The organism is Enterobacter cloacae complex sp. I2 (assembly GCF_014896205.1).
In the GTDB taxonomy this organism is placed as follows: domain Bacteria; phylum Pseudomonadota; class Gammaproteobacteria; order Enterobacterales; family Enterobacteriaceae; genus Enterobacter; species Enterobacter quasihormaechei.
Genome location: NZ_JADBRA010000004.1, coordinates 1 through 57,054, shown reverse-complemented (window position 1 = coordinate 57,054; position 57,054 = coordinate 1). Strand labels below are relative to the sequence as shown.

Below are 57,054 nucleotides of genomic sequence, written 5' to 3'. Positions count from 1 at the left end.
GTAGACGGAATTGCCCGGTGGCGCTTCGCTTACCGGGCCTACGAAAAACCGGCTCTGAAGCCGGTTTTTGTGTATTTGTAGGCCGGGTAAGGCGAAGCCGCCACCCGGCAAACGCCACTATCAGTCAGCGCGACCCATATAGCGTTTTTCTTCGATATGGATGCGGATCTTCTCGCCCGCGGACAGGTATTCAGGCACCTGTACGACCAGACCGGTCGTCAGGGTAGCCGGTTTGTTACGCGCGCTTGCAGACGCGCCTTTGATGCCCGGCGCCGTTTCCACGATTTCCAGATCAACGGTCTGCGGCAGCTCCAGCGCCAGCAGCACGCCATCCCAGGTCAGCACCTGCATGTCCGGCATTCCACCTTCAGGAATAAACAGCAGCTCTTCTTCGATCTGGTCTTTGGTGAAGATATACGGGGTGTAATCTTCTTTATCCATGAACACGTATTCGTTACCGTCGACATACGAGAAATCAACGTAGCGGCGGGTCAGGGTCACGGTATCCACGATATCGTCACCTTTGAAACGTTCTTCCACTTTCAGGCCGGTACGGACGTCGGCGAAACGCATTTTGTACAGCGTTGCTGCGCCACGGGCGCTTGGTGCCTGAATGTCGATATCTTTCACAATCAGCAGTTTGCCGTTGTAATTCAGTACCATACCTTTCTTAATTTCGTTCGCTCTTGGCATTGCAGTAATCCTGTATACGGGAGGTAAAAAATATCGCGCCAAATTACTCGCGCGCGGCCTTTCAGGCAAGCGGAATTCGTGGCTTTTGCTATCAATACATAAAAGGTGTTACTGTGCGCGCAATGCCCGACCACGCGGGCATTTGCCACCCACAGAGAGCATGTATGGATTGTCGTTCCGATTGTGGCGCGTGCTGTACCGCACCGTCCATCTCAAGTCCCATTCCAGGCATGCCGGACGGCAAGCCTGCCAATACCCGCTGCGTTCAACTTTCGGAATCCAACCTGTGCATGATCTTTGGCTCGCCGTTACGCCCAAAAGTATGCTCCGGGCTACAGCCAACCGCCGAAATGTGCGGCAGTACGCGCCAGCAGGCCATTACTTATCTGCTTGAGCTGGAAGCGCTCACCGCGCCTTAAACGTCTTTTATGCGCGTCAGGCAGCTCAGCGTCAGGACGCACATCACCAGCGCAATCCAGAACACCGTATGATAGTTCCAGATTTCAGCCACCACGCCTGCCAGTGAGCCTGCAATAATCCAGCCCACACGGGTGGTATTTGTATAAAGGGTGGTGGCAGAGCCCGCCTGACCCGGCATCAGATCCTGGAAATAGAGCATGCCGATACCGGCCAGAATGCCGATGTAAATGGCGTTCAGCAGCTGTAAAGCAAGAAGCAGCGCTGGCGTATGGACCGTCAGCATACCGACATAAAACAGCAGCCCGGCAGCGGCGGCGATGCGCATCAAAAAGCGCTTGCCGAAGCGCTTCGCGTAATAGCCCGCAATCAGCATGGTTGGGATTTCAAGCCCCGCAGCGGTTCCCATCATGATCCCGGCCAGCTTCTCCGGCAGATGCAGCTCATCAATAATAAACAGCGGCATATTAATGATATAGAGGCTGTTCGTTCCCCACATCAGGGTACAGATAATGAATAACAGCAGCGCGTCGCGCCGGTTACGTCGCGGTGCCTCCAGCGTGCCGGTCGCCACTTTGGGCTCTTTACGCATGGAGGGCAGGAAGAACCAGACCATCGCGCCGCACACCACGAAGGCCACGGCTGCGCTGAGGTACATCACCGTAAAGCCAAAACCCATCGCCAGCGCGTAGGCGAGCGGGGGACCAATTACCCAGGCCAGCGACACCTGAGCACGCAGTATTGAGCTGAACATCACCGCTTCCCGCCCGGTGCGGTCCGCGTGCTCGCGGGCAAGGGCGAACATCTGCGGGTTGGCGGTAGAGCCGAAGCTGCTCAGGAAGACGCCCACAAACAGTAGAATGAAGTAGTTACGGTTCCAGGCAAACAGCAGGCAGGCAAACACCCCGAGCAGGCAGCAAAAAACGATCAGGCTTTTGCGATCGCCTTTTCGGTCTGAACGACCAGCAAGAAACTGGCTGACGAAAATGCCAATGATGGCGCTCCCGGTAAAGAAGAAGCCGACCATCGCCGGACGGGCGTGAACTTCGTTGGTCAGAAACAGGCTCAGCGTAGGCGTTTGTAACGCACCGGCGATACCGGTGAGGAAAGCAACAATCAAAAACGCCGTTGACGTCAAATCAAAGGGCTTTGGTGAGGCGGCAGCGGGGGTGTTATGCATGTTCAGTCTTTGCGAGTAACAGAGAGAGGCGGAGTTTACGCCGCCCGTCATTAAATAAACAGAGGGTAAAGTCAAGATTGCTACAAAAAATCAAAATGGCATTTCACTTTCGCGCCGCCTCGCTGAAGCGTGCTGAACCTGTTTGCTGAACATCAGCAAAATCCCCTGAGCTGAAGAAGAAATGTGCTGCACTTCTAAATTCTGCAACAAGAAATGTAACTTTTCTTGCAACCTGTTGTAGAAAAGACAAGACTTCTTGAAACGTTTCAGCGCTATCTTGCACGTCGAGATGAAGCAGTTTAGCGCTTATTTTCTCAGTTAAGCTGAAACGATTCAATTTCAGCAGGAGAGGAGAATCATGTTCCAGTTATCTGTTCAGGATATCCACCCGGGCGAACAGGCCGGGAATAAAGAAGAGGCTATTCGCCAGGTTGCTGCTGCGCTTGTGCAGGCAGGCAACGTGGCTGACGGCTACGTCAACGGCATGCTGGCACGCGAGCAGCAGACGTCCACGTTCCTCGGTAACGGTATTGCTATCCCACACGGCACCACCGACACCCGCGATCAGGTGCTGAAAACCGGCGTGCAGGTCTTCCAGTTCCCGCAGGGCGTACTGTGGGGCGAGGGTCAGGTGGCTTACGTGGCGATCGGCATCGCGGCCAGCGGTGATGAACACCTGGGCCTGCTGCGTCAGCTGACGCACGTGCTGAGCGATGATGCCGTGGCGGAACAGCTTAAATCTGCGACTACGGCTGAAGAGCTGCGTGCTTTGCTGATGGGCGAAAAACAGAGCGAAGCGCTGAGGCTGGACAATGAAACCCTGACGCTGGACGTCGTGGCGTCCGATCTGGTGACGCTCCAGGCGCTGAACGCGGCTCGTCTGAAAGAGGTGGGGGCGGCGGATACCGCTTTTGTGACGCGCACCATCAATGATAAGCCTTTAAACCTGGGGCAGGGCATCTGGCTGAACGACAGTGCTGAAGGCAACCTGCGTAGCGCTATCGCCGTCAGCCGGGCGGCTGTTGCCTTTGAGACAGACGGCGAGCGCGCCGCGATGCTGGTGACCGTCGTCATGGCTGACGACCAGCCGGTTGCCGTGCTGAAGCGTCTGAGCGATCTGCTGCTGAACAATAAAGCTGAAAAACTGCTGAACGCCGACGCGGCGACGGTGCTGGCCCTGTTGACCAGCGACGATGCGCTGACGGACGACCTGCTGAGCGCAGAGTACGTGGTGCGTAACGAACACGGCCTGCATGCCCGTCCGGGCACCATGCTGGTGAATACCATCAAACAATTTGAAAGTGAGATCACCGTGACCAATCTGGACGGTTCGGGTAAACCTGCCAACGGGCGCAGCCTGATGAAAGTTGTCGCGCTGGGCGTGAAGAAAGGCCATCGTCTGCGTTTCACCGCGCAGGGTGCAGATGCTGAACAGGCGCTGAAGGCGATTGGCGATGCCATCGCGGCCGGTCTGGGGGAGGGCGCATAATGAGCAGACGTGTTGCAACCATTACGCTGAACCCGGCTTACGATCTGGTAGGCTTCTGCCCGGAAATTGAGCGCGGTGAAGTCAACCTGGTTCGGACTACCGGCCTGCATGCCGCAGGGAAAGGCATTAACGTGGCGAAAGTGCTGAAAGATCTCGGCATCGACGTCACCGTTGGCGGCTTCCTCGGCAAAGATAACCAGGACGGCTTTCAGCAGCTGTTCAGCGAGCTGGGCATCGCCAACCGTTTTCAGGTTGTGCAGGGCCGTACCCGCATCAACGTTAAGCTGACCGAGAAAGACGGTGAAGTGACCGATCTGAACTTCTCCGGCTTCGAAGTGACGCCGGCTGACTGGGAGCGCTTCGTTGCCGATTCCCTGAGCTGGCTGGGCCAGTTTGACATGGTGTGCGTCAGCGGCAGCCTGCCGTCCGGCGTTAGCCCGGAAGCGTTCACCGACTGGATGACGCGCCTGCGCAGCCAGTGCCCGTGCATTATTTTCGACAGCAGCCGCGACGCGCTGGTCGCCGGTCTGAAAGCCTCTCCGTGGCTGGTTAAGCCTAACCGCCGTGAACTGGAGATCTGGGCGGGCCGTAAGCTGCCAGAATTAAAAGATGTGATTGAAGCTGCCCATGCGCTGCGCGAGCAGGGTATTGCTCACGTGGTGATTTCGCTTGGCGCAGAAGGTGCCCTGTGGGTGAACGCCTCCGGGGAGTGGATTGCCAAACCGCCGTCAATGGAAGTGGTCAGCACCGTGGGTGCCGGGGATTCAATGGTTGGCGGCCTGATCTATGGCCTGCTGATGCGCGAATCCAGCGAACACACCTTACGTCTTGCTACCGCCGTGGCGGCCCTGGCCGTGAGCCAGAGCAACGTCGGCATTACCGATCGTACCCAGTTAGCCGCGATGATGGCGCGCGTTGACTTAAAACCTTTTAACTAACAGCAGGAGAGGAATAATGAAAACGCTGCTGATCATTGACTCCGGTCTCGGACAGGCTCGTGCCTACATGGCGAAGACCCTGCTGGGCGCGGCGGCACAAAAAGCGCACCTGGATATCATTGATAACCCGGGTGATGCCGAAATGGCGATTGTTCTGGGTGACAAAATCCCCGCTGACAGCGCCCTGAACGGCAAAAAGGTGTGGCTGGGCGATATTAATCGCGCGGTGGCTCACCCTGAACTGTTTCTGAGCGAAGCAAAAGGCCATGCGACGGTCTACAGCGCCCCCGTTGAGGCGGCGCCGGTTGCAGCCACTGGCCCGAAACGCATTGTCGCGGTAACGGCGTGCCCGACGGGCGTGGCTCACACCTTTATGGCGGCTGAAGCCATTGAAACCGAAGCGAAAAAACGCGGCTGGTGGGTGAAGGTTGAAACCCGCGGCTCCGTGGGCGCAGGCAATGCCATCACGCCGGAAGAGGTGGCAGAAGCCGATCTGGTGATTGTGGCGGCCGATATCGAAGTGGATCTGGCGAAGTTTGCCGGTAAGCCGATGTACCGCACCTCTACCGGCCTGGCGCTGAAGAAAACCGCGCAGGAGTTTGATAAAGCGCTGGCGGAAGCCAAACCTTATCAGGCAACCGGTGCGGCGAAAACGCCAGCCGAAGGCAAGAAAGAGTCTGCGGGTGCCTATCGTCACCTGTTAACGGGCGTGTCTTACATGCTGCCGATGGTGGTAGCGGGCGGCCTGTGCATTGCGCTCTCCTTCGCCTTTGGTATCGAGGCGTTTAAAGAGCCGGGCACGCTGGCGGCGGCGTTGATGCAGATTGGCGGCGGCTCCGCGTTCGCGCTGATGGTGCCGGTGCTGGCGGGCTTTATCGCCTTCTCCATTGCTGACCGTCCGGGCCTGACCCCGGGTCTTATCGGCGGTATGCTGGCCGTGAGCACTGGTTCTGGCTTTATCGGCGGTATCATTGCCGGTTTCCTTGCGGGTTACGTGGCGAAGCTGATCAGCTCGAAGCTGAAGCTGCCGCAGAGTATGGAAGCACTGAAACCTATCCTGATCATCCCGCTGATCTCAAGCCTGGTCGTGGGCCTGGCGATGATCTACCTGATTGGTAAACCGGTCGCGGGCATTCTGGAAGGCTTGACCCACTGGCTGCAAACCATGGGAACGGCGAACGCGGTTCTGCTGGGCGCTATCCTCGGCGGTATGATGTGTACCGACATGGGTGGTCCGGTAAACAAAGCGGCTTATGCCTTTGGCGTTGGCCTGCTGAGTACCCAGACCTACGCGCCGATGGCGGCGATCATGGCAGCAGGTATGGTGCCACCGCTGGCGCTCGGCCTGGCGACGCTCATTGCCCGTCGTAAGTTCGATAAAGCGCAGCAGGAAGGCGGCAAAGCGGCGCTGGTGCTGGGCCTGTGCTTCATCACCGAAGGCGCAATCCCGTTTGCGGCGCGCGATCCAATGCGCGTTCTGCCCTGCTGTATCGTGGGCGGTGCGGTCACTGGCGCTATCTCCATGGCGGTTGGCGCGAAGCTGATGGCACCACACGGCGGTCTATTCGTTCTGCTGATCCCAGGCGCGATTACTCCGGTGCTGGGTTATCTGCTGGCGATTGTTGCCGGTACGCTGGTGGCGGGCCTGTCTTACGCGGTGCTGAAGCGTCCTGAAGCGGAAGCGGTAGCAAAAGCAGCCTGAATGAGGTGTCGGGTGGCGGCTTCGCCTTACCCGACCTACAAAAAAGCCGGGTCGCGTTAAGCGCCCGGCTTTTTTTATGCCGCCTGTTCAGCGGTTTGCTGTGCCTTCAGCCAGGCAATCTCTTCCGCCCAGATATCCGGATTAATGGTTTCCAGCACCATCGGAATGCCGTCGAAGCGGGCGTCCTGCATGATGAAGCGGAACGCATCGTGGCCGATATTGCCTTCGCCCAGGCTGTGGTGACGGTCAACGCGGCTGCCGAACCCGCTTTTCGCATCGTTTAAGTGCATACCGCGAAGATATTTAAAGCCAACAACGCGCTCGAACTCCTCGAAGGTATTTTTCGTGGCCTCGGTGGTGCGCAGGTCATACCCGGCGGCAAACGCGTGGCAGGTATCAATGCACACGCCCACGCGGGATTTATCCTCCACGCCGTCGATGATCGCCGCCAGATGCTCAAACTTAAAGCCGAGGTTGCTGCCCTGACCGGCGGTATTCTCGATCACCGCCGTCACGCCCTGGGTTTTATCCAGCGTCATGTTGATCGACTCGGCAATGCGCGCCAGACAGGCGTCTTCGTCAATCTGCATCAGATGACTTCCCGGATGGAAGTTCAGCAGCGTCAGCCCCAGCTGTTCGCAGCGCTGCACTTCATCAAGGAACGCCTCGCGGGATTTATCCAGCGCTTCCTGCACCGGATGCCCGAGGTTAATCAGATAGCTGTCGTGGGGAAGGATTTGGCCCGGCCCGTAATGGTATTTTTCACAGGCGGCTTTGAAATCGTCAATCACTTCTGCGGTGAGGGGCGCTGCGCGCCACTGGCGCTGATTTTTGGTGAACAGGGCGAAAGCGGTCGCCTCGATTTCGGCGGCGCGAATGGCGGCATTCGCAAGGCCACCGGCAGCGCTAACGTGCGCTCCAACATATTTCATGAAAAGACTCCTGTTAACCCGAAACGCCTATGATAACGGGTTAACAGGAGAAGGACGAGATGGTTTATGCCATCAGGCTGTGCACGGCAAGGTTAATCGCGCCGCCGCCCACAATCAGCCAGATGAAGAGCACCAGCGCCATCAGCAGCGGTTTCGCACCGGCTTTTTTCAGCGCGCTGACGTGAGTGGTCACCCCCAGCGCCGCCATCGCCATTGCCAGCAGCACCGTATCGAGCGTCACCAGCATCTCCACCACCGCGTTTGGCAGCAGGTGGAAGGAGTTGAAGATAGCGACCACGATGAACAGGATCGCAAACCAGGGGATGGTGATTTTGCTTTTCTCGCTGCCGCCTGCCGGAGCCAGCTGCTTAACCCGCGCCGCGAGGAAAATCAGGAACGGGGCCAGCATCATCACGCGCAGCATTTTGGCGATGACCGCCGCGTTTTCCGCTTCCGGATTGATGGCGTGACCTGCCGCCACCACCTGCGCCACTTCGTGCATGGTTGAGCCAATATAGATGCCATAGGTTTCCGGGCTAAACCAGTGCGCCACCAGCGGGTACATAGCCGGATAGAGGAAGATCGCCAGCGTACCGAAGATGACCACCGTTGCAACGGCGACCGTCACTTTACTGGCTTCGGCCTTAACGACCGGCTCCGTCGCCAGCACCGCGGCGGCGCCGCAGATGCTGCTGCCCGCGCCGATCAACCAGCTGGTCTGTTTGTCCAGCCCAAAGATCTTCTGGCCGATGAAGCACGCCAGTAAAAAGGTGCTGGTAAGGGTCAGGACGTCAATGGCAATCCCGCTGACGCCCACGTCCGCTATCTGCGAAAAGGTGAGTCGGAAGCCGTAAAGGATAATCCCGAGACGTAATAGATGCTGCTTGGCGAAAATCACGCCGCCGTCGCAGGATTTCCACAGGTGCGGATAAACGGTATTCCCCACTACCATGCCGAGCAGAATGGCCAGCGTTAAGGCGCTGAACCCTGCGCCAGCAACCGCCGGTATACTGCCGCCCCATAAGGCAATCCCGGTAACTACGGCGCTGAGCGCGAGGCCCGGCACGAAGTGCCACACTGTACGATGATGTTGTAAGGTGATTTCTGACATAACCTTCTCCTTTGTCTGGCTAAAGGTTACGGCGCTCTGGCTTAAAAATAAAATTGATTATATATTTATAATCAATCTTTATAAGTGGTAAGCAACCATGCACATTACATTGCGTCAGCTGGAAGTTTTTGCCGAAGTGCTCAAAAGCGGCTCGACGACCCAGGCGTCACAAATGCTGGCGCTCTCGCAGTCTGCCGTCAGTGCGGCCTTGACCGATCTGGAAGGGCAGCTGGGCGTCCAGCTTTTCGACAGGGTAGGGAAGCGGCTGGTGGTGAACGAACATGGCCGACTGCTGTACCCGCGCGCGCTGGCGCTGCTGGAGCAGGCGACGGAGATCGAGCAGCTGTTCCGCGAGGACAACGGCGCTATTCGCGTTTTTGCCAGCAGCACGATCGGTAACTACATTCTGCCGGAAGTGATCGCCCGCTACCGCCGTGATTTTCCGACCCTGCCGCTGGAGATGAGCGTCGGCAACAGTCAGGACGTCATAAACGCGGTCATTGATTTCCGCGTGGACATCGGGCTTATCGAAGGGCCATGCCACAACGTGGATATCATTGCGGAACCCTGGCTGGAGGATGAGCTGGTGGTATTCGCTTCCCCGGCCTCTTCTCTGTTACAGGGCGAGGTCACGCTGGAACGGCTGGCGCAGGCCCAGTGGATCCTGCGCGAGCAGGGCTCCGGTACGCGTGAAATCGTCGATTATCTGCTGTTGTCCCATCTGCCGCAGTTCCAGCTGGGAATGGAGCTAGGCAACTCGGAGGCCATCAAGCACGCCGTGCGTCATGGTCTGGGCATCAGCTGTCTCTCCCGTCGGGTGATTGCCGAACAGCTGGAAACCGGCTCGCTGGTTGAGATCCCCATTCCGCTGCCGAAGCTGGTGCGTACGCTGTGGTGCATCCATCATCGTCAGAAACACCTTTCCAGTTCGCTCCAGCGCTTTCTGCGCTACTGCGCCATTTAACATTTCCCGGTGGCGCTTCGCTTACCGGGGCTATGTGCGCTTACCACCCCACATTTTTATGCTTTACTTATAATCCTGGCCGAGTCATGAAGCTCTCTTATAACTGAGCATTTCTGCCGGAAGGAACGCGGATCGTCTGCTACAATCGCGCCTCATTTATTGAATGGACAGCATTTTCACATGGTTTCAGAAACTAAAACCACAGAAGCGCCCGCGCTACGTCGCGAACTCAAGGCGCGTCACCTGACGATGATCGCCATTGGCGGCTCCATCGGTACAGGTCTTTTCGTTGCCTCTGGCGCAACGATTTCGGCAGCCGGCCCGGGTGGGGCACTATTCTCTTATATCCTGATTGGCCTGATGGTTTACTTCCTGATGACCAGCCTGGGCGAACTGGCGGCCTACATGCCGGTATCGGGGTCGTTTTCGACCTACGGACAAAAATATGTTGAGGAAGGCTTCGGCTTCGCGCTGGGCTGGAACTACTGGTACAACTGGGCGGTGACTATCGCCGTGGACCTCGTCGCCGCGCAGCTGGTGATGACCTGGTGGTTCCCGGACACGCCTGGCTGGATCTGGAGCGCGCTGTTCCTGGCCGTTATCTTCCTGCTGAACTACATCTCCGTGCGCGGCTTTGGCGAAGCGGAATACTGGTTCTCTTTGATTAAAGTGGCAACCGTCATCATCTTTATCGTCGTCGGTGTGGCGATGATCGTTGGTATTTTCAAAGGGGCTGAACCAGCGGGCTGGAGTAACTGGACCATTGGCGACGCGCCGTTTGCCGGGGGCTTCTCGGCGATGATTGGCGTAGCGATGATTGTCGGCTTCTCCTTCCAGGGCACGGAGCTGATTGGTATCGCGGCCGGTGAATCCGAAAACCCGGAGAAGACTATTCCGCGCGCGGTGCGTCAGGTGTTCTGGCGTATTCTGCTGTTCTACGTGTTCGCCATCCTGATTATCAGCCTGATCATTCCGTATACCGATCCAAGCCTGCTGCGTAACGATGTAAAAGACATCAGCGTCAGCCCGTTCACCCTGGTCTTCCAGCACGCGGGACTGCTCTCTGCGGCTGCGGTGATGAACGCGGTGATCCTGACGGCGGTACTGTCTGCGGGTAACTCCGGCATGTACGCCTCCACCCGTATGCTCTATACCCTGGCCTGCGACGGCAAAGCGCCGCGTATTTTCTCGAAACTGTCTCGCGGTGGCGTGCCGCGCAACGCGCTGTATGCGACCACGGTGATTGCGGGTCTGTGCTTCCTGACCTCCATGTTCGGCAACCAGACGGTGTATCTGTGGCTGCTTAACACCTCCGGTATGACGGGCTTCATCGCCTGGCTGGGCATTGCCATCAGCCACTACCGTTTCCGTCGCGGCTACGTCATGCAGGGTCATGACCTGAATAACCTGCCGTACCGTTCAGGGTTCTTCCCGCTGGGGCCGATTTTCGCCTTCGTTCTGTGCCTGATCATTACTCTGGGTCAGAACTATGAGGCCTTCCTTGCGGACACCATTGACTGGGGCGCCGTTACGGCCACCTACATTGGTATCCCGCTGTTCCTGCTCATCTGGTTTGGCTACAAGCTGACGAAAGGAACACGCTTCGTTCGCTACAGTGAAATGGATTTCCCTGAACGATTTAAGCAATAACCGCACTTCCTCTCTTTAAGCCCGCTCAACCGAGCGGGCTTTTTTATGGGCAGATCAGAAGCTGTAGGTCATGCCAACCGTATAGCGACGCCCGTCCAGCACGGTGTCATACGTGTCGTAGTCAATCTGCTTATCAAGCACGTTATACACACCGGCGGTAACCAACAGGTTTTTGTTCGCGTTGTAGCGCAGACCAACATCAACCTGAGTGTAGGACGGCGTGCCCTGTGACATTGACGTGCGGCTCAGGTACTCAGACGTTTTACCGCGAAGGTTCAGACGGCTCCAGAAACCGACGTCGGGCGTCGCCTGCCAGTCCAGGGTGGTGTTGAACATGTGCTTCGGCATCTTGTTCAGCGGCTTGCCTGAGAACTGACCGCTCTTCTGCTCGGATTCGGTATAGGTATAGTTTGCGGTCCAGTTTACATCGCGCGAGATTTTCCAGCCGAAGGAGGACTCCACGCCGCGCATGTTGGCTTTATCCACGTTGACCCGGTCGCTCACGAAATCATAGCTGTGATCGCCAATCGTACAGGCGGGATCGGCGCTGCTGTTACAGCGGCGAACTTCCGTAATCTTGTCCTTGAAGTCGGTATTGAACAGCGTCACGCCGGCATTCAGGTTATCGTTGTTATCCCAGAGCAGGGCGAGCTCTTCGCTCAGGCTCTTCTCTGGTTTCAGATCCGGGTTGCCGACGATGATACCGTCAAGACGGCCGCCACCCGTTACCTGGCCCCAGCTGGCAGACGACTGACGCAGATCCGGCGCACGATAGCCAGCCGAAACCCCGCCTTTCAACGTCCAGTGATCGGCCAGGTGCCATACGCCGTAACCGCGCGGTGTCCAGTTCGTCCCGTAGTTTTGGTCTTTGTCCATGCGCAGGCCGCCGGTCAACGTAAAGCTTTCCGTCATTGACCATTCATCTTCGGCAAACAGGGCCCAGCTCCAGCGCGTCAGTTTGTTCAGGCCGTCCGCCGCTTCCAGCTGATTGCCCTTGTCGCGCAGTTTCTCATACCGATACTGCCCGCCGAGGGTCAACGTATGATCGCCGAGGAAAATCTGGTTCTGGTTGTTGAAGGTGGTGTTATACGAGCGCATTTTGCGACCTGGATTATTGGTCTCTTCCTGCTGGATATAGCTGGTGGTATTGAAGTCGTCGTAATACCCGCTGTGGGTTAAGGAGTAGGTCGTGTGCTCATAGCGCGAGTCACTTTTGGTATTTGGCTTACAGGTCGTTCCCCGGCAGGTTTCAGCCGCTTTCGACATCCCTGGCGTGCTGTTTCTGTCCTGAAGCTCGCGAGCAAAATCAAGATCGAAATCGTTCTTCTCATCCGGGGTGAAGTTCAGGGTAATGCCACCGTTACGCATTTTCTGCTCGTTATACCCGTTCACGATTTTATCTTCGGCGCGGCGTGACAACAGCCCCGTCACTTTTGCGCCAAGCAGACCGTCAATCAGGGGACCAGAAGCGTAGGCGTTGGTCTGGAAGATATCGCCGGAATCATGGTTTTCCTGGAAGGTTGCATCGCCGTGCAACGAACCGGTCCAGGCTTTAGTGTTTGAGACTTTTTTGGTAATGACGTTGATGACGCCACCCATCGCATCGGAGCCGTAAAGTGAGGACATCGGGCCGCGGATAACCTCAATGCGCTCAATGGACTCCAGCGGCGGCAGCCAGCCTTGCTCTATACCCGAGTTGTCGCTGTTTGGGCGGGTGCTTCGCGTACTGACGCGTTTGCCGTTCACGAGGAACAAGGTGTACTGAGATGCCATGCCGCGAATGCTGATATCACTGCTACTCCCGCCGCCGGTGACGACAACGCCCGGGACGTCTCTCAGGGCATCGGTAACATCACGGTAGGCTTTATCTTCAATCTGCTGTTTCGAAATAACAGAGATGGAGGCGGGGGCATTCTGGATCTTTTGCTCAAAACCCGTCGCGGTGACGACAACGGTGTCCTGATCGGCTGCGTGAACGAGAGGGGTGAATGTGGCAGCGCCAACGGCGACGGCCAGGAGCTTAATGCGGGGTATTGTCATTTGTACATTCCGTATAAAAATGAATAAAACTCCATCGGGATAACCCTGAGAACTGTATGTTTTTGTCTTTTAAGAACTCTTTAAGATGGAGAAGAGCCTGGAATTGTACAAAAGAATGTAGAATTGTAAACACAAATGATAATTGAAATCATTTGTGTTTGACGAAGATGAAAGGAAACCAGCCTGGATTCAAGCGGATAGAATTATGTAAATGAGGGGGAGGGGAAAGGCCCGGTATGCAGGAGGCTACCGGGCAAAAAGGCTGAACTTACCTGAACAAATGTTCCGCATGGAAGCGGAGATGATCTTCAATAAAGGACGCCATAAAGTAATAGCTGTGATCGTATCCCGGCTGAATGCGCAGCGTCAGCGGCCAGTCCTTCTGGCGCGCCGCTTCAGCCAGCACCGCAGGCTGTAACTGTCCGGCGAGGAACTGATCCGCATCACCCTGATCGATAAGCATCGGAATCGCATCTTCCGTCCGGCTTGCCAGCATCAGCGCGCAGCTGTCCCATTCCTGCCATTTTTGACTGTCGTCCCCCAGATAGTGCGTAAAGGCTTTTTGCCCCCACGGCACCTGCGTTGGGTTCACAATCGGTGCAAATGCCGACACGCTGACGTACTTACCCGGATTTTTCAGCGCCATGATCAGCGCGCCGTGGCCGCCCATCGAATGCCCGCTTATCGCGCAGCGCTCGCCGACCGCAAACTGAGACTGCACCAGCGCCGGCAGTTCGTCGCGAATGTAGTCATACATGCGGTAATGGCTCGCCCACGGCTGTTCGGTGGCGTTGAGATAGAATCCGGCACCTTTACCCAAATCGTATCCGGCATCGTCGGCCACGTCATCGCCACGCGGGCTGGTGTCTGGCATCACCAGGGCAATGCCCAGCTCAGCGGCAATACGTTGTGCTCCCGCTTTGGTGGTGAAGTTTTCGTCGTTACAGGTCAGGCCTGAAAGCCAGTACAGCACCGGTGGATTTTCCGCAGGGGGCAGGAAAATGCTGAACGTCATTGCACAATTCAGCGTGGTGGAGTCGTGCCGCCAGCGCTGCTGTCGACCTTCAAAACAACGATGCTCTTCGAGCAGTTCCATGCAGGGCTCCTTAAAGGTAAGACGATTCATATAACGCATAATACAGCGTTTTCATTGACCTGTGAGCAACTTTCACTTTCGCAGGACGACGAGATGTTGCATCATAAATTTACTTTTCTTTAACAATTGGAGCGATCATGGCGCTGCGTATCGCGCTCAGCGGATTTGTGGTTCTGGTCGTGGCAATGGGGATAGGGCGCTTTGCCTTCACGCCTCAGGTGCCACTGATGATTGCCGCCGGGCAACTCACGCTCACCAGCGCGGGTCTGGTGGCGGCGATGAACTATCTGGGCTATCTGGTCGGCGCATGGGATGCCATGCGCGCCCATCGCTTCGTTGAAACGCGTCTCTGGCTGGGGATTATCGGCGCGGTGGCGTTGACGCTGCTCTCCGCAGCGGCAGAGAACGCCGTCGTTCATGGCCTGCTGCGCTTCGTGATTGGCTGCATGAGCGGCTGGTCGATGGTGCTGATTGCCGCCTGGACCAACGAGCGGCTGGGGCAGTTGGGCAAGCCGGGGCTCAGTGCGGCGGTCTTTGCCGGACCTGGCGCCGGCATTGCGCTGAGCGGTCTGCTGGCGGTCTATATTCATGCCAAATCCCTGTCCGCCGGGGCGGCATGGCAAATCTACGGCGTCCTGGCGCTGGTGCTGATTGCGCTGATAGCGCGGTATCTGCCGCGCGCGGGTCAGCTCCATCGTCCGGGGTCCGCTCCTGAGCCGCTGCGGCTGACCGCAAATTTAAAGCGTCTGGTCTGGAGCTACAGCCTGGCCGGATTCGGCTATATCCTTCCGGCGACCTTTTTATCGCAAATGGCGGCGGTGCGTTTTCCCGGCAGCCTGTTTGCGCAGTTTGTCTGGCCGATATTTGGCGCCGCTTCGGTGGTGGGAATTGCGCTCAGCATTGCCCTGCGGCATACGTCAAGCGCTAACCGCAGGCTTGCGATTGTCCTTTGGCTACAGGGGATTGGTGTGCTGGCGGCCTGGCTGCTGCCGGGCATTGGCGGTTTGCTGACGGGAGGGATGCTGGTGGGCGGCGGGTTCCTTTGCGCCGTGCAGCTCTCTCTGCTATACGGTCGCGAGCTGGCGCCAGACCACGCGCGCTATATGGCGGGGCTGCTCACTACCGGGTATGCCATTGGCCAGCTGGTGGGGCCGGTCACGTCGGCGCTGTCGACCTGGCTCACGCACCGGCTTGAACCTGCGCTGGGGCTGGCGGGGATCGCGCTGTTCGTTGGCGGGGCGTTAGTCTGGAACCGTCAGGTTGAAAGGCAACAGCAATTGCAATAATTATCGTCGTGAATACTGGATTATGTGCGTCGCCTCACGCACAATGAGCGCACACTTTTGCCACAACGAGGGCAAAAGACGCCACACCTGCAGGAGAAAAGAATGCCATCACTCAGTAAAGAAGCAGCCCTTGTCCATGAAGCGCTGGTTGCGCGCGGTCTTGAAACGCCACTGCGCCCGCCCGTGCAGGAGCTGGACAATGTTACCCGCAAGAGTCTGATCGCCGGCCATATGACGGAGATCATGCAACTGCTGAATCTCGATCTGAGCGACGACAGCCTGATGGAGACGCCGCACCGCATCGCGAAAATGTACGTCGACGAAATTTTCTCCGGTCTGGATTACGCGAACTTCCCGAAAATTACCGTCATTGAAAACAAGATGAAGGTTGATGAGATGGTGACGGTACGCGATATCACGCTGACCAGCACCTGCGAGCATCACTTTGTGACGATCGACGGTAAAGCGACGGTGGCTTATATTCCAAAAGATACGGTTATTGGCCTGTCCAAAATCAACCGCATCGTGCAGTTCTTCGCCCAGCGTCCGCAGGTGCAGGAACGTCTGACGCAGCAGATCCTGACCGCGCTGCAAACCCTGCTGGGTACCAACAACGTGGCGGTGTCCATCGACGCGGTGCACTACTGCGTGAAAGCGCGCGGCGTGCGTGATGCCACCAGCGCGACCACCACCACCTCGCTGGGCGGCCTGTTCAAATCGAGCCAGAACACCCGCCAGGAGTTCCTGCGCGCCGTGCGTCACCACAACTAATCAGACAGGGCAGGGACCATGGAGCGAAACGTCACGCTCGATTTTGTTCGCGGCGTCGCCATTCTCGGTATCCTGCTGCTGAATATCAGCGCCTTCGGTCTGCCGAAGGCCGCTTATCTGAATCCTGCGTGGTATGGCGACATCACGCGCAGCGATGCCTGGACGTGGGCAATTCTCGACCTCTTCGCTCAGGTGAAATTCCTGACCCTCTTTGCGCTTCTTTTTGGCGCCGGACTTCAGCTTCTCCTTAAACGCGGTACGCGCTGGATCCAGTCGCGCTTAACGCTGCTGGTCATCCTTGGCTTTATTCACGGGCTGCTTTTCTGGGACGGCGATATTCTGCTCGCATATGGCCTGGTAGGCCTTATTTGCTGGCGGCTGATCCGCGACGCGCCCGGCGTAAAAAGCCTGTTTAATACCGGCGTGATGCTCTATGTCATGGGGCTGGCCGTGCTGCTGCTGCTCGGCATGATTGCCGATGGCGCTACCAGTCGGTCGTGGATCCCGGATGCGGCCAACCTGCAATATGAGCAGTTCTGGAAGCTGAAAGGCGGCATGGAGGCGATCGGCAACCGGGCCGATATGCTCGGCGATAACCTGCTGGCGCTGGGCGCGCAATACGGCTGGCAGCTGGCGGGGATGATGCTGATGGGCGCAGCCCTAATGCGCACCGGCTGGCTGAAAGGGGAGTTTAGCCTGCGACACTATCGTCGAACGGGCGCAGGGCTGGTGCTGCTCGGCGTGATCGTCAATCTCCCGGCGGTGATTATGCAGTGGCATCTTCACTGGGATTACCGCTGGTGTGCGTTCCTGCTTCAGGTACCGCGCGAGCTGAGCGCGCCGTTCCAGACTATCGGCTATGCGGCGCTGATTTACGGCTTCTGGCCGCGGCTCTCCCGCCTGTGGATCGTCAGCGCGGTGGCCTGCGTTGGACGGATGGCGTTAAGCAATTACATTCTGCAAACCCTGATCTGCACCACGCTTTTCTACCGATTCGGCCTGTTTATGAAATTCGACCGCCTGACGCTGCTGGCGTTTGTTATTCCGGTCTGGATTGTTAACGTAGTGTTTTCCGTGGTCTGGCTGCGCTATTTCCGCCAGGGCCCGCTGGAGTGGGTATGGCGCCAGCTAACCGCCCTTGCGTCGGGTACATCATTACGTAAAACATCCAGATAACGATCTGGATCACAATCATTAACAAAACGGATGTAAGCGTTTTCATCTGTGTGAGCTTCTTCACGTAGTCTCCTCTCTCTCGCTGCCAGAATAGCCACCTTGCTAAACACAGGGGGTGTCTGTGAGTTGCTGCAATCCTTTAAAGGATGGTGAATATGATCACCATTCGTGACGTCGCCCGCCAGGCGGGTGTTTCTGTTGCTACCGTCTCCCGCGTGCTGAACAACAGTGCGCTGGTCAGCCCTGAAACGCGTGAAACCGTAATGAAAGCCGTGACCCAGCTGGGGTACCGGCCAAACGCCAACGCGCAGGCGCTGGCGACGCAGGTCAGCGATACCATTGGCGTAGTCGTGATGGACGTGTCGGACGCCTTCTTCGGTGCGCTGGTCAAAGCGGTGGACGTTGTTGCCCAGCAGCACCAGAAATACGTGCTGATTGGCAACAGCTATCACGAGGCTGAGAAAGAGCGCTATGCCATTGAGGTACTGATCCGCCAGCGCTGTAACGCCCTGATTGTGCACTCTAAAGCCCTGAGCGATGAGGAGCTGGCCGGGTTTATGGAGCAGATCCCCGGTATGGTGCTGATCAACCGCATCGTCCCCGGTTACGCGCACCGCTGCGTCGGTCTGGATAACGTCAGCGGCGCAATGATGGCGACGCGGATGCTCATCAGCAACGGCCATCAGCGCATTGGCTACCTGGCTTCCAGCCACGGTATTGAAGACGACATGATGCGCCGCGAAGGCTGGCAAAATGCCCTGAAAGAGCAGGGCATTGCGCCTCTTGAGAGCTGGGTCGGCACCGGTTCGCCGGACATGCAGGGCGGTGAAGCGGCCATGGTTGAACTGCTGGGGCGTAACCTTCAGCTATCAGCCGTGTTTGCCTATAACGACAGCATGGCGGCAGGTGCGCTTACCGCGCTGAAAGACAATGGCATTGCGGTGCCACAGCATTTATCGCTGATCGGTTTTGATGATATCCCCATTGCCCGTTACACCGATCCGCAGCTGACAACGGTACGTTATCCCATTGCGTCGATGGCGAAACTGGCGACAGAGCTGGCGTTGCAGGGGGCGGCCGGGCTGTTAGATCCTGACGCAACGCATTGTTTTATGCCGACTTTAGTACGCCGCCATTCGGTCGCTATTCGGCAAACTGTGGCTCCGATCACTAACTGATAACATCACGTGATGTAACCGTTTTCAATCTGTGAGTAAATTCACAGTATCTTAACAAGCCGCTGTCTATGATGTCAGCGTTTTAGGGGCTGAAACACAATGTAACGGTGATTATTCACTTTTACCGTTGCCAGAACGCCTCAGACAACGAATAAAACGCATTTCTGGAGCGTTACCGAACACGGAAGCTGGACATTTTATAAGTGAACGTCGGCGATCAGTAACGTTTTATTAACATCTGCCCGCCTGCCGTTTTTCACCAGAACTACCCTGCATAAAAAAAACCGGAGATACCATGAATAAGAAGGTGTTGACTCTGTCTGCTGTCATGGCAAGCATGCTTTTTGGCGCAGCAGCCCACGCTGCGGATACCCGTATTGGCGTGACTATTTATAAATACGACGACAACTTCATGTCTGTTGTGCGCAAAGCAATTGAAAAAGATGCTAAATCAGCGCCAGACGTACAGCTGCTGATGAATGACTCCCAGAACGACCAGTCCAAACAGAACGATCAGATTGACGTTCTGCTGGCAAAAGGCGTGAAAGCGCTCGCTATTAACCTGGTTGACCCGGCCGCAGCAGGCACGGTTATCGAGAAAGCGCGCGGCCAGAACGTGCCAATCGTCTTCTTCAACAAAGAACCTTCCCGTAAGGCGCTGGACAGCTACGATAAAGCGTATTACGTGGGTACTGACTCCAAAGAGTCGGGTATTATCCAGGGCGATCTGATTGCGAAACACTGGGCGGCAAACCCAAACTGGGACCTGAACAAAGACGGTCAGGTGCAGTTCGTTCTGCTGAAAGGCGAGCCGGGCCACCCGGATGCTGAAGCCCGTACCACCTACGTCATCAAAGAACTGAACGACAAAGGCCTGAAAACCCAGCAGCTGGCGTTAGATACCGCGATGTGGGATACCGCTCAGGCGAAAGATAAGATGGACGCGTGGCTCTCTGGCCCGAACGCGAACAAAATTGAAGTGGTCATCGCCAACAACGACGCGATGGCTATGGGCGCCGTTGAAGCGCTGAAGGCACACAACAAATCCGCCATTCCTGTCTTCGGCGTGGATGCTCTGCCAGAAGCGCTGGCGCTGGTGAAATCTGGCGCAATGGCCGGTACCGTGCTGAACGATGCTAACAACCAGGCGAAAGCCACCTTCGATCTGGCGAAAAATCTGGCCGACGGTAAAGGTGCCGCTGACGGAACTAACTGGAAAATTGAAAATAAAATCGTTCGCGTTCCTTACGTGGGCGTAGACCAGTCCAACCTGGCTGAGTTTATCGGTAAATAAGATTTTCGTTTTGTCTTCACTGGGCGCAATTCGTTGCGCCCTTTTATAACGCGATATGCGAGGCCAACAAGGTATAATTATGGTCAGCACAACTACTCAGCCGTCCGGTGAATACTTACTGGAAATGACCGGTGTCAACAAGTCATTCCCCGGGGTTAAGGCACTCGATAATGTTAATTTAAAAGTTCGTCCTCACTCTATTCACGCGTTAATGGGTGAAAACGGTGCGGGTAAATCAACATTATTAAAATGCCTTTTTGGGATCTATCAAAAAGATTCCGGCAGTATTCTTTTTCAGGGAAAAGAGATCGATTTCCATTCAGCGAAAGAAGCGCTGGAAAACGGTATCTCAATGGTTCACCAGGAGTTAAACCTGGTTCTGCAACGTTCGGTTATGGATAATATGTGGTTGGGGCGCTATCCAACCAAAGGTGTTTTTGTCGATCAGGATAAAATGTATCGCGACACCAAAGCCATTTTTGATGAGCTGGATATTGATATCGACCCGCGCGCACGCGTCGGGACATTATCGGTTTCCCAGATGCAGATGATCGAAATTGCCAAAGCGTTCTCCTATGATGCCAAAATCGTGATCATGGACGAACCAACGTCGTCATTAACGGAAAAAGAGGTTAATCACCTTTTTACCATTATTCGTAAGCTGAAAGATCGCGGCTGCGGCATTGTCTATATCTCACATAAAATGGAAGAGATCTTCCAGCTGTGCGATGAAATCACCATTCTGCGCGACGGCCAGTGGATTGCCACCCAGCCGCTGGAAGGGCTGGACATGGACAAGATCATCGCCATGATGGTCGGTCGTTCTCTGAACCAGCGCTTCCCGGATAAAGAAAACAAGCCAGGCGAAGTGATTCTGGAGGTGCGTAACCTGACCTCGCTGCGTCAGCCGTCCATTCGTGATGTCTCTTTCGATCTGCACAAGGGCGAGATTCTGGGCATCGCAGGGCTGGTAGGCGCGAAGCGCACCGATATCGTAGAAACCCTGTTTGGCATCCGTGAAAAGTCGGGCGGCACCATTACGCTGCACGGCAAGAAAATTAATAACCACAACGCTAACGAAGCCATTAATCATGGTTTTGCGCTGGTGACGGAAGAGCGCCGCTCGACCGGCATTTATGCGTATCTCGATATTAACTTTAACTCGTTGATTTCGAATATCCGTAACTATAAAAGCAAAATCGGCCTGCTGGATAATTCCCGTATGAAGAGCGATACCCAGTGGGTGATTGACTCCATGCGCGTGAAAACGCCGGGGCACCGCACGCAAATCGGTTCACTCTCGGGAGGGAACCAGCAGAAGGTTATTATCGGCCGTTGGTTATTGACCCAGCCTGAAATCCTGATGCTGGATGAACCTACGCGCGGTATCGACGTTGGTGCAAAATTTGAGATTTACCAGCTGATCGCGGAGCTGGCCAAAAAAGATAAAGGGATCATTATTATTTCTTCCGAAATGCCGGAATTGTTAGGGATCACAGACCGTATTCTGGTTATGAGCAATGGTCTCGTTGCCGGTATTGTTGACACCAAAACGACAACGCAAAACGAAATTTTGCGTCTTGCGTCTTTGCACCTTTAAGATCAGGGGCTCCTCATGAGTGCGTTAAATAAAAAAAGTTTTCTCACTTATCTGAAAGAAGGCGGTATTTACGTTGTTCTTTTAGTCTTGCTGGCAATTATTATTTTCCAGGACCCTACGTTCTTAAGTCTGCTGAACTTGAGTAACATTCTGACCCAGTCTTCCGTGCGTATTATTATCGCGTTGGGCGTGGCGGGGCTTATTGTTACCCAGGGGACTGACCTTTCGGCAGGGCGCCAGGTCGGTCTGGCGGCGGTCATTGCGGCGACCCTGTTGCAGTCGATGGATAACGCCAACAAGGTGTTCCCGGAGATGGCGACCATGCCAATTTTCGTGGTGATCCTGATTGTGTGCGCCATCGGTGCGGTGATCGGCCTGATTAACGGCATCATCATTGCTTACCTGAACGTGACGCCATTCATCACCACGTTGGGTACGATGATCATCGTTTACGGTATTAACTCCCTGTACTACGATTTCGTCGGCGCGTCCCCGATCTCTGGCTTCGACAGCGGCTTCTCGACCTTCACGCAGGGGTTTGTTGCGCTGGGCAGCTTCCGTCTCTCCTATATCACCTTCTATGCGCTGATTGCGGTGGCGTTCGTCTGGATCCTGTGGAACAAAACCCGCTTCGGTAAAAACATTTTCGCCATCGGTGGCAACCCGGAAGCGGCGAAAGTCTCCGGGGTCAACGTTGCGCTGAACCTGCTGATGATTTATGCCCTGTCCGGCGTGTTCTATGCCTTTGGCGGGATGCTGGAAGCGGGCCGTATCGGCTCTGCGACCAACAACCTCGGCTTTATGTACGAACTGGATGCGATTGCGGCCTGCGTGGTCGGCGGCGTCTCCTTCAGCGGCGGCGTGGGTACCGTGCTGGGCGTGGTGACCGGTGTGATCATCTTCACCGTAATCAACTATGGCCTGACCTACATCGGCGTGAACCCGTACTGGCAGTACATTATCAAGGGCGCGATCATCATCTTCGCGGTTGCCCTGGATTCACTGAAGTACGCGCGTAAGAAGTAAGTTCTTCAGAATGAAAAGGCCCGCTCACGTAGCGGGCCTTTTTTTGCCCGGTGGCGCGACGCTTACCGGGCCTACAAAATCGCGATCGTAGGTCGGGTAAGGCGAAGCCGCCACCCGACATCAGTTATTACTTCTTCTGCATTTCCAGCAGCTGCTCCGGCGTCACCGCCGGATAACCTTGCGCATTTTCAGGCACTTCATGCATCGCCGGGATTGGCACCAGCGGGCCTAAGAAGCGCGGTTCACGCTTGAACAGGTACAGGTCAGCCAGCGCGCCAAAACGGGCGCCAAACTCACGTACTCGTACGCTCAGCATATCTTTTGGCGACGGCACGGCGTAGCACTGGGCCTGGATCCCCATATGCAGGGCGATAAACAGCGCCCGCTCGCAGTGGAAACGCTGGGTGATGATGATGAAATCGTTGGTGTCGAACACCTTGCGGGTACGCACGATGGAATCAAGGGTGCGGAATCCGGCGTAGTCGAGCACGATATCGGCCGGGTCGACGCCTGCGGCAATCAAATCTTTGCGCATCGTCACCGGCTCGTTATAGCTTTGCAGGGCGTTATCGCCGCTTAACAGCAGATAGTTCACCTTACCGCTGTTATAGGCGTTCAGCGCGCCCTGAATACGATATCGGTAATACTGATTGATGACGCCGGTGCGGTAATACTTGGCGGTACCAAGCACGACGCCAACCTGTCGGTAGGGGAGGTCCTGAAGATCGTCAAAAATGTAGGGGGCTGTTTTCCAGCTCATCCAGCGGTCGAGACCCAGCACGATCAACAGCAGTATGCCGACCAGGACAGACAGGCTGTAAAACACGCGCTTTAACATGCAGATGGCTCGTACCGATGATGAAATTTCCCTCAGGCTACTGTACCCGCCTGGTTAGCGCAAGAAACAGCGAATCAACTGAGGGGTTTTTCGTCAGACTGGCGGGCATTTCTGCCCGCCGGGACGATCAGGCAAGCAGCACGCGGTCGATGGTTGTACAGCCCAGCGCTTTCAGCGTGGCTGCGGTTGCGTCCCACTGGATCAGCGGCGCATCGGCAATTTCAGCCAGGATCGCGCGCTGAATATCCGGATAGTCATACCCGTTCAGGCTGAGCAGGTTCAGAGCGCCCTGAAGCGGAGGCAGCGTCGGGTTGAACGCGGCATTCTCAGCATAGCTCCCGGTGAAGATGCGACCGTCGCGGCACTGAAGGGCGACGCCGCTTGGGGATTTACTGTACGGCGTGTGACTTTTGTTGGCCGCAGCAATGGCCGCTTCGCTGAGCGCATCCCCAGAGAGCGCATATCCGTGGTTCTGCTCGTCCATCAGCAGGGTTTTGATCCCAAGATCTTTCGGGCCGAAAGCGTCGGGCAGGTAATCGCCCAGCGTATGCGGCGCGCGGCCCGGCAGGTTGATACGCAGTTCCAGCCCGCTGTTCAGCTCATTCATAAACTGGCGGCAGTGGCCGCAAGGGGTGTAGTTGACGGTAATGGCGCGCAGGGCTTTTTCACCGCGCAGCCAGGCGTGACTGATTGCGCTCTGCTCCGCGTGAACGGTTTGCTGCATGGTCGCACCGAGAAACTCCATATTCCCGCCGAAGTACCAGGTCCCGCTTACGCCGCGCGCAATCGCGCCTACGTTAAAATGGGAAAGGTCTGCGCGGGCGCAGGCAGCTGCCAGCGGCAGCAGGGCGAAAGCCAGCGCGTCTTCGTCCAGCCCCGTTGCCTGCTTAAGCCTCGTGACCTGATCTGCCGTCAGCAGGGCGGGGAAATGCGCATCCGCCAGAACCGGAGCCAGGGCTGATTGCAAATTCTCTGCAAGCTGGGAGAAAGCAGCTTGAAAACGTGGATGCATGACGTTGCCTCATCAAGGTTAATGGATCGGTAGTGTACGGAGCCGAACGGCCTTTATATGTGATCCAAATCTCATTATGTGTGCAACTTATGAAATGAAAATGAAATTTGCGCGACGCATCGCAAATTTTAGCCCATCACGGCCAGAATAATCGGGAAGATGAACGGCGCGACCAGGGAAGTAATAATCCCGCAAATCACCAGCGCCAGAGAGCTGAATGCCCCTTCCTGATAATCCAGTTCCGCACAGCGTGCGGTGCCCAGCGCGTGCGAGGCGGTACCCATCGCCAGACCGCGCGCCGCTTTGGTGCGTATTTTCATGATGTTCAGCAGCGTATGGCCAAACACCGCCCCCAGGATACCGACAAAAATCACGCATACGGCGCTAATGGCCGGGATGCCTCCGATGCTGCCGCCCACGGCCATGGCGATCGGCGTGGTCACGGATTTTGGCAGGATAGAGGCGGCAATCTGCGGCGACGCGCCCATCAACAGGGCCACTGACGTGCCGGTGATCATCGCCACCAGGCTACCCACAAAGCAGATGGTGATGATGGACTTCCAGCGCGCTCGGATCTGATGCAGTTGCTCATATAAAGGAAACGCCAGCGCCACCACGGCAGGCTGCAATAAATCGTTGAGGATTTTGCTCCCGGCGAAGTAACGTTCATAAGGTATGCCGGTGAACAGCAGAAAAGGAATGATCACCACCATGGCGACCAGCAGCGGGTTCAGCAGTGGCATTTTAAAACGAACCGCGAGCTTACGGGCAGCGAAGAACACCGCCAGGGTTAACGGCAGGGACCACCAGATATTTTCCATCATTTTTTTGTTTTCTCCCCAACCACTTTACGTTCGCCATGCACAATATGTGAGCTCCAGCTGACCACCAGAAAAACCACCAGCGTACTGATGGCGCAGGAGACGACTATCGGGCCGAATTGCGCTTTAAGCACATCGTAATACTGCATAACCCCAACGCCGATAGGCACAAAAAGCAGGGCCATATAGCGAATGAGAACGAAGCACCCCGGGTTGACCCATTTCGCGGGCAGCACCTGTAATGCCAACAGCACAAAGAGGATCAGCATGCCGATAATGCTGCCGGGTATGGTAATCGGCAGCAGCGACGCGATAAAAATGCCAGCGTACAGGCAGGCATAAATCAGGACGAAGGCCCGAAGGTATTGCCAGAGAGTATTCAGTGATTTGCTCATGGTGAAAGTCCTTGCTGAGACGTATTCATCATACAATTAAACCTGAAAATGTGCCACGGATCACAACATGAATTTTGAGCATAACAGCCATTCCTGAATGGAACGCCGGGCTTTCCACAGTCATAGAGAGCAGCTACTATAGCGCGTCTTTTTTCACAGGTACTCAGAATGCGTGTTTTACTGGCCCCGATGGAAGGCGTGCTCGACTCGCTCGTGCGCGAGCTGCTGACCGAGGTGAACGATTACGATCTCTGCGTGACGGAGTTCTTGCGCGTGGTCGATATGTTGCTGCCAGAAAAATCATTTTATCGCCTCTGCCCGGAGCTGCATCGGCAGAGCCGCACCCCCTCCGGTACGCTGGTGCGCATTCAGCTGCTCGGTCAGTATCCTGAGTGGCTGGCTGAAAACGCCGCCCGTGCGGTCGCGCTTGGCTCGTACGGCGTCGATCTTAACTGCGGCTGTCCGTCAAAGCTGGTTAACGGCAGCGGCGGCGGGGCAACGTTGCTCAAGGATCCGGAGCTGATTTATCGCGGCGCAAAGGCCATGCGTGAGGCGGTGCCATCGCATCTGCCGGTGACGGTCAAAGTGCGTCTGGGATGGGACAGCGGGGATAAGCAGTTTGAAATTGCCGATGCGGTGCAGCAGGCGGGCGCCACCGAGCTGGTGGTGCACGGGCGTACCAAAGAGGATGGCTACAAAGCCGAGCGCATTAACTGGCAGGCGATTGGCGAGATCCGCAAACGCCTTACCATTCCCGTTATCGCCAACGGCGAAATCTGGGATTACGAGAGCGCACAGGCGTGTCTGAAAGCCACCGGCTGTGATGCGGTGATGATTGGACGCGGCGCGCTGAACGTGCCGAACCTCAGCCGGGTGGTGAAGTATAATGAGCCGCGTATGCCGTGGGCTGAGGTGGTGAAACTCCTGCAAAAATACACGCGGCTGGAAAAGCAGGGCGATACCGGGTTGTATCACGTTGCGCGTATCAAACAGTGGCTGAGCTATTTGCGTAAAGAGTACGGCGAAGCGCTGGGGTTATTTCAGGAGATCCGTACGCTACAGACGTCTGCGGATATTGCCCGCGTCATCCAGTCGAAGGGTTGAGCCAGGCGTGAATACCTTTGCCCGGCGCGCAGCCGGGCAGAAGAATCAGAAAATCATCTTGAATACGCCGGTTACCACCAGCAGCCCTATCAGAAATATAATCAAAATAACCCACAATAATATTTTCATTCGCCTCTCCTGCGTATGTCTGTCGTGAGTAAGTGTAGCAGCCAATTCATAACTAGCATGAATACATGAAATTAAATCATAGTCTTGGGGAATAAATTTCCGGATATGAAAATGTATAACATTATGCGGATTGCCACGCGTTACTAAAAAACGGAACGCCAGTAAGCGTAAGTTGCGCCTTTATTTTTTTTGAGTGCATGGCGTAATGAAACGTTCCCTTACTTTATCTCTGAGTGCTCCCCTGATTTTTATGCTGGCCGCCTGTGCGCCGGAACATGCCACGGTATCACCAATTAAAACGCAAGCCACCGCCGCCGCTGTAAATACCCAGCTGAACCATGCCGACTGGCCGAAAAGCGAATGGTGGAAAGATTATAATGACCCCCAGCTCAACTCGCTTATCGCCAAAGCGATAGCGGATGCGCCGGATATGCAAATTGCCCGGCAGCGTATCACCCTGGCGGAAGCGCAGGCGAAAGCCGCTGTCGCCGCTGATGGCCCACAGCTGGACTTTTCCGCCGATGTTGAACGGCAAAAGATGTCGGCAGAGGGGCTGATGGGACCGTTCGCCCTGACCGACCCGGCGGCGGGAACAACCGGCCCCTGGTATACCAACGGCACCTTTGGCCTGACGGCGGGTTGGGATCTGGATTTATGGGGGAAAAATCGCGCCCAGATTGAGGCCCGCATTGGTAAAGTGAATGCGCAAAAAGCGGAGCTGGAGCAGACCCGCCAGCTGCTCGCCAGCAGCGTCGCGCGGCTGTACTGGGAATGGCAGACCGAGGCCGCCGTGGGTGACGTGCTCACGCAGATCAAACAGGAGCAGGAAAATATCATCGGCGCCGATCGTGAACTCTATCAGCACGGGATCACCTCCTCCGTAGAGGGCGTTGAAACGGATATTAATGCCAGCAAAACCGATGAACAGCTCGCTGACGTGCACGGCAAAATGAAGGCCATTGAGGCGCGTCTGAACGCGTTGACCAATACCCCTTCGATCACGCTCGCCCGGCATGCACTACCTGACGTAGAGGCGTCGCTGCCGTCAACGCTCGGCTATGAGCTGCTGGCTCGCCGCCCGGATTTGCAGGAGGCGCACTGGTATATCGAAGCGTCCATGAGCGAAGTGGAGGCCGCCAAAGCCGCGTTCTATCCCGACGTCAATTTGATGGCGTTCTTGCAGCAGGATGCGTTGCACCTGAGCGATCTGTTCCGTTCTTCCGCGCAGCAAATGGGCGTGACCGCGGGTCTGACCCTGCCAGTCTTTGACAGCGGTCGGTTAAATGCGAACCTGGATATCGCTCAGGCGCAGAACAACCTCTCCGTGGCGAACTACAACAAGGCCGTAGTGGAGGCGGTAAACCAGGTCGCCCGGACGGCCAGTGAAGTGGAAACCCTGACCGCTAAAAATCAGCACCAGCGGAAGGTCGAAAAAGACGCCGCACGCGTCGTTGGACTGGCGCAGGCGCGCTTCAGCGCGGGGATCATTGCCGGCTCCCGGGTGAGTGAAGCAAAAATTCCGGCGCTGAAAGAGCAGATTGCCGGATTAATGCTGCAAGGCCAGTACGTGGACGCCACGCTACAGCTCACGTCCGCGCTGGGCGGTGGATATCATCACAGCTAAAATCGCGCATTATCTATACTTACCTCTTTGCAGATTTTCAGGAGGTGAGTATGACGCGAGTCGCAATTGTTACCGCATCGGATTCAGGGATTGGTAAAACGACGGCCCTGATGCTGGCCGAACGCGGGTTTGATATCGGGGTGACCTGGCATTCAGATGAAAAAGGGGCGCTGGAAACCTGCCGTGAGGTTGAAGCGCGCGGTCAGCGTGCCGAGGCCATCCATCTTGACCTGGGCACGCTGCCGGAAGGCGCAAAGGCCATCGAAACGCTGATTTCCCGCTTCGGGCGGCTGGACGTGCTGGTTAACAATGCCGGGGCGATGAACAAAGCGCCTTTTCTGGAACTGTCGTTTGATGACTGGCGGAACATTTTCACCGTTGACGTGGACGGCGCGTTTCTCTGCTCGCAAATCGCGGCGCGTCAGATGGTGAAGCAGGGGGAAGGGGGGCGAATCGTGAACATCACCTCGGTTCATGAACATACGCCGCTGCCGGATGCCAGCGCCTACACCGCCGCAAAGCACGCTCTGGGCGGGTTAACCAAATCAATGGCGCTGGAACTGGTGCAGCATAAGATCCTGGTGAACGCCGTCGCCCCCGGTGCGATTGCCACGCCGATGAACGATATGGACGACAGCGAAGTTAAAGAGGGATCTATGCCGTCAATTCCGCTGGCGCGCCCCGGCCACACCAAAGAAATTGCCAGCCTGGTGGCCTGGCTATGCGACAGCGACGCCAGCTATACCACCGGACAGTCGTTTATCGTCGATGGGGGTTTTATGCTGGCGAACCCGCAGTTTAAGCCAGCGGAATAAGCATTCCCCTCACCCCGGGAGAGGGCCGGGGTGAAGGGCAGCAGGCCGCACTCACTCTTCATCCCGGCGCTTTTCACGATGCTTCAGCCACAGCCGCACCCCAATCACCGCCACAACCACCAGGATCAACCACGCCCAGTGCTTCAGGTGCTGGTCAAGATTATGCAGCCACGGGCCAATCACTTCGCCACCCGCGTAGCCAAGCGTGGTGAAAATCAACGCCCAGGCAATCGCCCCGATAATGTTCAGCGGCAGGAAAATTTTCGGCGGTAAGCGGCTCGCGCCAATCAGTATCGGCCCAATGATGCGAAAACCGTACATAAAGCGGGTGCCAATCACGAAAAGATAAGGATGTCGCTGGATCAGCCGCTGGGCGCGGCGAATTTTCTTCTGATGTTTAGCAAAACGGTGCAAAAGCGTCGGGCCAAAACGCAGCCCCAGAAAGTAGAGCAGCTGATCGCCAATCATACCGCCCAATGCGACGGCGGCGACCACCAGCGGAAATTTCAGCAATCCCTGATGTGCGGCCACCCCGCCCAGCAGCGTGATGGTTTCGCCCTCTGCCACGCTGCCGATCACCAGCGCGGCGTATCCATATTGTTCAATAAGACCGTTGATATCCATTAAGTAAACGTCGTCTCCCTTACTGTGCCTGCGTTAATCATATACCCCATCCATCAACCGCGCGGCAATCAACGGAAATTTCCCACTGTACATAAAATAATCTAAAGCCTGCATTATACTTAAGCTATCGCTGACGGGCCGACAACAAGGGGGCGTTATGAACCATGTCTGGGGACTTTTCTCCCATCCCGATCGTGAAATGCAGGTGATCCGTAACGAGAACGAAACCGTCGCGCATCATTACACCCACCATGTCCTGCTGATGGCAGCGGTGCCGGTGATCTGCGCGTTTATAGGTACTACGCAAATCGGCTGGAACTTTGGTGACGGCACCGTGGTTCAGCTTTCCTGGTTTACCGGACTGTACATGGCCATTCTGTTCTATGGCCTGATGCTGGCCGGGGTGGCGGTGATGGGGCGGGTCATCCACTGGATGGCGCGTAACTATCCGCAGCGCCCGTCGCTGGCACACTGTATGGTCTTCGCCGGATACGTCGCGACCCCGCTGTTCTTAAGCGGTATTGTCGCGCTCTATCCACTGGTCTGGTTGTGCGCGCTGATCGGTACGGTAGCCCTCTTTTACACCGGTTATCTGCTGTATGTGGGGGTTCCCACCTTCCTGAATATCAATAAAGAAGAGGGCCTGAGTTTCTCCAGCTCAACGCTTGCCATCGGCGTGCTGGTCCTGGAGGCGCTACTGGCCCTGACGGTTATTCTCTGGGGTTATGGATACCGTCTCTTTTAAGTGCCCTGCATTGCTGGCGTAAATGCCAGCAATGCAGCATCTGGTCACGATTCTCCGCTGGCGACAACGCACGGCGGCCGCTATGATGCCAAAGCCAGCCTGCGTTTATCCGTCGACGCAGGCGGTGTACGTCATCACGTGCGTGAATCATTATCAGAAGTCTCATCATGCTGAAATTCCGAGTGTCACTCCTTAGTCTTGCGCTGCTGTTCGGCGTGTCCGCTACCGCGCCAGCCATCGCCAAAACGCCCGCAGTCGCAACAACCGCTGCGCAACCCCAGATTGCCTCCGGCAGTGCGATGATCGTTGACCTGAACACCAACAAGGTCATCTACGCCAGCCACCCGGATCTGGTGCGCCCGATAGCCTCCATAACCAAAGTCATGACCGCGATGGTGGTGCTGGATGCACGACTGCCGCTGGACGAAAAGCTGAAAGTGGATATCAGCCACACGCCAGAGATGAAAGGGATCTACTCTCGCGTGCGTCTGAACAGTGAAATCAGCCGTAAAAATATGCTGCTGCTGGCGCTGATGTCCTCAGAGAACCGCGCGGCGGCGAGCCTCGCCCACCATTATCCTGGCGGTTACGACGCGTTTATCCGCGCGATGAACGCGAAAGCCAAATCGCTGGGGATGAAAAATACCCATTTCGTGGAGCCAACCGGTCTGTCGATCCATAACGTCTCGACGGCGCGTGACTTAACAAAGCTGCTGATCGCCAGCAAGCAATATCCGCTGATTGGTCAGCTCAGCACCACGCGTGAGGAGATGGCGACCTTCTCAAGCCCGGCGTATACGCTGCCGTTCCGCAACACTAACCATCTGGTGTATCGCGATAACTGGAATATTCAGCTAACCAAGACCGGATTCACCAATGCGGCAGGCCACTGCCTGGTGATGCGCACCGTGTTTAACGGTAAGCCGGTGGCGCTGGTGGTAATGGATGCCTTCGGCAAATACACCCACTTTGCGGATGCGAGCCGCCTGCGAACCTGGATTGAGACCGGGAAAGTGCAGCCGGTGCCGGCTTCAGCACTGGCGTATAAGAAGCAGAAAGCGGAACAGATGGCGACGGCGCAGAACGACTGAGCCATTAGCGTGTGCCGGGTGGCGGCTTCGCCTTACCCGGCCTACAGCGGCCTCGACACGTAGGCCCGGTAAGCGAAGCGCCACCGGGCGAAAGCGCCTTACTCAGGCAGCGTCCAGTCACCGTCGTTGAGCGGGCGCTGCATCATCACCGTGTCCCGCCAGTCGCCTTTTTTATATCCCACACTTCTGAGCTGACCCACAATGTCGAAACCGTGCTTTTTATGCAGCCGCAACGACCCGGGGTTATTTTGCCCGTCGCCGACCACGGCTATCATCTGCCGCCACGGTCCTTGTTCACACCGGGCGATCAGCGCCTGGAGTAAGATCGAACCAAACCCGCGGCCGGTAGTGCTGGCATCCACATAAATGGATTCTTCAAGGGTATATCGATAAGCCTGGCGCGGACGATAAAACGTGGCGTAGCAGTAGCCGACGACGATGCCGCGATATAGCGCGACCAGCCACGGTAACCCGCTGTCGGTCACGTTTTTTATCCGCTGGCGCATCTCATCGACGGTTGGAGGAACTTCCTCAAAGGAGGCACGTCCATGAAGCACGTGCCAGGCGTATATTGCCGAGATAGCATGCGCATCGTCAGGAAGGGCGTCGCGCACCTCGATTTCGGTTTCGGGTAAACTCTCTACAGCCGACATGTTCTGCCCGCTCCTCGTTTGGCAAGCCAGAGAAACGTTTCTCTGGCAATAAGCCGTTACTCTAGTACGTTTGAGGAGCGCTTAACAATCTCTTAATTTTGGCTAGAGGCGTTCATCAGAGGATGGCGTAATGTGCTGCTCTGGTTCGGCACTCTCTTTCCAGTATTTCTTCCGCGTTGTCTTACCAATACCGGGGTTCATACTGTTTGTCGGGTCATTTTTGCGATAAAACTGTGTAAGCGTCTCCGGCGCTTTATACAAATGCCCCACGTTGTGCTCGGCAGGATACTGTGCGCCACGCGCGTGCAGCAGCGCGAGCATCTGCTCTTTCAGCGCATGCGCATCAACGCCTTTTTTGACGATATAATCCTGGTGGAAGACATAGCACATAAAGTGGCCGTAATAGAGCTTGTGCACCAGCTTGCTGTCGATCTCCGGCGGCAGGTGTTCAAACCACTCGGTATCGTTGCGACGCAGCGCGATATCCAGCGCCAGAATATCTTCCACCTCTTCGGAATGGACGGCCTGATAACGGATAGCAGCACCCGCCGCGGCGAAGCGGTGCAGGAAGGCTTTGCTGCCTTCTTCCGGCGTACAGGCGAAGAAATCCCCGTCGGCAGTTTTGAAGAACTCGGTAAGCCAGCTCTGCGCTTCGGCAATGCCGTCCCCGGCCATTTTCAGCAGCAGGTGATGCTCATACTTGTCACGCCAGGTCTTCATCCGCTCAGGTAAATGCGCCGGGAAGACGTTGCCCAGCTTCTGCATAAAGCGGTCGGTAAAGTGCGGCTTGAACAGCGACACTTTCTCCAGCATTGCGTCGGTGCGGCCCTTCATGGTGAAGAAGAACGGCATTTTGTCGGTGCCGAGCTTGTCGATCATCAGGAAGGTGTCTTTGCCGTAGCGTTCGGCGATGTCGTAAATGTCCTGGTGCATATACTCGCCCGCCACCGGCAGGTGCGTGAAGTCGGCCAGAATATGACGGCGGATCTCCGTCAGCACCTCCGGCTGATTGGTGCCGATGTAAAACACCTGCTGCTTTTTCTCTGCCGGGAAGGTATCAAGGCGCACCGCAAACACCGCCAGCTTGCCCGCGCAGCCGGAGGATTCAAACAGGCGATCCGGATCGGCGTTATAGCGCGCCGGCGTATCGGCGTCGATATCGCGCACGCGGGTGATGTAATCGTGGTCGTGCGCGTGGCGGCCATCGTGCTGAACGTCTTCATCCCTCACGCGGTCGTCGTCGAGCTTGCTGAGGATCTGCTCTGGCGTTACGCCCAGATCGATACCCAGATGGTTTACCAGCGTCAGCTTGCCGTTTTCATCGATACGGGCAAACAGCGACATTTCCGTGTACGCCGGGCCGCGCTGCACCAGCGAGCCGCCGGAGTTGTTGCAGATCCCGCCGATCACCGAGGCGCCAATGCACGACGAGCCGATCACCGAGTGCGGTTCGCGTCCCAGCGGCTTAAGCGCTTTTTCCAGCGAGTAGAGCGTGGTGCCGGGGAAGGCGAGCACCTGTTCGCCTTTGTCCAGCAGGTGCAGTTTGTCGAGGCGCAGGGTGCTGATAATCACGATGTCACGATCGTAATCGTTGCCGTTCGGCGTGGAGCCTTCGGTCAGGCCGGTATTCGCAGCCTGCATTAAAATAATCTTGTCTGCCGCAACGCAGGCGCTCAGCACGCGCCACAGTTCGAGCAGCGTGCCGGGGAAGACCACTGCCAGCGCGTCGCCCTGTCCGGAGCGAAAGCCCTTACGGTAGCGGGCGGTTTTGGCCGGGTCGGTAAGCAGGTGAGAGTGACCCACCAGGCGCGACAGTTCGTTAATAAAAGTAGTGTTATCGTCAGTTCGAACAGAAGACATCTTCCACTCCTTGTGGTGGGGCAAATTTCTCGCTGTAAAGCATAGCGCGATTAGCCGTTAAGCGGTCGGGTATTCATGAGAAAAATCAGAGAATAACCCTGCACGGGTTTACGGGTTTGTGGCACACTGCGATTTTCGTACGGTCTGGCCGGGTGCTTCCCGCGGTTATTGATGAGGGAGAATAACAACATGAAATGGCTATGTTCTGTAGGTGTTGCCGTCAGCCTGGCGCTGCAACCTGCGCTGGCAGAGGATTTGTCTGGTAATCACCCGCTCACGCCTGAAGCCCGCGACGCCTTTGTCACGGATTTACTCAAAAAGATGACGGTCGATGAGAAAATCGGCCAGCTGCGCCTGATCAGCGTCGGCCCGGATAACCCGAAAGAAGCGATCCGCGAGATGATCAAAGAGAGCCAGGTCGGAGCGATTTTTAACACCGTTACCCGTCAGGATATCCGCGCCATGCAGGATCAGGTGATGCAGCTCAGCCGCCTGAAAATTCCTCTCTTCTTCGCCTATGACGTGGTGCACGGCCAGCGTACCGTCTTCCCGATCAGCCTTGGCCTGGCCTCCTCGTTTAATCTTGATGCGGTGAAAACCGTCGGGCGCGTGTCGGCATATGAAGCCGCAGACGACGGCCTGAACATGACCTGGGCGCCGATGGTTGACGTCTCCCGCGATCCGCGCTGGGGCCGCGGCTCGGAAGGCTTTGGTGAAGATACCTGGTTAACCGCCACGATGGGCAAAACCATGGTGGAAGCGATGCAGGGCAAAAGTCCGGCGGATCGTTACTCGGTGATGACCAGCGTCAAGCATTTCGCCGCCTACGGCGCGGTGGAGGGCGGCAAAGAGTACAACACCGTCGACATGAGCCCCCAGCGTCTGTTCAACGACTACATGCCGCCGTACAAAGCGGGACTGGACGCGGGCAGCGGCGCGGTGATGGTGGCGCTGAACTCGCTGAACGGCACGCCTGCCACCTCCGATTCGTGGCTGCTGAAAGACGTGCTGCGCGACCAGTGGGGCTTTAAGGGCATCACCGTTTCAGACCACGGCGCGATTAAAGAGCTGATCAAGCACGGCACGGCGTCTGACCCGGAAGATGCGGTACGCGTGGCGCTCAAGTCCGGCATCAACATGAGCATGAGCGACGAGTACTACAGCAAATACCTGCCGGGGCTGGTGAAGAGCGGCAAGGTGACGATGGCGGAGCTGGACGATGCCGCGCGCCACGTGCTGAACGTGAAATATGACATGGGGCTGTTTAACGATCCGTACAGCCACCTGGGGCCGAAGGAGTCTGACCCGGCGGACACTAATGCCGAAAGCCGCCTGCACCGCAAAGAAGCCCGCGAAGTGGCGCGCGAAAGCCTGGTGCTGCTGAAGAACCGTCTCGAGACGCTGCCGCTGAAAAAATCCGGCACCATTGCCGTGGTCGGCCCGCTGGCCGACAGCAAGCGTGACGTGATGGGCAGCTGGTCCGCCGCGGGCGTGGCCGATCAGTCCGTGACGGTGCTGACCGGTATTAAAAGCGCCGTGGGTGATAACGCAAAAGTGGTTTACGCCAAAGGCGCGAACGTCACCGACGATAAAGACATCGTTACCTTCCTTAATCAGTATGAGGAAGCGGTGAAGGTCGATCCGCGCACGCCGAAGGAGATGATTGACGAAGCGGTAAACGCCGCGAGGCAGTCTGACGTGGTGGTCGCCGTGGTGGGTGAAGCGCAGGGGATGGCGCACGAAGCCTCCAGCCGTACCGACATCACCATTCCGCAAAGCCAGCGCGACCTGATCGCGGCCCTGAAAGCCACCGGCAAGCCGCTGGTGCTGGTGCTGATGAACGGTCGTCCGCTGGCGCTGGTGAAAGAAGACCAGCAGGCTGATGCCATTCTGGAAACCTGGTTCGCCGGTACCGAAGGGGGTAACGCCATCGCCGACGTGCTGTTTGGCGATTACAACCCGTCAGGCAAGCTGCCGATGTCCTTCCCACGCTCCGTCGGGCAGATCCCGGTTTACTACAGCCATCTGAACACCGGTCGTCCTTATAACGCCGACAAGCCGAACAAGTACACGTCTCGTTATTTCGATGAGGCGAACGGCCCGCTGTATCCGTTTGGCTACGGCCTGAGCTACACCACGTTTACGGTCTCTGACGTGAAAATGTCGGCCCCGACCCTGAAGCGTGATGGCAGCGTGACCGCCAGCGTGGATGTGACCAACAGCGGCAAGCGCGAAGGCGCGACGGTGATCCAGATGTACGTGCAGGACGTTACGGCCTCCATGAGCCGTCCGGTGAAACAGCTGCGCGGATTCGAGAAGGTCAACCTGAAGCCGGGCGAAACCAAAACGGTCAGCTTCCCGATTGACGTGAATGCGCTGAAGTTCTGGAATCAGCAGATGAAATACGATGCCGAGCCGGGCAAATTTAACGTCTTCATCGGCGTGGATTCCGCCCGCGTGAACAAAGCCGAATTCGAACTGCAATAATCCTACCTTCCTTCCCATCCCCCGCCCGGCGGGGGATGCCTCTCATCTTCTACTAAAAACGGTTAAATTCCCTGTTTTAAGCTACGCTTTTCTCTCAAGCCTATGAAAAAGGCCGCAAAATAATGAGGAAAGCAGAATGACGATGATTAAGGGGATAACAGGATCGGCGGTGCTTCTGGCGGCGCTGAGCCTGCCGCTACAGGCCGCAGAGCCGGTAAAAGTGGGTTCCAAAATTGATACCGAAGGCGCGTTGCTCGGCAATATCATTTTGCAGGTGCTCGACAGTCACGGCGTAAAAACGATCAATAAAGTTCAGCTTGGCACCACCCCTGTCGTGCGCGGTGCCATCACTTCCGGCGAGCTGGATATCTATCCGGAATACACCGGCAATGGGGCATTCTTCTTCAAGGATGAAAACGATCCGGCCTGGAAAAATGCCAAAGCCGGGTACGAAAAAGTCAAAAAGCTGGATGCGGAAAAAAACAGGCTGGTCTGGCTCACGCCAGCACCCGCTAACAACACCTGGACCATCGCGGTGCGCAAAGATATCGCCGAGAAAGGCAAGCTCACCTCGCTTGACGATCTCAGCCGCTACCTGAAAGAGAAGGGCGAGTTTAAGCTCGCGGCCTCGGCCGAGTTTATCGAGCGCGCGGATGCCCTGCCGGCGTTTGAAAAAGCCTATGATTTCAAGCTCGATCAGGCGCAGCTGCTCTCCCTGGCGGGTGGCGACACGGCGGTGACCATTAAGGCCGCAGCGCAGCAAACCTCCGGCGTCAACGCGGCGATGGCCTACGGCACCGACGGCCCGGTCGCGGCGCTTGGCCTGCAAACCTTAACCGACCCGAAAGGCGTTCAGCCGATTTACGCCCCAACCCCGGTCGTGCGTGAGGCGGTCCTGCAAGCCTACCCGGATATCGACAAATGGCTGAAACCGGTGTTTGAAAAACTGGATGCGAAAACGCTGCAACAGCTGAATGCCAGCATTGCCGTTGAGGGGCTGGATGCCAAAAAAGTGGCCGCCGACTTCCTGAAACAACAAGGGCTTGTGAAGTAACGGGATACGGCTGTGCCAATAAAATGTCATAACCGCGTTCTGCTGCTGTTGGCCTGTGTGGCCATCGCGGCGGTCGCGTTACCTTTTGTCAATGTCTCACCAAACCGCCTGGTGTCGGGCGAACCTCACGCGCTCTGGCAGATGTGGTCGTTTACGCCGCTGCTGCTGGGCGCGGCGCTGGCGAGCGCGCTGGTATTATCGTTCTCGCCAGGACGTGCCGCACTCTGGCTGACGCTGCTTCTCTGTGAAGCGTTGTTTATCGTGCTGTTCTGGAGCGCAGGGCAGGCGGCAACGCTGATGGCCTCGGTTGAAAGCCCGCTTGCGCGCACGTCGATTGGCAGCGGCCTGTGGCTGTGGCTGGCGCTCTGCCTGCTGGCCTGTAGCGACGCCATTCGCCGTCTGACGCCGCAGCCCGTCTGGCGCTGGCTGCTGAATGCGCAATTCTGGATTATTCCTCTGCTGATCCTCTTCAGCGGCGATCTGAATCAGCTCTCGCTGTTAAAAGAGTACGTCAACCGCCAGGAGGTGTTTGACAACGCGCTGGTGCAACATCTGACGATCCTGTTCGGGACGCTGATCCCGGCCCTGCTGCTGGGCGTGCCGTTGGGCATGTGGTGCTACCGGCATCCCAGCCGTCAGGGCGCCGTCTTTACCGTCCTCAACGTGATTCAGACCATCCCCTCCGTTGCCCTGTTTGGCCTGCTGATTGCCCCCCTTGCCGGTCTGGTGAAATCCTTCCCCGCGTTGGCCGCGGCGGGCATTGCCGGAACCGGGCTGACGCCGGCGCTCATCGCCCTTGTGCTGTATGCGCTATTGCCGCTGGTGCGCGGTGTGGTGGCGGGGTTAAGCCAGGTCCCGCCCGACGTGCTGGAAAGCGCCCATGCAATGGGGATGAGTGCGCGCCAGTGTTTCTGGAAAATTCAGCTGCCGCTTGCGCTTCCGCTGCTGGTGCGCAGCCTGCGGGTGGTGACGGTGCAAACCGTGGGGATGGCGGTGATTGCCGCGCTGATCGGTGCGGGCGGTTTTGGGGCACTGGTCTTCCAGGGGCTGCTCAGCAGCGCGCTGGATCTGGTGTTGCTGGGCGTCGTACCCACGATTGCGCTGGCGGTCGTGCTGGATGCCTTATTTGCCCTGTGGCTCGCGCTGCTCGGGAGAAGAGCCAATGATTGAATTTCATGATGTCAGTAAAACCTTTGCGGGCCGTCCGGCGGCAAGCCACCTTAATCTGCACTTTGCCGAAGGGGCGTTCTCGGTACTGATCGGAACGTCGGGATCAGGAAAATCCACGACGCTGAAGATGATCAACCGGCTGGTGGAACACGACAGCGGGACGATTCGCTTTGCCGGAGAGGAGATCCGCAGCCTGCCGGTGCTGGAGCTGCGGCGTCGTATGGGCTACGCCATTCAGTCCATCGGCCTGTTTCCCCACTGGACGGTGGCGCAGAACATTGCCACCGTGCTACAGCTGGAAAAATGGTCCCGGGCGAAGATCAACGCGCGCGTCGACGAACTGATGGCGCTGCTGGGCCTGGACACGTCGCTTCGCGACCGTTATCCGCACCAGCTATCCGGCGGGCAGCAGCAGCGGGTCGGGGTGGCGCGCGCACTGGCCGCTAACCCGCAGGTGCTGCTGATGGATGAGCCCTTCGGCGCGCTGGACCCGGTCACCCGCGGCGCGCTTCAGGCCGAGATGAGCCGCATCCACCGCATTCTTGGCCGCACGATCGTGCTGGTGACGCATGATATCGACGAGGCGCTGCGGCTGGCCGATCGCCTGGTGCTGATGGATCACGGCGAAGTCGTCCAGCAGGGTACGCCGCTTGAACTGTTAACGTCGCCGGCAAACGATTTTGTGCGTGAGTTTTTTGGCCGCAGCGAGCTGGGCGTCAGGCTGCTCTCTCTGCGCACCGTCAGAGACTATATGCGCCCGCAGGATGGGCCGGTCAACGGTGAACCGCTGCACGATGGGATGAGCCTGCGCGATGCCCTGTCAGCGTTTGTCGCCCGGCAGTGCGAAGTATTACCCGTTGCGGACGGGCAGGGAACGCCATGCGGGACGATCCATTTTCGCGATCTGCTGGCGGGGGAGGTGACGCGTGAAGTGGGTTCGTGATCCGTTACTCTGGCTGACAGGGCTGTTTATCGCCTTACTCTACCTGATGCCGCACAGCGCGGCGCTGTTTAATACTCTCTTCCCCGGGTTACCGCGTCCGGTGTACCAGCAGGAGAGCTTTGTTAATCTCACCCTGGCACACTTCTGGCTGGTGGCGGTGTCAAGCGTGATTGCCATCGTGCTGGGCGTTGGCGCCGGTATTGCGGTGACGCGGCCAGCGGGCAGGGAGTTTCGCCCGCTGGTGGAGACCATCGCCGTAACGGGGCAGACCTTCCCGCCGGTGGCCGTGCTGGCGATTGCCGTGCCGGCGATCGGTTTTGGGCAGGAGCCTGCCATCATTGCGCTGATTTTGTACGGCGTGTTGCCCATTCTGCAAGGGACGCTGGCGGGCATTGCGGCGGTGCCGGCATCGGTGCTGAGCGTAGCGGAAGGGATGGGGATGAGTGCCTGGCAGCGGCTGGTTAAGGTAGAACTGCCGCTGGCCGCACCGGTGATTATCGCTGGCGTACGCACGTCCGTGATTATCAACATTGGTACGGCAACCATCGCCTCGACCGTCGGTGCGAATACGCTGGGGACGCCGATCATCATCGGACTAAGCGGGTTTAATACGGCTTACATTATTCAGGGGGCGGTGCTGGTTGCGCTGGCGGCGATTGTGGTGGATCGCCTGTTTGAACGCCTGGCTGGATACCTCAGCCAACACCGCCGCGAACAATAAAGGAATACCCTGCCAGCATAACGCCACCGATACCGCTGATGGCCATCAGTGCAAAAAGGGTAATTACGGCCAGTTTCGTTGCCTTCATCATGTGCTCCTCTTGTTAACGGAACAATTATACGGTGAAGCGCAGCTGTTAATGAACCATTAAATGCCTTTACGACGCATTTGGCCCCAGCGGATAAACGGGATAACCGTGTTCGCGCCACTCCGTCAGGAGCTGCTGCTGCGAAGCGGAGGGGACTTCGCCGCACCAGACCAGCAGCGTCTGTCCCTCAAACAGCTCCGGCCTGAGCTGGGCCAGCGAGTGGGCAAGCACGTCAACCCGCCAGCCCTGCTGGGTGGCAATCCAGGCTTCGAGCCACAGCCGGGTGGTATCGTGCACGTTCCAGCCGATCACCAGCGCGTCTTTACCGTTTTTATTCCGCGCCGAGGAAAGACAGACGGAAATATAGTTAATCAGCACGCCGTCAAGCATGCTGAGCAGCGCCTGTAAGGTGGTTTGCTGACACTGGAGCCGACGCCGTAAAGGGATAAAAAGATGGGCGATCAGGGTTTGTGCGGGGTAGTCGCGACCCTGTTCTTTGATCCAGCCACGCAGACGCTGCACATTGCCGGTCTGCAATAGCCTCAGCAGCGTTTCCTGCCGCTCGCGCCAGATATGATGGGTGTCAGGATCGTCCTCGCACAGAAGCGATTTTACCTTGCCGACCTGCACGCCGTTGTCGATCCAGCTTTTGATCTCGCGGATCCGGTCAATGTCCGCATCGTTAAACAGGCGGTGCCCGCCGTCCGTTCTTTGCGGTTTAAGCAATCCGTACCGTCGCTGCCACGCCCGTAGCGTAACGGGATTGACATCACACAGGAGTGCCACTTCACCTATCGTGTAAAGCGCCATTTTCGCCCCCAGGCTTGCGCGTGCCCAGCTTAACTGTAGACCCACTTTGCTGAACCGGGAAAATTTGGTTCTTTTTCGTACAGATTATGCGAGGAACAGCTTATCTCCGGCAAAAGGTGTGATGGCGGGCACGAATTATCGCTTTTATGGCACGTTTCAAAGAAAGTTAAACGCCATCAGTGTATGTTACGCGTTTTTAGAATATGCGGTTTGTGAGTATGTACGAGTTTAATCTGGTGCTGCTGTTGCTTCAGCAGATGTGCGTGTTCCTGGTCATCGCCTGGCTGATGAGCAAAACGCGCCTGTTTATTCCGCTGATGCAGGTCACCGTACGTTTACCGCACAAGCTGCTCTGCTACGTCACCTTCTCCATTTTCTGCATTATGGGCACCTATTTTGGTCTCCATATCGAAGACTCTATCGCCAATACGCGCGCCATCGGCGCGGTCATGGGCGGGCTGCTCGGTGGCCCGGTCGTGGGCGGTCTGGTGGGGTTAACCGGCGGCCTGCATCGCTATTCCATGGGCGGTATGACGGCGCTGAGCTGCATGATTTCCACCATCGTCGAAGGGCTGCTGGGTGGCCTTGTCCACAGCTATATGATTAAGCGCGGTCGCCCGGATAAAGTGTTCAGCCCCCTTACCGCCGGGGCGATCACCTTCGTGGCGGAAATGGCGCAGATGGCGATCATCCTGCTGATTGCGCGCCCGTTTGACGATGCGTTACACCTCGTCAGCAACATTGCCGCACCGATGATGGTCACCAATACCGTAGGCGCGGCGCTGTTTATGCGCATTCTGCTCGACAAACGCGCCATGTTCGAAAAATACACCTCGGCTTTTTCTGCCACCGCCTTAAAAGTTGCGGCGTCGACGGAAGAGATCCTGCGCCAGGGATTCAACGAAGAGAACAGTATGAAGGTGGCGCAGGTGCTGTATAAAGAGCTGGATATCGGGGCCGTGGCGATTACCGATCGCGAAAAGCTGCTGGCGTTTACCGGTACCGGAGACGACCACCATCTGCCGGGTAAACCTATCTCCTCGGCCTATACCCTGCGCGCCATTGAAACGGGTGAAGTGGTGTATGCCGACGGGAATGAAGTGCCGTACCGCTGTTCCCTGCATCCGCAGTGCAAACTTGGCTCGACGCTGGTCATCCCCCTGCGGGGCGAAAACCAGCGCGTGATGGGCACCATTAAGCTTTACGAAGCCAAAAATCGCCTGTTCAGCTCCATCAACCGCACGCTGGGGGAGGGGATCGCCCAGCTGCTTTCGGCGCAAATCCTCGCGGGGCAGTATGAACGGCAAAAAGCGCTGCTGACGCAGTCAGAAATTAAGCTCCTGCACGCCCAGGTCAATCCGCATTTCCTGTTTAACGCGCTCAACACGCTGAAGGCGGTGATCCGCCGCGACAGCGATCAGGCCGCGCAGCTGGTGCAGTTTCTGTCGACGTTTTTCCGCAAAAACCTGAAGCGGCCTTCGGAGATCGTGACCCTTGCGGACGAGATTGAACACGTAAACGCCTATCTGCAAATCGAGAAAGCGCGCTTTCAGTCACGTTTACAGGTGTCGTTATCCGTCCCGGACGAGCTGGCGTATCAGCATCTTCCCGCCTTTACCCTGCAACCGATTGTAGAGAATGCCATTAAGCATGGAACATCGCAGCTGCTGGGCACGGGAGAGATTGTGATTTCCGCGTCCCGTTTTAACCACCATCTGGTGCTGGATATTGAAAATAACGCGGGGCTGTATGAAGCCTCTGCGTCAGACGGTCTGGGTATGAGCCTGGTGGATAAACGCCTGCGCGCGCATTTCGGGGACGACTGCGGAATAACCGTTGCCTGTGAGCCAGACCGCTTTACCCGAATTACCTTACGATTGCCGCTGGAGGAGAACGCATGTTAAGAGTGCTGATTGTTGACGATGAGCCGTTAGCACGGGAAAACCTGCGTGTCCTGTTGCAGGAGCAGAGTGACATTGAGGTCGTGGGTGAATGTGCCAATGCGATTGAAGGCATCGGCGCGGTGCATAAGCTGCGTCCGGACGTCGTATTTCTCGATATTCAGATGCCGCGCATCAGCGGGCTGGAGATGGTCGGCATGCTTGACCCGGAGCACCGTCCCTATATCGTCTTTCTGACGGCCTTTGACGAGTACGCCGTAAAGGCGTTTGAAGAGCACGCGTTCGATTATCTGCTGAAACCGATTGAGGAGAAACGGCTCGAAAAGACCCTGCTCCGTTTGCGGCAGGAGCGTACCGTACAGGATGTGTCGCTCCTGCCGGACCATCAGCAGCCCCTGAAGTTTATCCCCTGCACCGGACACAGCCGGATTTACCTCCTGCAAATGGACGACGTTGCCTTTGTCAGCAGCCGTCTGAGCGGGGTGTACGTTACCAGTGCCGAAGGCAACGAAGGCTTTACCGAGCTGACGCTGCGCACGCTGGAAAGCCGCACGCCGCTGATCCGCTGCCACCGTCAGTACCTGGTGAACATGGCGCACCTGAAGGAGATCCGTCTGGAAGATAACGGCCAGGCCGAGCTGGTGCTGCGCGCCGGACAGACCGTGCCCGTCAGCCGTCGCTACCTGAAAAGTTTGAAAGAGGCGATTGGACTGTAAAACTGGTACACTGCGCGCCATTGCATCATCGACATTCGAAGGCTCTATGCTAAGTAACGATATTCTTCGTAGCCTGCGCTACACCTTGAAGGCGAACAACAATGACATGGTGCGCATTCTTGCGCTTTCCGATATGGAATCCACGTCCGCCAGTTTTGACACCTGGATGACCAAAGAAGATGAAGAGGGCTTTGTTCGCTGCCCGGACATTATTCTGTCGGGCTTTCTGAATGGCCTGATCTACGACAGACGCGGCAAAGATGCGTCTGCGCCCGAGCTGGCGCTGGAGCGTCGGGTGAACAACAACACGGTGCTCAAAAAGCTGCGTATTGCGTTCTCCCTGAAAACTGACGACATCCTGGCGATCGTGACCGAGCAGAAATTTCGCGTGTCGATGCCGGAAATCACCGCCATGATGCGCGCGCCGGATCATAAGAATTACCGCGAGTGTGGGGATCAGTTTCTGCGCTATTTCCTGCGTGGGTTGACGCAGCGGATGCACAGCACGAAGGCGTGATTTTTAGCCGGGTGGCGGCTTCGCCTTACCCGGCCTACATAACCCGTAGGCCTGAGCAAGCGTAGCGCCGCCGGGCAAAAAAAAGCCGGATTCTCATCCGGCTTTTTTATTATTTCACCTGCTGACCCGGCTTCGCGCCTTCGTCAGGGCTTAGCAGGAAGATGTCTTTCCCGCCCGGGCCTGCGGCCATCACCATCCCCTCAGAGATGCCGAAGCGCATTTTACGCGGCGCCAGGTTTGCCACCATCACGGTCTGACGACCAATCAGCACCTGCGGGTCAGGATACGCGGAGCGAATGCCGGAGAAGACGTTACGCTTCTCACCGCCCAGATCCAGCGTCAGACGCAGCAGTTTGTCAGAACCTTCCACGAACTCCGCGTTTTCGATCAGCGCCACGCGCAGGTCGACCTTCGCGAAATCATCAAAGGTGATGGTCTCCTGAATCGGATCGTCAGCCAGCGGGCCGGTCACCGGTGCGGCCGCCGCTTTCACCTCTTCCTTAGAGGCTTCCACCAGGGCGTCAACCTGCTTCATCTCGATGCGGTTGTACAGCGCCTTGAAGGTGTTCACCTTGTGGCCGAGCAGCGGCTGCTGGATGGCATCCCAGGTCAGTTCGGTATTCAGGAACGCTTCCGCGCGGGCTGATAGCTGCGGCAGAACCGGCTTCAGCCAGGTCATCAGCACGCGGAACATGTTCAGACCCATGGTGCAGATTGCCTGCAAGTCCGCGTCACGGCCTTCCTGTTTCGCCACCACCCACGGTGCCTGCTCGTCCACATAGCGGTTGGCCACGTCTGCCAGCGCCATGATTTCGCGAATGGCTTTACCGAATTCACGGCTTTCCCAGGCTTCGCCAACCGCAGCGGCGGCGTCGGTGAAGGTTTTGTACAGTTCAGGATCGGCCAGCTCGGCAGAGAGCACGCCGTCAAAGCGTTTGGCAATAAAGCCCGCGTTACGTGACGCCAGGTTCACCACCTTGTTGACGATGTCCGCGTTCACGCGCTGGACGAAATCTTCCAGGTTCAGGTCGATATCGTCGATGCGGGAAGAGAGCTTCGCGGTGTAATAGTAGCGCAGGCTGTCCGCGTCAAAGTGGTTCAGCCAGGTGCTGGCCTTGATAAACGTCCCGCGAGATTTAGACATCTTCGCGCCGTTCACCGTGACGTAGCCATGTACGAACAGGTTAGTCGGCTTGCGGAAGTTGCTGCCTTCCAGCATCGCTGGCCAGAACAGGCTGTGGAAGTAAACGATGTCTTTGCCGATAAAGTGGTACAGTTCGGCATCGGAATCTTTCTTCCAGTATTCGTCGAAGCTTACGGTGTCGCCGCGCTTGTCACACAGGTTCTTGAACGAACCCATGTAGCCGATTGGCGCATCCAGCCAGACGTAGAAATATTTGCCCGGCGCGTTCGGGATTTCAAAGCCAAAGTAGGGCGCATCGCGGGAGATATCCCACTGTTGCAGACCGGACTCGAACCACTCCTGCATTTTGTTCGCAACCTGCTCCTGCAACGCACCGCTACGGGTCCACGCCTTCAGCATTTCGCTGAAGGACGGCAGGTCGAAGAAGAAGTGCTCGGAGTCACGCATCACCGGCGTCGCGCCGGAAACCACGGATTTCGGTTCGATAAGCTCGGTCGGGCTGTAGGTCGCGCCGCACACTTCGCAGTTATCGCCGTACTGGTCCGGGGATTTACATTTCGGGCAGGTGCCTTTGACGAAACGGTCCGGCAGGAACATGCCTTTTTCCGGATCGTACAGCTGAGAAATGGTGCGGTTTTTAATGAAACCATTCTCTTTCAGACGGGTGTAGATCAGCTCCGACAGCTCGCGGTTTTCGTCGCTGTGTGTGGAGTGATAGTTGTCATAGCTGATGTCAAAGCCAGCAAAATCGGTCTGATGCTCCTGACTCATTTCGGCGATCATCTGTTCCGGGGAGATCCCCAGCTGCTGCGCTTTCAGCATGATCGGCGTGCCGTGGGCATCGTCCGCACAGATGAAGTTCACCTCGTGGCCGCGCATTCGCTGGTAACGGACCCAGACATCAGCCTGGATATGCTCCAGCATGTGGCCGAGGTGGATTGAGCCGTTGGCGTACGGCAGGGCGCACGTTACCAGAATTTTCTTCGCGACTTGAGTCATAGTAGGCATTACTTCTTTTAACTGTGAAAAGGGTTTTCGATATTACCAAAAGGGGCATTATTAAGTAAGCACAAACCACGGCCTTTCAGGTAAACTTGTTTGCCTAAGGTCTTATTCACAAGAACAAAGGAGTCGGGATGAGTTCTCAATCCCAGGCCAAATCACCGGAAGCCTTACGAGCAATGGTCGCCGGGACGCTGGCTAATTTTCAGCATCCAACCCTGAAGCACAATCTCACGACGCTGAAAGCGCTTCACCACGTCGCATGGCTGGACGATACGCTGCACATCGAGCTACAGATGCCGTTCGTCTGGACCAGCGCTTTTGATGCCCTGAAAGAGCAAACCAGCTCTGAGCTGCTGCGCATTACCGGGGCAAAAGCGATTGACTGGAAGCTGAGCCACAGCATCGCCACGCTCAAGCGCGTGAAAAATCAGCCGGGCGTTAACGGGGTGAAGAACATCATCGCCGTCAGCTCTGGCAAGGGTGGGGTGGGTAAATCCTCAACCGCCGTTAACCTGGCGCTTGCGCTGGCGGCAGAGGGGGCGAAGGTCGGCATTCTGGATGCGGATATCTACGGTCCGTCCATTCCAAACATGCTGGGGGCGGAAAACCAGCGTCCAACCTCGCCGGACGGCACCCATATGGCGCCGATCATGGCGCACGGGCTGGCGACCAACTCCATTGGTTACCTGGTGACGGACGATAACGCGATGGTCTGGCGTGGCCCGATGGCCAGCAAAGCGCTGCTGCAAATGTTGCAGGAGACAATGTGGCCTGACCTTGATTATCTGGTGCTGGACATGCCGCCGGGCACCGGTGATATCCAGCTGACGCTGGCGCAGAACATTCCGGTCACCGGCGCCGTGGTGGTAACCACGCCGCAGGACATCGCCCTGATCGACGCCAAAAAAGGCATTGTCATGTTCGAGAAAGTGGAGGTGCCGGTCCTGGGCATCGTCGAGAACATGAGCATGCACATTTGCAGCAATTGCGGTCATCACGAGCCCATCTTTGGCACCGGCGGTGCGGAAAAGCTGGCGGCGCAGTACCACACGCAGCTGCTTGGGCAACTGCCGCTGCACATCACGCTGCGTGAAGATCTCGATAGCGGGAAACCGACGGTGGTCAGCCGTCCGGACAGCGAATTTACGGAAATCTATCGCCAGCTGGCAGGGCGCGTTGCGGCGCAGCTGTACTGGCAGGGTGAAGTGATCCCAAGCGAGATCGCCTTCCGCGCGGTGTAAATCCTTCGCGTCGAATTGCCGGGTGGCGCTTCGCTTACCCGGCCTACAAATGGCACCATCACGCAGGTGGGTAAGGCGAAGCCGCCACCCGACGTTAACCCAGCCGATAGTGCATCAAATAATACTCTCCATCCGGAGAATCCCCCGTCGCCTCAATGTGCCAACCGTGGCGTTGGTAAAACGCAACCGCCCGCGCATTCTTCACCAGACACTTCAGCGCGCCTGTACTGGTAAACGTCTTCTGAACCTGTTCAAGGAGCCGGCTCCCGACCCCGAGATGTTGATACTGCGGGTCGACAAACAGGTTGTGCAGAAAGTTATCGTTTACCCAGACGGAGGCGAAACCCACTCTGTGACCGTCGTGGATCGCAACCCAGATCTGCTCGTCACGCGTTGCGGCGTCAAAATCCTCAAGCTGCCATTCAGAACCGTCCAGCCATGGCCAGGCAGCGCGTCGTGCATGCAGGTACAGGGTACGCAGAAACGGCCGATCGTCTTCCTGCCAGGGCCGGATCATCGTATCAGCGGTGATAGAAGATATCTCCGTTATAGGCTTTATGGATTTTCCCATCCGCATCGCCAATCAGAACGTAGTTTTCGCCCATGTAGGTCCAGTGCGTACCGGCATCCGGCGCGGGAAGGTTACGCAACTGGTACTGTTTGATGGTGTACTCAGGCGTCTGATACTGCGCGGGCGCCGTATCGCCAATCTTAAATTTGGTGAAGTCGGCGATGAACTCCTGCTCTTCATAAGCCTTAATACCGGAAGGCGCGGCGGCCGTTTGCGGGGCTGCGAATGCGGAGCCCGCCAGAGACAGTAATACACCCAGAAGCACCAATTTACGCTTAGCCATTTTTTCTCCAGTGATATCGTTACGGATACGCTTGTCTGCGGGGAACAGTGCGGCAGACAGCCCATTTTAAGTATCAAAACAGGGTGTGTTTGAAAAAAAATGTAACAAAAGTGAACGGTTTTGTGTAGTGCCAGCGGTTGTGAGTATTATTGATATGAATGCATGCTGGTGGGAATAATTCATTGTAATTATCGTTTTGCTGAATTAATTCTGAAAATACATTGTTGCCGTAATTTTATAAACTGTAGATCGTGCATTTTTTTACAGCAGGCTTTAAGATTTTCAGGAAGATTATATTTTAATTAATTGCCCGTCACGGATCGGGCAATTCGTTACTTCACTTTTAGATTACGTTTAAGTATTCCCTTGAAAAGACAGTTATTTCAAGCGTGGGTTAGCGCAGGGCTGCGCCCCGTCGGGCGTTCGCCACGAGCAGGGATGATAAGTATATATAAATGAAAAACACAACAGCATTATCTGTAATATTCTTAGCAATAAGTCAGTTGGCGGGATGCGTAATTTCTCCTGGCCAAACGTTAAGTTCCGCAGGCAAAAAAATAATCGCGCCGGCCGATCTTAATAATAGCTTAGATAAACAAATCGAAATTTATCCACTTACGCCCGGATTAATTGAGAAACTACGTCCAGCAGCGGCAAAATCTCAGGCAAATCCTAATCTTGATGAGCAGGTCAAAAACTGGGAATACCGTATTGGAATCGGTGACATCCTGACGGTCACCGTCTGGGATCACCCGGAGCTGACTACGCCCGCGGGACAGTATCGCAGCGCAAGCGATACGGGAAACTGGGTCAATGCCGACGGCACGCTCTTTTACCCTTACGTGGGCAAACTGCACGTGGCGGGAAAAACGGTTTCCGAAGTGCGCGAGGAGATCACCGCGCGGCTGGATAACGTCATTGAAAGCCCTCAGGTGGACGTCAGCGTTGCCGCTTTCCGTTCGCAAAAAGCCTACGTTACGGGAGAAGTGGCGAAATCTGGCCAGCAGGCCATCACCAACATTCCGCTGACGGTAATGGACGCCGTTAATGCCGCCGGTGGGCTTACTGCCGATGCGGACTGGCGGAACGTGGTGCTGACTCACAACGGTCAGGATTCCCGAATTTCCCTGTACGCCCTGATGCAGCATGGCGATTTAACCCAGAATAAGCTGCTCAACCCTGGCGACATCCTGTTTATTCCCCGCAACGATGCGCTGAAAGTATTCGTGATGGGCGAGGTGGTTAAACAGAGCACGCTGAAGATGGATCGCAGCGGCATGACGCTGGCCGAAGCGCTCGGCAATGCCGGTGGCCTGGACCAGAATATGGCCGATGCAACGGGTATTTTTGTTATCCGCTCGGTACGCGAGTCCGGGAAAATTGCGAATATCTATCAGCTGAATGCAAAAGACGCGTCGGCCATGGTGCTGGGCACAGAGTTTCAGCTTGAGCCTTATGACATTGTGTATGTCACCACCGCACCACTGTCCCGCTGGAATCGCGTGATAACGCAGCTTGTACCAACGATTAGCGGGGTGCATGACCTCACCGAAACGGTTCGTTACATCAGATCGTGGCCGCAATAATGTTCAGATCAATATTGGTGGTTTGCACCGGAAATATCTGCCGTTCCCCAATTGGAGAACGGCTTTTACGCCAGTACTTGCCCGACAGAGACATCACCTCGGCGGGAATATTTGGCCTTGAGGGTTGCCCGGCGGATGACTGTGCCCAGGACGTAGCCTGGCGACACGGGATTTCCCTGGACGGCCATGTGGCACGCAGGTTGACGCCCGATCTGATGCAGGAGTCCGATCTCATTCTGGTTATGGAGCCGAAACACCTTCACTTTATTTCCGCCATGGCACCGGAGATCAGGGGCAAATCGCTGCTATTCGGGCAATGGCTGGAGCCGCAGGATATCCCCGATCCCTACCGTAAAAGCCGTGAAGCGTTTGAATATGTGTTCGGACTCTTGGGTAAAGCCAGCCAGGAATGGGCACGTCGATTGGGTCAGAAAGGAATGAAGCATTAATGTCGTCTTACACAACAGACAATTATGGTGCAGCGGCACCGCAACAAAGTGAAATCGATCTTGTCCGGTTGCTCGGCGAAATGATCGACCACCGCGCGATGATTATGTGCGTGACTTTCATTTCTATCTTATGCGCGGGCCTCTATGCCTGGGTTACGCCGCCTGTTTATCAGGCGGATGCCATGGTGCAAATAGAAAGCAAACAGGATAACAGCCTGCTCAAAGGGTTAAGCCAGCTGGGCTCCGCTGTTTCAACGGATGTTGCCCCTGAGATTTTACTGCTGAAATCACGCATGATCCTCGGCGAGACCGTCGACGACTTAGGTTTGACGTTTCAGGCGAAGCAGCGCGTTTTGCCTGTGGTGGGGCGTCTCTGGCAACGCCTGCAAGGGCGAGGGCAGGGCAAAATAACCCTAGGCGAACTCCAGATCCCGCAGGTGGAGGGCAATGCGCAGGAACTTATACTGACCGTAAAGGAAGCGGGAAGGTATCACCTGACGGGCGAAAACATTGAGGCTGACGGTTCGGTCGGGAAAATGCTTGTTACGCAAGGGATCGTTTTGCTCGTGACCTCGATTGACGCTGAGCCAGGCACGCAGTTTTCGCTTAAGACGCTGACGCGCCTGGAGACAATCAACGCCCTGAAAAAGAGCCTCACGGTTGCGGAGTCGGTGAAACAGAGCGGTATCGTGACCTTAACCCTGACTGGCGACGATCCTGACAAAATTGCCAGGGTGCTGAATACGATTGCCGAGAATTATCTCCAACAGAATATCGCGCGTCAGGAGGCTCAGGATTCTCGTAGTCTGGCTTTTTTACAGGAGCAGTTGCCGAAGATCAGAACGGAACTGGATCAGGCTGAAGCGCGGCTGAATGCCTACCGGGCGCAGCGCGACTCGGTGGATCTCTCTTTAGAGGCAAAATCCATACTGGATCAGGTTGTTAACGTTGAGAATCAGCTAAATGAGCTGACGTTCCGTGAAGCAGAGATCTCTCAGCTCTTTAAAAAGAATCACCCCACCTACCGTGCATTGCGTGAAAAGAGACAAACCCTTGAGCGGGAACGCGAGCGTCTGAATCACCGGGTATCAGCAATGCCCTCCACGCAGCAGGAGATTTTACGCCTGAGCCGGGACGTTGAGTCAGGCCGCACGATCTATTTACAGCTACTGACGCGCCAGCAGGAGCTGAATATTTCCCGCTCCAGCGCTATCGGGAACGTGAGGATCATTGATAAGGCGGTTACGCTCCCGGATCCAATAAAGCCGCGAAAAGCGTTAATCATCGTCCTTGGCGCGCTGTTCGGGCTCATGCTCTCAATGGGCGGCGTGCTGGTACACATGGCGTTTAAACGTGGGATTATGCTCTCCGAACAGCTGGAAATGCATGGAATTCCGGTTCTGGCTACGCTGCCTCGTTCCCAGTGGCTGTGGAAAAAAACGCATCTGCGCAGAAAAATTCCGTTTACCCGTCACTGGAAGCACAAAACGCTGGACGTGCCGTTCCTGCCTGTCGATCGGCCTGCTGATATGTTTGTCGAAGCGGTTCGGGGGCTGCGCACCAGCCTGCATTTCTCCATGATGGAGGCTGAGAATCGTATCGTGATGATTTCTGGCCCTACTCAGGACTGCGGTAAAACGCTGGTGGGGACGAACCTGGCGGCCATTGCCGGACAGAGCGGCCAGCGGGTGCTGTTTATCGATGCGGATATGCGTCAGGGCTATGTTCATAACATTTTTGGCCTGGATAACCGTCATGGGCTGTCCAGCGTGCTTGAAGGTAAATGCGACTGTACAGAGGTAATTCAGCGCTTCGAGAAGGGGGGGATCGACGTCATTACCTGCGGCCCGGAACCGCTGCGACCGCTGGAGATGCTGTTAAGCGAACGGTTCCTGGCCGTTATGTCATGGGTAAACGAACATTATGACATAGTCATCATCGATACCCCGCCAGTGCTGGCCGTCACCGATGCGGCGCTGGTTGCCAGAGCAGCCGGAACGACGCTGATGGTGGCCCGTTTCGATAAAACCAGCGTGAAAGAGATGGAGAATACCATTAAACGTCTGCACCGCGTTGGCGTAAAGGTCAGCGGAACCATTCTTAACGATATTGTTAAGTCCGCAGCGCTGTTTTACGGCTCTGAGTGTAGCCAGTATGAATATGGTTATGGTTCGAAGAAAAAGCGGGGCGAGCATTAAGGCAGGGAAAATAATCCCTCTCCCGGCCGGGAGAGGGATAGGCATTACTTCGCCAGGACTTCCTCTGCGGTACGCTCAACCAGAGACAGCAGGACTTTGATGTCCTCCAGCGTCACGGTTGGGTTCAGCAGGGTCAGCTTCAAGCAGGTGACGCCGTTATGCTCGGTCACGCCGACGTTTGCACGGCCAGACTCCAGCAGCGCGTCACCAATTTTCTGGTTCAGCAGGGCGATACCCGCGTGCACCTGTCCACGGAAGCGGAACAGCACGCTTGCCAGCTGAGGCTGCATCACCAGTTCCAGAGCAGACTGCTCTTTCACGTAAGCCGCAACCTGCTGTGCCAGCGTCACGCCGTGGTCGATGATGGCCGCGTATTGCTCCTGACCCAGCGCTTCCAGGCTCATCCACAGTTTCAGCGCGTCAAAACGGCGCGTGGTTTGCAGAGACTTGGAGACCAGGTTAGGCACGCCCGCTTCTTCATCGAACTCAGAGTTCAGATAAGCCGCCTGATAGCGCATCAGCTCATAATGACGCGCTTCTTTCAGCAGGAACGCGCCGCAGCTGATGGTCTGGAAGAACTGCTTGTGGAAGTCCAGGGTTACGGAATCCACCAGCTCAATGCCGTCCAGGTAGTGGCGATACTGCTCAGACATCAGCAGCGCGCCGCCCCAGGCCGCATCAACGTGCACCCAGATATTCTGCTTCGTAGCCAGCTCAGCAATGGCGCGCAGCGGATCGATAGCACCCGCATCGGTCGTGCCGGCGGTGGCTACAATCGCCAGGATCTGCTCGCCGTTCGCGTTGCACTGCTCAATTTTCGCCGCCAGATCGGTGAGATCCATGCGGGAGAATTCGTCCGTTTTCACCTGCACCACGGACTGGTAGCCCAGCCCCATCAGCGCCATGTTTTTCTGCACGGAGAAGTGTGCGTTTTCCGAGCACAGGACGCGGATTTTACGCAGATCGCCTACCAGACCGTCCTGCTGAACCGAGTGGCCCTGACGGGCGAAGAACGCGTCGCGCGCCAGCATCAGGCCCATCAGGTTGCTCTGGGTGCCGCCGCTGGTGAAGACGCCCGCGTCGCCAGCCTGATAACCCACGCGGGTACGCAGCCATTCGATCAGTTTGATCTCAATAATGGTTGCGGACGGGCTTTGATCCCAGGAGTCCATACTCTGGTTGGTGGCGTTAATCAGCACTTCCGCCGCCTGGCTAACCACCAGGCTTGGGCAGTGCAGGTGCGCCACGCATTGCGGGTGATGAACGGACAAACTGTCTTTCAGGAAGAACTCCACGGCGCGTTCAATCGCCGCTTCGTTGCCCAGCCCTTTCGGGTTGAAATCCAGCTTAATACGGTCGCGCAGCTCCGCGACCGTTTTGCCCTGATACATCTCAGGCTGTTTCAGCCACTGCATCACAGCCTGAGTGCTTTGTTCAATCGCCTGCTGGTAAGCTTCAATGCTCTGCGCAGAGGAGAACAAAATTGGGTTTGAATCAGACATCGTATTCAACAACTCCGGTTACGCCGGGCGAACGCCCGCAGCAAGCAGCGCCTGCTCGAATTTATCCAGGAAGATTTTCAGCTCTTCGTCGCTGATCAGCAGAGAAGGCAGCAGACGCAGAACGATACCGTTACGGCCGCCACGCTCCAGAATCAGACCGGCTTCGAAGCACTTCTTCTGGATCAGCGCAGACAGCTCGCCGTCGCCCGGGAAGCAGCCCATGTGGTCAGCGGCTTCATGCGGCTTAACGATCTCGATACCGATCATCATGCCCAGACCGCGAACGTGGCCGATGACCGGATAACGTTTCGCCATCTCTTTCAGCTGGCCCTTCAGCCATTCGCCCTGTGCGGCCACTTTGCCCGCGATGTTCTGGTCTTTCAGGATCTTCAGCGTCGTCAGGCCAGTTGCCATTGCCAGCTGGTTACCACGGAAAGTGCCGGTGTGGTGACCAGGTGCCCATGCATCGAACTGCTTCTTGATGCCGAGTACAGCCAGTGGCAGACCACCGCCAACCGCTTTAGACATCACGATGATGTCTGGCTCGATGCCTGCGTGCTCGAAGGCGAAGAATTTACCGGTACGGGCAAAGCCAGCCTGAACTTCGTCGAGGATCAGCAGAATGCCGTGTTCCTGAGTCACTTTACGAATGCGCTGCAACCACTCAGCCGGAGCCGGGTTCACGCCGCCTTCACCCTGAACGGCTTCCAGGATCACCGCAGCAGGTTTACGCACGCCGCTTTCGACGTCGTTAATCAGGTTATCGAAGTAGTAGGTCAGCGCCTTCACGCCCGCTTCCCCACCGATACCCAACGGGCAGCGGTACTCGTGCGGGTAAGGCATGAATTGCACTTCAGGCATCATGCCGTCAACCGCTTCCTTCGGAGACAGGTTACCGGTGACGGACAGTGCGCCGTGGGTCATACCGTGGTAACCACCAGAGAAACTGATGATACCGCTACGACCGGTCACTTTTTTCGCCAGCTTCAGCGCCGCTTCAACGGCGTCAGCGCCGGATGGGCCAGTGAATTGCAGGCAGTACTCTTTGCCCTGACCAGGCAACAGAGAGAGAAGATATTCTGAAAACGCGTCTTTCAACGGCGTGGTCAGATCCAGGGTATGTAACGGCAAGCCGCTGGTAATGACATTTTGGATGCTTTTCAGCACATCAGGATGATTGTGGCCAAGCGCGAGGGTGCCTGCGCCTGCTAAACAGTCAAGGTATTCTTTATTATCTGCATCGGTGATCCACACGCCTTCTGCTTTCGTGATGGCTAAAGGCAGTTTGCGCGGATAACTCCTGACGTTAGATTCAAACTCGGCCTGACGGGCCAGATAGGTTTCGTTGCTTTTGTGGGCATCTACGGTGTCAATACGGACTTTATCCGTCATCATATCACTCCTACAACCGCCGCTTCGTTATGAGCAACGATTGAATAAAAAGTTAAAAAACAGATGGGGCCTGAAAAAAACGCCGCCAATATAGAGCCTTTTGTCACCAGGCTCAATGGTTAATTTGTTTACTGTTTTGTGACACAGGGCACAGGGGAGGGGGTAACCTCATTTTCTGGCAAAAACTTGCAGTTTATGGCGAGTAAAAACAGTGACTTAGATATGAATTGTCAGCATTGTAAAATCAGACAAAAGAGTGTGGCAAATTGTGCGACTGGCAGGCTAAAAGGAGGCGGGGAGCCTCCTTACGCTGTTTATTTCTGGGTAATGCTTAAAATGCCGTGTTCGCGTCCCTTCGTTTTATTCCACGACGCGTCCGTAATGCCGTTCTCATCCAGGCTTAGCGATATCACAAAACCATTACCGTGAATTTCATAAAAATTGGCGTTCAGGCGTTTAACGCTGGCTTTTTTGCCGTTAACCGTCGCGCTAAAAAAGCCGTTTGAAAGGGTAGCGTTGACCGTATCCGACGAGAATGAGGCTTCACGAAGGGGATCGTGCACGGAAGTCGATGGTTCGTTTTGTGCCGCATTTTCCGCTTTGGTTTTGCTGATATCACACGAGCCATTGCCAGCGCTCATTTGCGTGCATCCCGAGCGCTCTAACTGAGCACGATAGTGTGCGTTAATGGCGTGTGCAGGCGAAACACAAACCGCAAGTACGGCTGCGCTTATCACCATCATCATTAATTTTTTCATTTTATCCCCTCAAAAACGACACAAATAATAAGAAACGTACATAAAGCCAATTCCGATACCTGCGCCCATAGCGAAGTCATTGCTGGTTGCCGCGCCATCATATTGTTCATCCAGCGTGACTCGCTGGACCGGTTGCTGATGCGCATCGTTCTGTGCTTTCCGTTCATCATTATAGGTGGTGGTATTAATCCTATTATTGATTTTATAATTTTTTATAGTTGATCTTTTAATTACAATGATAACGGAGCGAAAATATAAATATTC

The 57,054-nt window shown here is 56.4% G+C and carries 53 protein-coding genes (1 of these 53 only partly in view); 31 read left to right on the top strand and 22 right to left on the bottom strand.

Annotated elements, in window-relative coordinates:
- Positions 1–4: the 3' end of a mannonate dehydratase gene (gene uxuA / locus IM300_RS04610; RefSeq protein WP_193035511.1), read on the top strand. It extends 1,187 nt beyond the left edge of the window; 4 of the gene's 1,191 nt are visible here — the last part of the coding sequence; its start codon lies beyond the left edge, outside the window; it ends in the stop codon at positions 2–4.
- Positions 5–120: 116 nt separating this feature from the next.
- On the opposite strand, the gene yeiP is transcribed toward uxuA, so the two are convergent.
- On the bottom strand, positions 121–693 hold the full coding sequence (gene yeiP / locus IM300_RS04605) for an elongation factor P-like protein YeiP (protein ID WP_014884579.1): 573 nt from the start codon (positions 691–693) through the stop codon (positions 121–123).
- A gap of 164 nt (positions 694–857) precedes the next feature.
- Between yeiP and IM300_RS04600 the strand changes: the two genes are divergently transcribed.
- A complete protein-coding gene (locus IM300_RS04600) occupies positions 858–1,112 on the top strand; it encodes a YkgJ family cysteine cluster protein (RefSeq protein WP_063450332.1) in 255 nt (84 codons plus the stop codon).
- On the opposite strand, the gene setB is transcribed toward IM300_RS04600, so the two are convergent.
- On the bottom strand, positions 1,109–2,290 hold the full coding sequence (setB, locus tag IM300_RS04595) for a sugar efflux transporter SetB (RefSeq protein WP_063450331.1): 1,182 nt from the start codon (positions 2,288–2,290) through the stop codon (positions 1,109–1,111). The genes IM300_RS04600 and setB overlap by 4 nt on opposite strands.
- A gap of 358 nt (positions 2,291–2,648) precedes the next feature.
- On the opposite strand from setB, the gene fruB reads away from it, so the two are divergent.
- Genes fruB through fruA form a run of 3 tightly spaced genes read left to right on the top strand, consistent with a single transcriptional unit; the run spans position 2,649 to position 6,419 of the window.
- Complete coding sequence (gene fruB, locus IM300_RS04590; protein WP_193035509.1) at positions 2,649–3,779, top strand: fused PTS fructose transporter subunit IIA/HPr protein; 1,131 nt, start codon at positions 2,649–2,651, stop codon at positions 3,777–3,779.
- Complete coding sequence (fruK, locus tag IM300_RS04585) at positions 3,779–4,717, top strand: 1-phosphofructokinase (RefSeq protein ID WP_063450329.1); 939 nt, start codon at positions 3,779–3,781, stop codon at positions 4,715–4,717. The genes fruB and fruK overlap by 1 nt, the downstream gene beginning before the upstream one ends.
- A gap of 16 nt (positions 4,718–4,733) precedes the next feature.
- Positions 4,734–6,419, top strand: a complete 1,686-nt coding sequence (fruA, locus tag IM300_RS04580) for a PTS fructose transporter subunit IIBC (protein ID WP_063868295.1) — start codon at positions 4,734–4,736, stop codon at positions 6,417–6,419.
- A gap of 74 nt (positions 6,420–6,493) precedes the next feature.
- Here the strand turns inward: fruA and nfo are convergent, their stop codons facing one another.
- Positions 6,494–7,351, bottom strand: a complete 858-nt coding sequence (nfo, locus tag IM300_RS04575; RefSeq protein WP_193035507.1) for a deoxyribonuclease IV — start codon at positions 7,349–7,351, stop codon at positions 6,494–6,496.
- A 64-nt stretch (positions 7,352–7,415) separates the two neighbouring features.
- Positions 7,416–8,462: a YeiH family protein gene (locus IM300_RS04570; protein ID WP_193035505.1), complete on the bottom strand. Its 1,047-nt coding sequence runs from the start codon at positions 8,460–8,462 to the stop codon at positions 7,416–7,418.
- A 97-nt stretch (positions 8,463–8,559) separates the two neighbouring features.
- On the opposite strand from IM300_RS04570, the gene yieE reads away from it, so the two are divergent.
- Positions 8,560–9,426 carry a DNA-binding transcriptional regulator YeiE gene (gene yieE / locus IM300_RS04565; protein WP_193035503.1) on the top strand — a complete coding sequence of 289 codons (867 nt, stop codon included), beginning with the start codon at positions 8,560–8,562 and terminating at the stop codon, positions 9,424–9,426.
- 180 nt (positions 9,427–9,606) lie between these two features.
- Positions 9,607–11,076, top strand: coding sequence for an amino acid permease (locus IM300_RS04560; protein ID WP_063450324.1), 1,470 nt, complete (start codon positions 9,607–9,609; stop codon positions 11,074–11,076).
- Positions 11,077–11,130: 54 nt separating this feature from the next.
- Here the strand turns inward: IM300_RS04560 and IM300_RS04555 are convergent, their stop codons facing one another.
- Positions 11,131–13,116 (bottom strand): ligand-gated channel protein, encoded by a 1,986-nt coding sequence (locus IM300_RS04555; protein WP_047367964.1) that lies wholly within the window; start codon positions 13,114–13,116, stop codon positions 11,131–11,133.
- 268 nt (positions 13,117–13,384) lie between these two features.
- Positions 13,385–14,212 carry an S-formylglutathione hydrolase gene (gene fghA / locus IM300_RS04550; RefSeq protein WP_193035501.1) on the bottom strand — a complete coding sequence of 276 codons (828 nt, stop codon included), beginning with the start codon at positions 14,210–14,212 and terminating at the stop codon, positions 13,385–13,387.
- 137 nt (positions 14,213–14,349) lie between these two features.
- Between fghA and IM300_RS04545 the strand changes: the two genes are divergently transcribed.
- From IM300_RS04545 to mglC, 7 genes are all read left to right on the top strand, one after another.
- Entirely contained in the window at positions 14,350–15,498 is a 1,149-nt protein-coding gene (locus tag IM300_RS04545; RefSeq protein ID WP_193035499.1) for a YbfB/YjiJ family MFS transporter, read from the top strand.
- Positions 15,499–15,600: 102 nt separating this feature from the next.
- Positions 15,601–16,269 carry a GTP cyclohydrolase I FolE gene (gene folE, locus IM300_RS04540; protein WP_064910334.1) on the top strand — a complete coding sequence of 223 codons (669 nt, stop codon included), beginning with the start codon at positions 15,601–15,603 and terminating at the stop codon, positions 16,267–16,269.
- An 18-nt stretch (positions 16,270–16,287) separates the two neighbouring features.
- Positions 16,288–17,445: a DUF418 domain-containing protein YeiB gene (gene yeiB, locus IM300_RS04535; protein WP_193035497.1), complete on the top strand. Its 1,158-nt coding sequence runs from the start codon at positions 16,288–16,290 to the stop codon at positions 17,443–17,445.
- A gap of 155 nt (positions 17,446–17,600) precedes the next feature.
- The gene (gene galS, locus IM300_RS04530) at positions 17,601–18,623 is read left to right on the top strand and encodes an HTH-type transcriptional regulator GalS (RefSeq protein WP_063450318.1); all 1,023 of its coding nucleotides are present in this window, start codon (positions 17,601–17,603) and stop codon (positions 18,621–18,623) included.
- Between the two features lie 295 nt (positions 18,624–18,918).
- Positions 18,919–19,917, top strand: a complete 999-nt coding sequence (gene mglB, locus IM300_RS04525; protein WP_063450317.1) for a galactose/glucose ABC transporter substrate-binding protein MglB — start codon at positions 18,919–18,921, stop codon at positions 19,915–19,917.
- Between the two features lie 79 nt (positions 19,918–19,996).
- Entirely contained in the window at positions 19,997–21,517 is a 1,521-nt protein-coding gene (mglA, locus tag IM300_RS04520) for a galactose/methyl galactoside ABC transporter ATP-binding protein MglA (protein WP_063450316.1), read from the top strand.
- Between the two features lie 15 nt (positions 21,518–21,532).
- Complete coding sequence (gene mglC, locus IM300_RS04515; protein WP_193035495.1) at positions 21,533–22,543, top strand: galactose/methyl galactoside ABC transporter permease MglC; 1,011 nt, start codon at positions 21,533–21,535, stop codon at positions 22,541–22,543.
- Positions 22,544–22,670: 127 nt separating this feature from the next.
- Here the strand turns inward: mglC and sanA are convergent, their stop codons facing one another.
- The 4 genes from sanA to IM300_RS04495 all read right to left on the bottom strand — a co-directional run bounded on the left by sanA (position 22,671) and on the right by IM300_RS04495 (position 25,609).
- A complete protein-coding gene (gene sanA, locus IM300_RS04510; protein ID WP_063450315.1) occupies positions 22,671–23,381 on the bottom strand; it encodes an outer membrane permeability protein SanA in 711 nt (236 codons plus the stop codon).
- Between the two features lie 127 nt (positions 23,382–23,508).
- Entirely contained in the window at positions 23,509–24,393 is an 885-nt protein-coding gene (gene cdd / locus IM300_RS04505) for a cytidine deaminase (protein ID WP_193035493.1), read from the bottom strand.
- A gap of 128 nt (positions 24,394–24,521) precedes the next feature.
- Positions 24,522–25,217, bottom strand: a complete 696-nt coding sequence (locus IM300_RS04500) for a CidB/LrgB family autolysis modulator (protein WP_063450313.1) — start codon at positions 25,215–25,217, stop codon at positions 24,522–24,524.
- On the bottom strand, positions 25,214–25,609 hold the full coding sequence (locus tag IM300_RS04495) for a CidA/LrgA family protein (protein ID WP_063450312.1): 396 nt from the start codon (positions 25,607–25,609) through the stop codon (positions 25,214–25,216). The genes IM300_RS04500 and IM300_RS04495 overlap by 4 nt, the downstream gene beginning before the upstream one ends.
- A gap of 168 nt (positions 25,610–25,777) precedes the next feature.
- Here IM300_RS04495 and dusC point away from each other — a divergent pair, with 168 nt between their 5' ends.
- The 3 genes from dusC to IM300_RS04480 all read left to right on the top strand — a co-directional run bounded on the left by dusC (position 25,778) and on the right by IM300_RS04480 (position 29,281).
- A complete protein-coding gene (gene dusC / locus IM300_RS04490; RefSeq protein WP_063450311.1) occupies positions 25,778–26,713 on the top strand; it encodes a tRNA dihydrouridine(16) synthase DusC in 936 nt (311 codons plus the stop codon).
- A gap of 334 nt (positions 26,714–27,047) precedes the next feature.
- Positions 27,048–28,466 carry a multidrug resistance outer membrane protein MdtQ gene (gene mdtQ, locus IM300_RS04485; RefSeq protein WP_193035491.1) on the top strand — a complete coding sequence of 473 codons (1,419 nt, stop codon included), beginning with the start codon at positions 27,048–27,050 and terminating at the stop codon, positions 28,464–28,466.
- 50 nt (positions 28,467–28,516) lie between these two features.
- Positions 28,517–29,281: an SDR family oxidoreductase gene (locus IM300_RS04480; protein WP_074177786.1), complete on the top strand. Its 765-nt coding sequence runs from the start codon at positions 28,517–28,519 to the stop codon at positions 29,279–29,281.
- A 51-nt stretch (positions 29,282–29,332) separates the two neighbouring features.
- On the opposite strand, the gene IM300_RS04475 is transcribed toward IM300_RS04480, so the two are convergent.
- The gene (locus IM300_RS04475) at positions 29,333–29,905 is read right to left on the bottom strand and encodes a DedA family protein (protein WP_063868313.1); all 573 of its coding nucleotides are present in this window, start codon (positions 29,903–29,905) and stop codon (positions 29,333–29,335) included.
- A 157-nt stretch (positions 29,906–30,062) separates the two neighbouring features.
- Between IM300_RS04475 and IM300_RS04470 the strand changes: the two genes are divergently transcribed.
- Both IM300_RS04470 and pbpG read left to right on the top strand, forming a co-directional pair.
- Positions 30,063–30,650, top strand: a complete 588-nt coding sequence (locus IM300_RS04470) for a Yip1 family protein (protein ID WP_193035489.1) — start codon at positions 30,063–30,065, stop codon at positions 30,648–30,650.
- A 167-nt stretch (positions 30,651–30,817) separates the two neighbouring features.
- Positions 30,818–31,741 carry a D-alanyl-D-alanine endopeptidase gene (gene pbpG / locus IM300_RS04465; RefSeq protein ID WP_063868315.1) on the top strand — a complete coding sequence of 308 codons (924 nt, stop codon included), beginning with the start codon at positions 30,818–30,820 and terminating at the stop codon, positions 31,739–31,741.
- Between the two features lie 98 nt (positions 31,742–31,839).
- Here pbpG and IM300_RS04460 read toward each other — a convergent pair whose 3' ends face one another.
- Both IM300_RS04460 and dld read right to left on the bottom strand, forming a co-directional pair.
- On the bottom strand, positions 31,840–32,394 hold the full coding sequence (locus IM300_RS04460; RefSeq protein ID WP_063868316.1) for a GNAT family N-acetyltransferase: 555 nt from the start codon (positions 32,392–32,394) through the stop codon (positions 31,840–31,842).
- Between the two features lie 102 nt (positions 32,395–32,496).
- Positions 32,497–34,254, bottom strand: a complete 1,758-nt coding sequence (gene dld / locus IM300_RS04455) for a D-lactate dehydrogenase (RefSeq protein WP_107533383.1) — start codon at positions 34,252–34,254, stop codon at positions 32,497–32,499.
- A gap of 189 nt (positions 34,255–34,443) precedes the next feature.
- On the opposite strand from dld, the gene bglX reads away from it, so the two are divergent.
- The 5 genes from bglX to IM300_RS04430 all read left to right on the top strand — a co-directional run bounded on the left by bglX (position 34,444) and on the right by IM300_RS04430 (position 40,629).
- Complete coding sequence (gene bglX, locus IM300_RS04450; RefSeq protein WP_193035487.1) at positions 34,444–36,741, top strand: beta-glucosidase BglX; 2,298 nt, start codon at positions 34,444–34,446, stop codon at positions 36,739–36,741.
- 136 nt (positions 36,742–36,877) lie between these two features.
- Positions 36,878–37,795, top strand: coding sequence for an ABC transporter substrate-binding protein (locus IM300_RS04445; RefSeq protein WP_063868319.1), 918 nt, complete (start codon positions 36,878–36,880; stop codon positions 37,793–37,795).
- 12 nt (positions 37,796–37,807) lie between these two features.
- Complete coding sequence (locus IM300_RS04440; RefSeq protein ID WP_193035486.1) at positions 37,808–38,965, top strand: ABC transporter permease; 1,158 nt, start codon at positions 37,808–37,810, stop codon at positions 38,963–38,965.
- The gene (locus tag IM300_RS04435) at positions 38,958–39,908 is read left to right on the top strand and encodes an ABC transporter ATP-binding protein (RefSeq protein WP_063868321.1); all 951 of its coding nucleotides are present in this window, start codon (positions 38,958–38,960) and stop codon (positions 39,906–39,908) included. The genes IM300_RS04440 and IM300_RS04435 overlap by 8 nt, the downstream gene beginning before the upstream one ends.
- Entirely contained in the window at positions 39,892–40,629 is a 738-nt protein-coding gene (locus tag IM300_RS04430) for an ABC transporter permease (RefSeq protein WP_193035484.1), read from the top strand. The genes IM300_RS04435 and IM300_RS04430 overlap by 17 nt, the downstream gene beginning before the upstream one ends.
- Here the strand turns inward: IM300_RS04430 and IM300_RS04425 are convergent.
- Entirely contained in the window at positions 40,604–40,717 is a 114-nt protein-coding gene (locus IM300_RS04425) for a protein YohO (protein ID WP_017383372.1), read from the bottom strand. The two genes, IM300_RS04430 and IM300_RS04425, sit on opposite strands and share 26 nt — an antisense overlap.
- Positions 40,718–40,786: 69 nt before the next feature.
- Positions 40,787–41,527: an HTH-type transcriptional regulator MlrA gene (gene mlrA / locus IM300_RS04420; RefSeq protein ID WP_193035599.1), complete on the bottom strand. Its 741-nt coding sequence runs from the start codon at positions 41,525–41,527 to the stop codon at positions 40,787–40,789.
- Positions 41,528–41,745: 218 nt separating this feature from the next.
- Here mlrA and IM300_RS04415 point away from each other — a divergent pair, with 218 nt between their 5' ends.
- The 3 genes from IM300_RS04415 to IM300_RS04405 are packed head-to-tail and all read left to right on the top strand — an operon-like array spanning position 41,746 to position 44,661.
- The gene (locus IM300_RS04415) at positions 41,746–43,431 is read left to right on the top strand and encodes a sensor histidine kinase (protein ID WP_193035482.1); all 1,686 of its coding nucleotides are present in this window, start codon (positions 41,746–41,748) and stop codon (positions 43,429–43,431) included.
- The gene (gene btsR, locus IM300_RS04410; RefSeq protein ID WP_063450296.1) at positions 43,425–44,144 is read left to right on the top strand and encodes a two-component system response regulator BtsR; all 720 of its coding nucleotides are present in this window, start codon (positions 43,425–43,427) and stop codon (positions 44,142–44,144) included. Before IM300_RS04415 ends, btsR begins: the two co-directional genes overlap by 7 nt.
- A 46-nt stretch (positions 44,145–44,190) precedes the next feature.
- Positions 44,191–44,661: a DUF1456 family protein gene (locus IM300_RS04405; protein ID WP_063450295.1), complete on the top strand. Its 471-nt coding sequence runs from the start codon at positions 44,191–44,193 to the stop codon at positions 44,659–44,661.
- A gap of 109 nt (positions 44,662–44,770) precedes the next feature.
- On the opposite strand, the gene metG is transcribed toward IM300_RS04405, so the two are convergent.
- Positions 44,771–46,804 carry a methionine--tRNA ligase gene (metG, locus tag IM300_RS04400; RefSeq protein WP_063868326.1) on the bottom strand — a complete coding sequence of 678 codons (2,034 nt, stop codon included), beginning with the start codon at positions 46,802–46,804 and terminating at the stop codon, positions 44,771–44,773.
- A 137-nt stretch (positions 46,805–46,941) separates the two neighbouring features.
- On the opposite strand from metG, the gene apbC reads away from it, so the two are divergent.
- On the top strand, positions 46,942–48,051 hold the full coding sequence (gene apbC / locus IM300_RS04395; RefSeq protein ID WP_193035480.1) for an iron-sulfur cluster carrier protein ApbC: 1,110 nt from the start codon (positions 46,942–46,944) through the stop codon (positions 48,049–48,051).
- A gap of 94 nt (positions 48,052–48,145) precedes the next feature.
- On the opposite strand, the gene IM300_RS04390 is transcribed toward apbC, so the two are convergent.
- Together IM300_RS04390 and IM300_RS04385 are read right to left on the bottom strand one after the other, a co-directional pair.
- Positions 48,146–48,628, bottom strand: a complete 483-nt coding sequence (locus IM300_RS04390; RefSeq protein WP_370552235.1) for a GNAT family N-acetyltransferase — start codon at positions 48,626–48,628, stop codon at positions 48,146–48,148.
- Positions 48,573–48,905 (bottom strand): RcnB family protein, encoded by a 333-nt coding sequence (locus tag IM300_RS04385; RefSeq protein WP_063868328.1) that lies wholly within the window; start codon positions 48,903–48,905, stop codon positions 48,573–48,575. The genes IM300_RS04390 and IM300_RS04385 overlap by 56 nt, the downstream gene beginning before the upstream one ends.
- A gap of 455 nt (positions 48,906–49,360) precedes the next feature.
- On the opposite strand from IM300_RS04385, the gene IM300_RS04380 reads away from it, so the two are divergent.
- Genes IM300_RS04380 through IM300_RS04370 form a run of 3 tightly spaced genes read left to right on the top strand, consistent with a single transcriptional unit; the run spans position 49,361 to position 53,138 of the window.
- Positions 49,361–50,491 carry a polysaccharide export protein gene (locus tag IM300_RS04380; protein ID WP_063868329.1) on the top strand — a complete coding sequence of 377 codons (1,131 nt, stop codon included), beginning with the start codon at positions 49,361–49,363 and terminating at the stop codon, positions 50,489–50,491.
- Entirely contained in the window at positions 50,491–50,940 is a 450-nt protein-coding gene (locus tag IM300_RS04375; RefSeq protein ID WP_226842055.1) for a protein tyrosine phosphatase, read from the top strand. Before IM300_RS04380 ends, IM300_RS04375 begins: the two co-directional genes overlap by 1 nt.
- Positions 50,940–53,138 (top strand): polysaccharide biosynthesis tyrosine autokinase, encoded by a 2,199-nt coding sequence (locus IM300_RS04370; RefSeq protein ID WP_193035468.1) that lies wholly within the window; start codon positions 50,940–50,942, stop codon positions 53,136–53,138. Before IM300_RS04375 ends, IM300_RS04370 begins: the two co-directional genes overlap by 1 nt.
- Before the next feature lie 44 nt (positions 53,139–53,182).
- On the opposite strand, the gene IM300_RS04365 is transcribed toward IM300_RS04370, so the two are convergent.
- The 4 genes from IM300_RS04365 to IM300_RS04350 all read right to left on the bottom strand — a co-directional run.
- On the bottom strand, positions 53,183–54,640 hold the full coding sequence (locus tag IM300_RS04365; RefSeq protein ID WP_193035466.1) for an aspartate aminotransferase family protein: 1,458 nt from the start codon (positions 54,638–54,640) through the stop codon (positions 53,183–53,185).
- Positions 54,641–54,658: 18 nt separating this feature from the next.
- A complete protein-coding gene (locus IM300_RS04360) occupies positions 54,659–56,035 on the bottom strand; it encodes a diaminobutyrate--2-oxoglutarate transaminase (RefSeq protein ID WP_014884533.1) in 1,377 nt (458 codons plus the stop codon).
- 311 nt (positions 56,036–56,346) lie between these two features.
- Positions 56,347–56,790 carry a hypothetical protein gene (locus IM300_RS04355; protein ID WP_193035463.1) on the bottom strand — a complete coding sequence of 148 codons (444 nt, stop codon included), beginning with the start codon at positions 56,788–56,790 and terminating at the stop codon, positions 56,347–56,349.
- Between the two features lie 9 nt (positions 56,791–56,799).
- Positions 56,800–57,054 (bottom strand): hypothetical protein (locus IM300_RS04350; protein ID WP_193035461.1); only part of this gene is annotated, 255 nt, incomplete at its 5' end.

Excerpts from the sequence above, each read along its gene's own strand:
- mdtQ (WP_193035491.1), top strand. The coding sequence starts at position 27,048 with ATGAAACGTTCCCTTACTTTATCTCTGAGTGCTCCCCTGATTTTTATG.
- pbpG (WP_063868315.1), top strand. The coding sequence starts at position 30,818 with ATGCTGAAATTCCGAGTGTCACTCCTTAGTCTTGCGCTGCTGTTCGGC.
- dusC (WP_063450311.1), top strand. The coding sequence starts at position 25,778 with ATGCGTGTTTTACTGGCCCCGATGGAAGGCGTGCTCGACTCGCTCGTG.
- IM300_RS04480 (WP_074177786.1), top strand. The coding sequence starts at position 28,517 with ATGACGCGAGTCGCAATTGTTACCGCATCGGATTCAGGGATTGGTAAA.
- IM300_RS04405 (WP_063450295.1), top strand. The coding sequence starts at position 44,191 with ATGCTAAGTAACGATATTCTTCGTAGCCTGCGCTACACCTTGAAGGCG.
- IM300_RS04500 (WP_063450313.1), bottom strand. The coding sequence starts at position 25,217 with ATGATGGAAAATATCTGGTGGTCCCTGCCGTTAACCCTGGCGGTGTTC.
- dld (WP_107533383.1), bottom strand. The coding sequence starts at position 34,254 with ATGTCTTCTGTTCGAACTGACGATAACACTACTTTTATTAACGAACTG.
- fruK (WP_063450329.1), top strand. The coding sequence starts at position 3,779 with ATGAGCAGACGTGTTGCAACCATTACGCTGAACCCGGCTTACGATCTG.
- IM300_RS04380 (WP_063868329.1), top strand. The coding sequence starts at position 49,361 with ATGAAAAACACAACAGCATTATCTGTAATATTCTTAGCAATAAGTCAG.
- nfo (WP_193035507.1), bottom strand. The coding sequence starts at position 7,351 with ATGAAATATGTTGGAGCGCACGTTAGCGCTGCCGGTGGCCTTGCGAAT.
- IM300_RS04390 (WP_370552235.1), bottom strand. The coding sequence starts at position 48,628 with ATGCGGATGGGAAAATCCATAAAGCCTATAACGGAGATATCTTCTATC.
- IM300_RS04365 (WP_193035466.1), bottom strand. The coding sequence starts at position 54,640 with ATGTCTGATTCAAACCCAATTTTGTTCTCCTCTGCGCAGAGCATTGAA.
- IM300_RS04375 (WP_226842055.1), top strand. The coding sequence starts at position 50,491 with ATGTTCAGATCAATATTGGTGGTTTGCACCGGAAATATCTGCCGTTCC.
- bglX (WP_193035487.1), top strand. The coding sequence starts at position 34,444 with ATGAAATGGCTATGTTCTGTAGGTGTTGCCGTCAGCCTGGCGCTGCAA.
- fghA (WP_193035501.1), bottom strand. The coding sequence starts at position 14,212 with ATGGAACTGCTCGAAGAGCATCGTTGTTTTGAAGGTCGACAGCAGCGC.
- IM300_RS04495 (WP_063450312.1), bottom strand. The coding sequence starts at position 25,609 with ATGAGCAAATCACTGAATACTCTCTGGCAATACCTTCGGGCCTTCGTC.
- IM300_RS04570 (WP_193035505.1), bottom strand. The coding sequence starts at position 8,462 with ATGTCAGAAATCACCTTACAACATCATCGTACAGTGTGGCACTTCGTG.
- IM300_RS04435 (WP_063868321.1), top strand. The coding sequence starts at position 38,958 with ATGATTGAATTTCATGATGTCAGTAAAACCTTTGCGGGCCGTCCGGCG.
- IM300_RS04475 (WP_063868313.1), bottom strand. The coding sequence starts at position 29,905 with ATGGATATCAACGGTCTTATTGAACAATATGGATACGCCGCGCTGGTG.
- fruA (WP_063868295.1), top strand. The coding sequence starts at position 4,734 with ATGAAAACGCTGCTGATCATTGACTCCGGTCTCGGACAGGCTCGTGCC.
- IM300_RS04560 (WP_063450324.1), top strand. The coding sequence starts at position 9,607 with ATGGTTTCAGAAACTAAAACCACAGAAGCGCCCGCGCTACGTCGCGAA.
- mglA (WP_063450316.1), top strand. The coding sequence starts at position 19,997 with ATGGTCAGCACAACTACTCAGCCGTCCGGTGAATACTTACTGGAAATG.
- folE (WP_064910334.1), top strand. The coding sequence starts at position 15,601 with ATGCCATCACTCAGTAAAGAAGCAGCCCTTGTCCATGAAGCGCTGGTT.
- btsR (WP_063450296.1), top strand. The coding sequence starts at position 43,425 with ATGTTAAGAGTGCTGATTGTTGACGATGAGCCGTTAGCACGGGAAAAC.
- yeiB (WP_193035497.1), top strand. The coding sequence starts at position 16,288 with ATGGAGCGAAACGTCACGCTCGATTTTGTTCGCGGCGTCGCCATTCTC.
- sanA (WP_063450315.1), bottom strand. The coding sequence starts at position 23,381 with ATGTTAAAGCGCGTGTTTTACAGCCTGTCTGTCCTGGTCGGCATACTG.
- cdd (WP_193035493.1), bottom strand. The coding sequence starts at position 24,393 with ATGCATCCACGTTTTCAAGCTGCTTTCTCCCAGCTTGCAGAGAATTTG.
- IM300_RS04360 (WP_014884533.1), bottom strand. The coding sequence starts at position 56,035 with ATGATGACGGATAAAGTCCGTATTGACACCGTAGATGCCCACAAAAGC.
- IM300_RS04555 (WP_047367964.1), bottom strand. The coding sequence starts at position 13,116 with ATGACAATACCCCGCATTAAGCTCCTGGCCGTCGCCGTTGGCGCTGCC.
- IM300_RS04370 (WP_193035468.1), top strand. The coding sequence starts at position 50,940 with ATGTCGTCTTACACAACAGACAATTATGGTGCAGCGGCACCGCAACAA.
- galS (WP_063450318.1), top strand. The coding sequence starts at position 17,601 with ATGATCACCATTCGTGACGTCGCCCGCCAGGCGGGTGTTTCTGTTGCT.
- yieE (WP_193035503.1), top strand. The coding sequence starts at position 8,560 with ATGCACATTACATTGCGTCAGCTGGAAGTTTTTGCCGAAGTGCTCAAA.
- mglB (WP_063450317.1), top strand. The coding sequence starts at position 18,919 with ATGAATAAGAAGGTGTTGACTCTGTCTGCTGTCATGGCAAGCATGCTT.
- IM300_RS04470 (WP_193035489.1), top strand. The coding sequence starts at position 30,063 with ATGAACCATGTCTGGGGACTTTTCTCCCATCCCGATCGTGAAATGCAG.
- IM300_RS04445 (WP_063868319.1), top strand. The coding sequence starts at position 36,878 with ATGACGATGATTAAGGGGATAACAGGATCGGCGGTGCTTCTGGCGGCG.
- mglC (WP_193035495.1), top strand. The coding sequence starts at position 21,533 with ATGAGTGCGTTAAATAAAAAAAGTTTTCTCACTTATCTGAAAGAAGGC.
- IM300_RS04600 (WP_063450332.1), top strand. The coding sequence starts at position 858 with ATGGATTGTCGTTCCGATTGTGGCGCGTGCTGTACCGCACCGTCCATC.
- IM300_RS04355 (WP_193035463.1), bottom strand. The coding sequence starts at position 56,790 with ATGAAAAAATTAATGATGATGGTGATAAGCGCAGCCGTACTTGCGGTT.
- IM300_RS04415 (WP_193035482.1), top strand. The coding sequence starts at position 41,746 with ATGTACGAGTTTAATCTGGTGCTGCTGTTGCTTCAGCAGATGTGCGTG.
- mlrA (WP_193035599.1), bottom strand. The coding sequence starts at position 41,527 with ATGGCGCTTTACACGATAGGTGAAGTGGCACTCCTGTGTGATGTCAAT.
- IM300_RS04545 (WP_193035499.1), top strand. The coding sequence starts at position 14,350 with ATGGCGCTGCGTATCGCGCTCAGCGGATTTGTGGTTCTGGTCGTGGCA.
- apbC (WP_193035480.1), top strand. The coding sequence starts at position 46,942 with ATGAGTTCTCAATCCCAGGCCAAATCACCGGAAGCCTTACGAGCAATG.
- IM300_RS04425 (WP_017383372.1), bottom strand. The coding sequence starts at position 40,717 with ATGAAGGCAACGAAACTGGCCGTAATTACCCTTTTTGCACTGATGGCC.
- metG (WP_063868326.1), bottom strand. The coding sequence starts at position 46,804 with ATGACTCAAGTCGCGAAGAAAATTCTGGTAACGTGCGCCCTGCCGTAC.
- yeiP (WP_014884579.1), bottom strand. The coding sequence starts at position 693 with ATGCCAAGAGCGAACGAAATTAAGAAAGGTATGGTACTGAATTACAAC.
- setB (WP_063450331.1), bottom strand. The coding sequence starts at position 2,290 with ATGCATAACACCCCCGCTGCCGCCTCACCAAAGCCCTTTGATTTGACG.
- IM300_RS04460 (WP_063868316.1), bottom strand. The coding sequence starts at position 32,394 with ATGTCGGCTGTAGAGAGTTTACCCGAAACCGAAATCGAGGTGCGCGAC.
- fruB (WP_193035509.1), top strand. The coding sequence starts at position 2,649 with ATGTTCCAGTTATCTGTTCAGGATATCCACCCGGGCGAACAGGCCGGG.
- IM300_RS04385 (WP_063868328.1), bottom strand. The coding sequence starts at position 48,905 with ATGGCTAAGCGTAAATTGGTGCTTCTGGGTGTATTACTGTCTCTGGCG.